Raw genomic sequence first — 54295 nt, 5'->3', positions numbered from 1 at the left:
AGGGCAATGGACCCGACCACCATCACCACCGAAATGAGGAAGGTCAGTTTGTGCGGCAGCATGAAGTTGATGCGTGTGCCGTGCGGAACGATGTGAAGCGGCTTGAACATTTTCTTCTATCGCTCCTTTAAAGCGGCAGCGCTTTGGGACGCGCGCGGCGCAGCCAGATCGACGTCATCAACCGGGTGACAACCACGGCGGTAAAGACTGAGCTGACGATGCCGATGAGCAGCGTGATGGCGAAGCCCTTGATCGGGCCGGAGCCGAAGGCAAACAGAAACATGGTCGAGATGGCGTGGGTGACGTTGGCGTCGAAGATCGTCGCCTGTGCCTCGCGGTAGCCCGCTTCCATGGCGTTGACCGGCGAGCGGCCGTTGCGCATTTCTTCGCGCACACGCTCAAGGATCAGCACGTTGGCGTCGACCGCCATGCCCAGCGTCAGCACCATGCCGGCGATGCCGGGGAAGGTCAGCGTGGCGCCGATGGCCGAGAGGAAGCCCAGCATCAGGACGCCGTTGAGCACCATGGCCAGGTTGGCGAAGATGCCGAACAGGCCATAGAGCACAACCATGGCGACCGCGATGAAGACGATGGCGATGAGACAGGCGCGCTTGCCGGCCTCGATCGAGTCAGCGCCGAGATCGGCGCCGACCGTACGCTCTTCCAGCACGGTAAGCGGGGCCGGCAGAGCGCCGGCGCGCAGCAGGATGGAAAGATCGCGCGCCGTTTCGGTGGTGAAATTGCCGCTGATAATGCCGCTGCCGCCCAGGATGGCATCGCGGATGACTGGCGCGCTGATGATCTGGTTGTCGAGCACGATGGCAAAGCGCTTGCCGACATTGGCCTTGGTCGCATCGCCGAATTTGCGAGCTCCGATTGAATCGAACTTGAACTGGACGACGGGCATGCCGCCTTCAAAGCTCTGCTGCGCGTCGGTGAGATTTTCACCAGAGACCATGACCGGCTTGCGGATCCAGAGCTTCTGGCCCGGCGTGCCGTCCTTCTCGATGACCGGAAGCTGGACCGACGTGGCGGGACCGTTGCCGGTCGATTCCGCGACCTCGTCCACCATCTTGAATTCCATCTTGGCGGTCTTGCCGATGAGATCCTTGAGGCGCTGCGGATCGCCGACACCCGGCACCTGAACCACGATGCGGTCGTCGCCCTGGCGGATGATGGTCGGTTCCTTGGTGCCGGTCTGGTCGATACGCTTGTTGATGATCTCGATCGACTGCTCGACCGCGTGCTTCTTGACCTCGGCAATCGCGGCATCGTCGAAATAGACGGCGACGCTGCCGTCATCGGCAATGTCGAGCTGCATGCCGGTGGTCGCCTTACGCAGCCCCTCGCGGGCGATTTCGATGGCGCCCAGATCGCGCAGCTTGAAGGTGATGCGATCGCCCTTCACGCCGAGATCGGTGTAGCCCAACTTTTTTTCGCGCATGGCGGCGCGGATTTCATCCTCAACGGCGTCGAGCTTGCCCTTTACCAGGGCTTCCGTGTCGACTTCGTACAGCAGGTGAGAACCGCCCTGGAGATCGAGGCCGAGGCTCACCGTGCGGGCCGGCAGCCAGCTTGGCAGATTTGCGACATGCGCGGCGTTGAAGACATTGGGCAGGGCCGTGTAGAGCCCGGCCAGCAGCACCGCCAGGATCAGCGTGACTTTGAATTTCGAGAACTGCAGCATATCGCCCTATGTCCCAATAACTGGCCGAACGGCCGTCGCGTGAGGCCCATCGCGTGAAAGGGGGCCGGCCGGTCGGACCGGCCCCAACGCGTTCTTAGGCGTCGTTGGCGCCTTCACTCTTGGTTTCGGCCTTGGCTTCCACCGTTTTTGATTCTTGGGCCTTGCCACCTTTGCCGGCGGGCAAAGTGCGGTTGAGCACGTCCTGGATGGCCGAGCGCAGCACGCGCACCTTCACGCCGGCCGCGATTTCAACTTCCACGTCGTTCTCGCTGTCGATCGCCTTGGTGATGGTGCCTAGAATGCCACCATTGGTGACGATCTTGTCGCCCTTCTTGGCAGCAGCAACCAGCGCCCGATGTTCCTTCATGCGCTTCTGCTGCGGACGGATCATCAGGAACCAGAAGACGACGAAGATCAGAACCAGCGGCAAAAAGCTGGTCAGCATGTCGGCACCGCCCGGCGCGGCACCGGCCGCTTGCGCGTAAGCTTCTGAAATGAACATGAAATCTCTCCCTGCAAATTTTGGCCGTCAGGGTACGGCAAACCGCCCCAACCTTCCCGAAAGGCGGGACTATAACCATCGGGCAGGGAAAAGCAATCGAGCGCTTTTCCTTATTTTTTATGCAGTTAACGGGTATCAGCTCGATGCGCGGCGGCGCAATTCCTCAAGCAATCCCTTGGTGGCGAATCCGTCCGCGGGCAAGCCTACCTGCAGCTGGAAGGCGCGGATCGCCTTGCGGCTCTTGAGGCCGATGACACCGTCGACATTGCCGGCCAGGAGACCCCGGTCAACCAGGCGCTGCTGCAACTCCTCACGCTCGTCGAGCGAGAGCAGCGGTTCGTCGACCGGCCATTTCGCCTTCACCCCCGGCCCACCCATCACGCGCTGGCCGAGATAGGCAACCGCCAGGGCATAGGAGGTCGAGTAGTTGTATTTGAGGATGGTCTTGTAGTTCTTGGTGACCAGAAAGGCCGGCCCCTGATAACCGGCAAGAACCAGGATCGAGGTGCCACCCGGCAAGGCCGGCAAAGGCTGGCCGTCGATCGTGCGCACGCCGCGCTGCTGCCAGTGGCTGACCGGCTTTTCGATATCAAGCTCGGCTTCCTGATAGGGGAAGCCCTTGGGCAGCTTCACTTCGAAGCCCCAGGTGAGGCCGCGCTGCCAGCCGTCGCGCACCAGATGATTGGCGGTCGAGGCGAAAACGTCGGGCATCGAGGTCCAGAGATCCGGCGCCCCCGATCCGTCACGATCGACCGCGATGGTGAGATAGTTCGAGGGCAGGAACTGGCTGTGCCCCATGGCGCCGGCCCAGGACCCGATCATCTGCTTGGGCTGCACTTTGCCGGTGGCAGCGATCTTCAGCGCCGAGATCAGTTCCGTGCAGGCGAAATCCTTGCGGCTGGTGCCGTAGCCCACATTGCTGAGCGCTTCGAACACATTGACGTCGCCGAAATTGTTGCCGAAATCGGTCTCGATGCCCCAGATGCCCATCAGGACCGCCAGGCTGACGCCATAGTCGCGTTCGACATCGGCGGCGATGGAGCGCACTTCCGGCAGCTTGGCCTGGCCTTTGGCGATGCGCTCGTCGGAAACGGCGCGCTCGAGATAGGTCCAGACGGGCGTCACGAATTCCGCCTGCTTGCCGGCACGGTCGCGGATCTTGGGGTTCTCGGTGACATCGGCGAAGGCCACGCGGATGACCGGTTCCGGCTCACCCTGATGGAGGGCATAGGCACCGAAGCGGGCGACCCATTCGGCATAGCTCGGCGTCGCGCCGGGGCAGGTTGTCTGGTTGATCTGGGTGAAATCGGGCACGCTTGTTGCGGGCGCCGCGACGACGGGCGCCGGCGCCGGAGCAGGTGCCGCCACGGGGGCTTGCGTCGGCTGAGCGGCGCAGCCGGTGAGGAAGGCCGTCAACAGGCCGGCACCGACCATGCGGCGGGCGCCGTGCTTCCCGCCCATTTTCCCCATCAACGCATTCATAAACTGACCCTCGGTCCAATCGATTCACTGGCTGCAAGGATACGGGGGTGGCGCGGGAAAGTCACGGGAGCAGGATATGAATTGTGCCTTACCTCACAACATGATGGCGAGGCCGCGCAGCAGGTAGATGCCGCCGATGGCGACCGCCAGCCAGCGCGTCCACAACTGGAAGGCCCGGTTGCTGAGCCTTTCCAGAACAAAGCGGGCCAAGCTGGTACCCGCCATCGCCGTGACGATGGAGATGCCGAAGATCCATAGCGGCACCTCGGCATCGACCTCGGCCCGGGTCGCCACCAGGGTGAAATAAAGCAGCTTCAGGAAATGGCCGATGGTCTGGGAAAAAGCCTTAGTCGCCACGATCTGGCGCCGGTCGAGATCGGTACGGAAGAAGAAGATGTCGAGCAGCGCCCCTGAAACGCCCGTCACAACATGGATCGTCATGACGATGCAGCCCAGCAGCAGCGGCGCGAAGGGACGGCGGATATCGGGGGCGAGTTTCGGCGGCACGGCCACGGCCAGGAACGGCACCAGGCCTAGGCCGATATAGACCCAGGCCGTGGGTGGTTGAAAGCTGATCCAGGTCAGGATGCAGAAGGCGACGAGGGAACCCAGGATGTAACCGGGCATGACCCGCCACAGGATCAACCGGTACCAGAGGAGCGCGCGCCATCCGTTCGACGTCATCTGGGTTACGGCATGAAGGCTCATCGCCGCCGGCACCGGCAGCACCATGAGCAGCAACCCCATCAGAATGAGGCCGCCCAGCATGCCGAAGATGCCGGAGAGGAAGGATGTCCCCAGCACGGCCAGGACGAGGATGACGGCGGTCAGGGTGGTGGCGACGGTCATGGCGAGCCCCGAAATGCGACCCCACGGCTATGCCTGCAGACGGCTTTCGCCGCCATCGCCGATATGCCAGACTAGCCCAAGTTTTTGTTGGGGTAAGATTTCAATGACACCATCCTTGAAGGGTCTGAAGGCGGTCGAGGCTGCCTTGCGCTTGGGCAGCTTTGTAGCCGCGGCCGACGAACTCAATGTCACCCAGACGGCGATCAGCCGGCTGGTGAAGCTGGTCGAAGGGCAGATCGGGCAGACCCTGTTCGAGCGTCACGCCAATTCGCTGGTCCCGACCCCGGCCGGCCGCAGCCTCGCCCCCCTTCTCGACGACGCTTTTCGCCGGCTCGAGGCAGCGGTCGACAGCGTGCGGCGTACCACCCTGCCCGGCCTTTCCATCGCCGCGGGCCCCACCTTCGCCATGCGCTGGCTGATCCCGCGCCTGCAGCATTTCCAGCGCCAGCATCCGGGCATCGAAGTGCGGCTGGTGACGGCGATCGACGATCACGTGGCCTTGCGGCCCGATTGGGCGGCAACCATCCGCCTGAGCAGCGCGCCATTACCCGGCCTGATGGCGGAACCGCTGTTCAGCGCCGCCCTCTTCCCGGTCGCCGCGCCGGCGCTGGCGGAGACCATCAGAAAACGATCCGACCTGCAGCACCACACCTTGCTCGAAGTCGCCCATGCGCCCAAGGAATGGCCGCGATGGCTGGCGGAAAGCGGGCTCGATCCGGCGCGCTTCCGGCGTCGGCTCTCTTTCGACTATTCGACCTATGCCATCCAGGCAGCGCTTGACGGGCTGGGTATCGCCTTGGTGCGGGCACCCTATGTGCAAGACGATCTCGATGCCGGCCGGCTGATCCGCCTGTTCGATCTGGCACTGGTCGATCCAGGCCGCGCCTGGCACCTCATCTACCGCGCCGAAGCCTTGCAGGACGCCCCCTTCGTCGCCTTTCGCGCGTGGCTGCTGGCCGAGGTGCAGCGCAGCGCCCGAAGCGAGGGCAGGCAGGACGGCTAGTTTGCTGCATATCTGCCATGAGGGTGCCGACCCTTGCCGCCGATGGTGCGGCCACTATGCTGCGGTCACGTTTTCAGGGAAATGAGTTCAATGTCCGACAATGCCGCCACTTTGCATCGCAAGGGGACCTTGCTGGTGGTCGCCGCCGCCATTTGCTGGAGCCTTGGCGGCCTGATTGCGCGCCAGATCACGGCAGAGGCCTGGGTCATCGTCGGCTGGCGCGGTGCGATCGCCGCCATTGCCCTCCTCATCTTCCTGCTGATACGCGACGGTCGCGGGGCCTGGACGCATTTCCGCAACATGGGACCGGGCGGGATCGGCGTCGGCCTCTGCTTTGCCGCGGCTTCGATCTCCTTCGTGATCGCCCTTCAGCATGCAACCGTTGCGCTGATCCTCGTCGTGCAATCCACCGCGCCCCTCATCGCCGGCCTTCTCGCCTGGATTTGGATGCGCGAGCGTCTCGGCTGGCCGCGCATCCTTGCCATGCTAGTGGCCTTGGGCGGCATTCTGCTGATGGTCTCGAAGGCGGAAGGCCATGCCGATGCGCTCGGCATGACGCTCTCGGGCGTCATCGCCGCGAGCTTTGCCATCGCCACCGTGCTCACCCGCCGCTACAGCCATGTGCGCATGACGCCGGCCACATGCCTGGGGACCGCGATCATGGGTGTCATCGGCTTTGCCATGGCCGGCACGCAGGCGCTTGATGTATCGAACAGCGATCTCTTCTACCTGTTCCTGTTCGGCGCGGTGCAATTGGCCATCGGCCTTATCCTCTTCACCACGGGGGCACGGCTCATCCCGGCTGCCGAAGCAGCCCTCATTTCGTTGGTGGAGACTGTGCTCGGCGCCTTCTGGGTCTTCCTGTTCCTCGATGAAAACCCAGGTATCTACGCGCTCTATGGCGGCGCATTGGTGCTTGGCGCCGTGGCCGGCAATACGCTCTATGACCAGCGCCGCGCGGCGCGTCAGCCACTTAACGTCGCCTGATCGTGATGATTCCGCTTACCCGCGGCACCGTCATTCGTGCGCTTGGGCCTTTCGCGGCGGGCTATTTCACCTCCTACCTCTTCCGCGTCGTCAACGCCGCGATATCCGACGATCTCATTGCCGAACTCAGCCTGAGCAATACCGATCTCGGCCTGATGACGTCGATGTATCTCTACGGCTTCGTGCTGTTCCAACTGCCTCTGGGCCTGCTGCTCGATCGTTTCGGCCCGCGTCTGGTGCAGACTTGGCTGTTGCTGGTAGCAGCCATTGGTGCCGGACTCTTTGCCCTCGGGCAGGACACGGCAAGCCTTGCCGGCGCGCGCCTGCTGATCGGCATCGGGCTTGGCGGCTGCCTGATGTCGGCCTTCAAGGCGAACGCCATGTGGCTGCCGCCCGAACGCCTCGCCCTCGGCAATTCCGCGGTCGTCACTTTCGGCGGTCTCGGCTTCCTGTGCGGCACCTATCCCGCCAACCTCGCCGCCGACCTCATCGGCTGGCGGGCGCTGTTCGGCATTCTCGTCGTCTTCACGCTCCTCGTCACGACCGCCATCTTCTTCTTAGTGCCCCGGCGCGACGACGATCATCATCCGGTAGCGCTCAGCACGCAGTTGCGCGGCTATCTCGGCATTTTCAAGGATGGGATCTTCTGGCGCGTGACACCGATGGTTGCCGCCATTTCCGGCACCTTCATCGCGGTTCAAACCCTGTGGGCGACGCGCTGGATGAGCGGCGTGATGAACCTCGACCGACATGCCGCCGGCCAGCAATTGATGATCCTCGGCCTCGCCTTTGCCGTGGGTTCGCTCTCCACGGGTCTCATCGCCGACGCAGCACAACGCCGCGGCATCGGGCTCAAGACCATCGTCGCCGGCGCTTTCGCGCTTTATGCAGCAGCACAGCTTGCCATGATCTTGGCGCTGCCTTTGCCCTTGCCCGTGATTTGGGTCGTCTATGGCTTCACCGGGCAAGCCGCCAATTTGGGCTATGCCACGCTCGGCGCGCATTTCGGCCGGCAACTTGCCGGGCGCGCGCAATCGGCCGCCAATCTGATGCTGTTTCTGGCATCCGCGCTCTTCCAGTCCTCAATCGGCTGGGTGCTCGATCATCTGGCCGCCGAACCGGCCATGACCAAGGCCGACGCCTATGCAATCGCCCTGGGGACCCTCCTTGTCCTGCAGGTCCTGGCCTTCTCTTGGTACGTCAGCGGCCGCTATGCCATCGGTCACCGCGACAATGCCGGGCGCTGAATGCCCCGCCGATCCAGAAGATAGTCCAACGAAATCCGCCCCGAGCCGAACTTCATCAAGAAAAGCAGAGACGCCGCCCAGACGGCATGCGTATCGAAGGCCGCCGGATAGACGAAAATCTCGATCACCAACGTCATGGCGAAGAGTGCCAAGGCGGCAAAGCGCGTTGCCAGACCGGCAAAGAGCAGCATCGGTGCAGTGAGTTCCATGGCCATCGCCATGGGTGCCGCCAATTCAGGCGGAATCAGCGGCAGCTGATACTCGTATTGGAACAGGGCCAAAGTATTGCCACTGTCCCAGCCTTCGAGCTTCAGAAGGCCGGAACGCAGGAACACGACACCGATCCCGAGCCTTGCCAGCAACGCGATGAGGTCGGTTGGAATGCTGTTGAAGATGCTGATCAGCCGGTTCAAGAAAATGGTCACTGGATCTCCGGATCTTCGGCAAAGCTGTAGCCGGTGAAAATTTTGTGGCGCAGCAGGCTGGCCAGGGTTGGCGTAAGGTCAAAACGTTCGTCGGCATATGTTGCCGCGGCACTGGCATCGGCCAGCGAGGCGCCACGACCGACTGCATGCAAAAAGGCCGCTGCGCCGGGGGCCAGCGGTACCAGCAGAACGGTGCTCCCGGGGCGAACGATCAGCACATCCTCGCCGGGCGCGTCGGCCGCAACATTGATCGACGCGCCTTCAAGAGCATTGGCCCGCCAGATGGAAAGAATGGGGAAGTGCGAGCGCAGAACATGCGCGGTCGGATGCAGCGCAAAGACCAGCGCAGCCATGCTTTCCGGTGCGACGTCGCCGAGGGTCGTCGCATCCAATGGACTCGCCTCCGCTCCATGCAGAGAAACATGCTGATGCCACTCCAACCGCGCTATGTCCGGGAGACAGGCGAGAGGCCGCGGATGGTCGAGCGCTGCGAAGAAGTCCGGCAGACGCGCGCCATATTCCATCAGTATGGGCGATTGCGGTGGGTGCGCCTCAATGAAGGATAAAGCACCGTGACGAAAGCTATCGGAACCCAGCAGGCGCCGGCTCACGGGAAAGCGGGCTTCCAGGCATGCCAGCAGGCCCGCAAAAACATTATTACGGTGAATTGCAAAGCGGCCGGACGGCGTCACCCAGCCGGGTAGGTCGATATCCCGTGACCAGATCGCAGATGCAAAAGCTGATTGAAGATCATTCGGCTGCACGGGCGGCTCCTTCCCCGCAAATGAGATCGGCCAGGGCTGCCTCGCTGCACAAGATCTTCCAATCAGGGAGATCATTGTCCCATTCGATGAGTGTCGGCATCGGACCGGTACGTCCGATCGCATGGCGGTACAGGTCCCACACGGCCGACACCACGCGCGCGCCGTGGGCATCGATCAGGACCTGCCCACCTTTGGAATCGACTTCGACAGCATGACCGGCCAGATGAATTTCACCGACAGCTTGCAGCGGATAACTGGATAGGTAGCGATAGGGGTCGTAACCGCAATTGGCGGCCGAGACATGAACGTTGTTGATGTCGAGCAGCAATCCGCAGCCGGTGCGTTGCACAAGCTCGCGCAAGAAATCCGTCTCCTCCACGTCGCTTGCGGCACAATTCAGATAAAGTGACGGATTTTCGATCAGAATGGACCGCCCGAGAGAGTCCTGCGCCTCAATTACATGGGATGCGAGCCGATTCAGCGACATCTCGGTGTAGGATATCGGCAGCAGATCGTTGAGATAACGGCCGCCATGACTCGACCAAGCGAGGTGCTCGGAAAACAGGGCTGGCTGGTAGCGGTCGATGAGGTCTCGCAGTCGCGCAAGATGCAGACGATCCGGCCGGTCGACACCCCCCAACGACAGCCCGACACCATGGAAAGACAGCGGGTATAGAGAGCGAATGGCCGTCAGGTTCCTGTGCTGCGGTCCCCCGGCACACATGTAATTTTCCGGATGCACCTCGACCCAGGCGACCTCATGCGGCGCCGATAATGCATCGGCATAGTGCACCGGCCGCAGCCCGATCCCGGCGCGAGCCAGGACCGGGGCAGTCGTATCGCCAACTTGACAGAAAGGCGACAATGGGCCGCTCGCTCAGGACTTCATCGGCATCAGCGAGCCCGCACGATCACTGCCGTCCGGCAATTTGATCATCGTCGATTCGCAGCTGCCCTTGGGCACAAGCTTCCAGGCCATTGGGTCGTAATCGACCTTTGACTGACCGGCGCAAGAGCTTCCGCCGGCCGAGGCACAGTCATTCTTCCCCGCCAAGGCGACACCGAAACACTTCTCTTTCTCGCCATCGGCTAAGACTGGCGTGCTGGCCAGGCTGAGCGCGGTCAACAGGGAGCCTGCGATGGCAAGGCTGGCAGTGCGGCGGTTCATAAGCAATTCCTCCTGGATCGATTGACCCTATTGGGCCCTACGGAGGCTGTTTCGCCTGGTTCAAGCTTTCTGTTACGGAGTCTGGGAGAAAAATCGAAACAGTTTACCGGCGCCATGGCATTCTTCATGATGCTGTGCGGCGCCGTGTAACATTCGGGCCCGGCGGACGTATCTGGATATGCAGGTGTGAAGGAATTGGAAGACGAGTTGGCCAACTGGATGCGCGCCGCCCAGGCGGGGGATGCTGCGGCCTATCGCCGTCTGCTGTCCACGCTGGCTGACTTGCTGCGTCGCTGGGTCAGGCGCGAACTTGCCCGTCAGGGCTATGGGATTGCCGACGCTGAGGATATCGTGCAAGAGACACTGCTGGCCATTCATCTGAAGCGCGCGAGTTGGGACGCCGACCGGGCGATCCTGCCTTGGTTGCGCGCCGTCACGCGGCACAAGCTGATCGACAATTTGCGGCGCCGCGGGCGCCGCGTGATGGTGCCGGTGGACGATGTGCTGGAAACACTCGCCGCCCCCGAGCATGAGGAGACCTTGTCGAGCGAAGCATTGGACCGGCATCTGGCAACCCTGCCGCCGGGCCAGTCCCAGGTCGTTCGTGCCATTTCCATCGACGGGTTGTCGCCGGCGGAGACCGCCAAGCGCCTGACTCTGAGCGAAGGGGCCGTGCGCGTGGCGCTGCATCGCGGTCTCACCGCGCTCGCCAAGGCCGCCAGAAGGAGCGAGACGTGAATACCGACGACCTCATCGGCAGCCTCGTCGCGGATAGCAGCCGACCGCCGGCCTCGCCCAAGCGCGCATTCGGCCTGCTGTTGCCGCTTGGGGTGATCGCGGCTTTCTGCCTGTTCGTCCTTGTCCTGGATATGCGGCCGGATTTTCGGTCGGCCCTCGGGAGTTGGCGATACCTGTTCAAGATTGCCGTGGCAGCCAGCATTGCACTGTTCGGCCTGGTTCTGCTGTTTCGCTTGGCGCGGCCGGAACAATCGGCGAAGCACCTTGCCCGCTGGATTCTCTTCGCACTCGCACCGCTCGGCCTTGGAATGGCAATCGAGGCCGTCTCGGTGCCAATGAGCCAATGGCCGGAAAGCGCCATGGGTTACAGGGCGCTCTATTGCCTGTTGCTGGTGCCGCTGATCTCCCTGCCGCCATTGGCGGCCGGGCTTTTCACCCTGCGGCAGGGAGCGCCCCAATCGCCGATGGGTGCCGGCGCGGTCGCGGGGTTTGCTGCCGGCGGGCTGGGCGCCTTGATCTACGCTCTCCACTGCAACAACGATTCGCCTTTCTATGTCGCCATCTGGTACCTGGCAGCAATCGGGATCGTCACGTTGCTGGGTGCAGCTATCGGACGGTCGCTGCTGCGCTGGTAGCGTCTGATCCCGTTCCTGTTGAGTTCCACATCACGGCTGGTTGGCGGAACGTAGGCTTTCGACTATGCTGCCGGCATGGGAACGACTCAGACACAATCCGTTGAACGCACCTTGCGCGCTTTTGCGCTGCTGGAGGGCATTGCCGAGGCTGAATTGAAGGCTTTGGAGGCCCGCTGCCGCTGGCGCAGTTGTGACAAGGGGCAGACAATCCTCGATAAGGGCGCCACATCCAGGGATGTGTTTTTTGTGCTTAAAGGTTCCGTCGCCGTCGTGACCTTTTCACCCTCCGGCAAGGAAGTGACCCTGGCCACCGTGAAGCCTGGCGAATCCTTCGGCGAGCTTGCCGCGATTGATGAACAGCCGCGCTCGGCCAGCGTCACCGCAATCGAGAAGTCCGAGCTCTGCATCATGCCGCCGGAAGTCTTCCTGGAACTGGTGCGGACCAACGCCGTCGTTTCGTTCCGGCTGCTGCAGCGGATGGCGCGTCTGGTGCGCCAGAGCGGTCTGCGGATCATGGAATTGTCGACCCTTCAGGCTGCGCAGCGGGTCTATGCCGAATTGTTGCGCATGGCGCAGCCGGAAGCAGCCGTGCCCGGCCTTTGGGTCGTTCGCCCCCTGCCCCCGATGCATGAGATTGCCGGGATCACCAGCACCACCCGCGAGACAGTGAATCGTGCGGTCAGCCAGCTTTATCCAAGCGGTCTGCTGAAACGCAAGGGCCGCAACCTCTATCTGATGGACAAGACCAAGCTGGAAGAGCTGGTGCAGACCATCCAGGCTCACCACGCCCACAAATAGCCTCAGCGCAGCGCCCGCAAAGTCGCCGCGATGCGGGTTGCGGTGGTGATCCAGCAAAGCGCCCCGAAACACCAGGCCAGTAGGCCGAATGCGCTGGGCCAAAGCAGCATCAGGACAAAAACGAAAAGTGTCTCGCTGCCTTCGGTCAGGCCACCGAGATGGGCAAAGCCTTTCTTGGCCGCCGGTACGTCCGGCAATTTGCGTTGTGCCGCAATGATGGCATAGGCTAGGAAACTGGTACCGGTGCCCACAAAACTGAAGATAAGAAAGGCCGCCGGCAGTGCCGCACCCGGCTGTGCCACGGCGCAGGCAAAGACGAAGCCGGCATAAAAGAGGAAATCCAGCACGATATCGAGATAGGCGCCACGGTCGGTCGGTGCCTTGCGCCGTGCAAGTGCTCCATCAAGCCCATCGCAAAGGCGATTGGCGAAAAGGAGCATGAGGCCGAGGATCGGCGCATCAAGGGCGATTGCCAGCATCGCCATAAGCCCGAACCCGAAACCCACCCAGGTGACCTGGTCTGCGTTGAGCCCGGCCTTCTCGGCCGAACCGGCGATACGCTCAAGATATGGATCGATGCGCCGGCGCAGGGCGCGGTCGAACATCAGTCGCGATCCGCTTCGGCTTCCGTAACCACATGTTCCGGTATCGGTCGCTGTGCCTGCAGGCGGCGCTGGGTGCGATAGGCGACCGGCAAAGTCGAGAGATAAAGCACCAGCGTGAAGAACAGGGTGGCCCAGGGCACGCTTACCAACAGCGAAGCATAGGCGACGACACCGATCATGGTGGGGAGGACCCAGGCCTGGGTCACCCGCACGCGCTTGAAGGAGAAGGTCGGCAAGCGGCTGACCAGCAGGCCGGCGACGACAACAAGGAAGATACCCACAAAGGCTGGGGCCCGAAGAAAGGCGAGGTCGAATTCAAGCCAGGCAATAAGCGGCATCAGAACCAGCCCGGCACCTGCCGGGGCCGGCACGCCGGTAAAGAAGCGGCTGGTCCACGCCGGGAGGTCGGCATTGTCGAGCTTGGTGTTGAAGCGCGCCAAGCGCAGCGCCATGCAGGCGCTGAAGGCAAGCGTCAAAGCCCAGCCGATACCCTTCACCTCTTGAGTGCTCCACAGGAACATGATCATCGCGGGCGCGACGCCGAAGCTGACGAAGTCGCTCAAGGAATCCAGTTCGGCCCCGAACTTGCTGGAAGAATCGAGCAAGCGGGCGATCCGGCCATCAAGCGCATCGAACACGGCTGCAATCAGGATGGCGATAACCGCATGCTCCCAGCGGTCGAGCAGCGCGAACCGAATGCCGGTCAGGCCCGCGCAAAGCGCGAAGATGGTGAGCATGTTGGGAATGAGGCGATTGATCGAATGGTCGCGCAGCCTGTTGCGTCGGATCATGGCTTTACTCCTTGGCGTCAAAGACGCTCAGCGCATCTCGCCGAGCCGGGCCGCTTCTTCAGAACGGAAATCAGCCAGCACGGTTTCGCCGGCAACTGCCTGCTGACCAACGGCGACCAATGGCTGCACTCCGTCAGGCAGATAGACATCGACGCGGCTGCCGAATCTTATCATACCGTAGCGTTCGCCCGCGCGCAGTCTTTGCCCGGTCTTGGTCCAGCTGAGGATGCGACGCGCGACCAGACCCGCAATCTGCACCACGACGATATCATGCCCATCATTGGTACGCAGATGCATTGAGCTGCGCTCATTTTCGTCGCTGGCCTTGTCGAGTGCCGCGTTGACGAACTTGCCCGGCCGGTAGGCGACGCCGATGACCTCGCCATCGACCGGCGCGCGGTTGATATGGACGCTGAGGACGTCCATGAACACGCTGATACGGGTTCGCGGCCGTTGATCGAGGCCCAGTTCCGCCGGCGGAACGGCCGGCTGGATCATCTGCACGACGCCGTCCGCCGGACTGATGATAAGGCCTGGCCGATTTGGGGTGATGCGGTCCGGGTCGCGGAAGAAATACGCACACCATAAGGTAAGCAACAGGCCGACAAAGCCAAGTGGCTCAGCGATCCACCACAGAATGACGGTGACGGCCGCAAAGATGGCCAGAAAGGGCCACCCGGCGCGATGGATCGGGTTGAAAAACTTAGGGGTCAAGATCATCCCTCGCTGGATCTATGCTGCAAATGCGCTGCAAGCAGCGTCATTCCGGCTAATACGCTGATTTGCCACAGATCGCCCACCGCGTCACGAGCGAAATCCCGCGCCACCCAGGCACTTTTTCTAACCAATCTGGGTCGGCTTTTACACATCGTTAAGCGAGACGACCTAGCATCACTCGCGAACGCAACAAAGGATTCGTCAGAGTGAGCAATTCGATCCTGCCGATGCTGGCCAATAGCAAGCTGCCGCCAGGTGTGGATCATTTGCACATCACGACGGAGGGTACTGTCCGCCTGGGCCGCGGCGGCGAATTGATCGAATTCGGCTTCAGCTTCATGGACGTTCCCTTCACCGCCAGCACACGCCAAGTCCAAACCGGCCCGGTCGTCCAGGTTTCGGGCGAGATCGCGCCCCTGCCCTACTCGGCCGAAGGCCTGGTGGTGCGCCGGTCAGCCATGGCGATCATCGACGCCAGCCAGGAACTGGCCCATGCACGTCTTGCCATCAGCAAGCACAAAACCATCCTTTGCGTCGGCAAGGCGCCTTTCTCGATCCCGGCGACGCCGGTCGACCTCATCTCCTCGGTTGCCAGCATCATTCTGGAAGTGAAGCCGTTCCTGCAGATCCTGGCCGAAATCCTCCCGACCTGGCCGAAGCCCGCCGTACAAGGCTGAGATGTGATCTATTGCGGCAAGGTCAAGACCTGGCCGGGATAGATGAGATCCGGGTCGCGCACCCGCTCCTTGTTCGCTTCATATATCACGGAGAACCGCAGCCCGTCGCCATAGGTGCGCCGCGCCAGGCGCCACAGCGAATTGCCGGGCTGCACCACGATCTGCGATCCGCTGGGCGTCAGCGCGGCAAAATCCGGCTGCTCGATCGGCTGCACGATGCGCGCGATGACCTTGCCGTCCGCACCGACCTGATCGACGCGCAGCTCGTGACGGCCGATGCTGAGCGGTTCGCTGGGGACGAAGCTCCAGCGGCCCTGGGGATCAGCCGTAGCTGATCCCATTAATTTGTCATCGAGATAAAGGACGACCTTGCTGTCGGCGGGAGCCCGACCGGCAAGCGACATCTGCCCCTCCTGGTCAAAATCGACCACGTCCAATGTCGGCGCCTTGACCGGACCGGTCGGCGCATCCGCTGCCGGACTTGATGTCGGCATATTGAGAATTTCGCTGGGGCCATCGCCATTCTGCGGAACCGAGAGTGCCAAAGCGCCGGCCGGGGCAGCGACGGCATTCCCGGCGATATCCTTCGCCGGCGCGGGCACCACGACGATGACCATGCGCTCGGACGGCTTGGCGGCACCGCCTTGAACTTGCGCCTGCAAGGTGAATTTATGCTCACCAGGAGCGACCGCGCTGTTGGGCAGCAGCACCCAGTCGCCGCGATCGTCCGCCTTGGCTGAGCCGATCACTTTGCCATCATCGAGCAGGGTGACGGTTGCGCCGGGCTCGGCACGACCGGCAATCACGGCATCGCCGTTGGGATTGACGCGCACGACGTCAAAACTGGGCGCGGTGGCCCCCTCGCCCGGCTGCGCGGCGCTGTTGGCCACCACTGCGGTGCCGCCAGCCGTTCCTGTCGCCCCAGTGCTCGCAATCTCGGTCGCAGTGCTGCCGGTCGTGGGCGCCGCAGCGCCGTCGGTCGCACCGGGTTCGCCCGCAGCCAAGCCGCTTCCGGCCGCCGCCGGCGGGGTCTCGGAATCGGTCGCGTCGTCGCCCTCCTGCTGGGCGATAGAGTAGATCAGACCGGCAGCCACCACGACGACCGCAGCGCCCGTCACGCCGATCAAGGCCAATCTCGACATTTACCTTCCCCGTTTACCATTCTCGGCCCGACCCCTCGGGCGTGTTATTGGCAAGCTAATCCCATGTCCCGGCGCCCGCAATCGCCATACCACACCGCGATGGCCCGGGCCGGGATCGTCATTGAGGGGATGGTCATTGAACTGACGCCAAAGCCGGTTCATATTATCCTCCAATGAATATGCAGTTTTCCGTCCTCGGCTTGGGCGTTCCAGCTCGAGCCAGCCCTTCCCCCGGTACTGCCGCGCATAGCCGCGGATTGTCCAGAAATGACAGGAGCAACCCATCGGAATGACTCCGATCTCATCCCTTTGCGTCTATTGCGGGTCTTCCCGCGGTGTTAACCCGAGTTTCATCCCCCTCGCCCGCGATCTTGGCCGACAAATGGCCGAGCGGAAGATCCGCCTTGTCTATGGCGGCGGCCGTGTCGGCCTGATGGGTGCCTGCGCCGACGGCGTCATGGCCCATGGCGGCAAGGTTGTCGGCATTATTCCGCAGCATCTACAGGATCGCGAAATCGGCCATAGCGGCATCACTGAGCTCAAGGTGGTCGACAACATGCATACGCGCAAGCGCATGATGTTCGACCTGTCCGACGCGTTCTGTGTCCTGCCCGGCGGCCTCGGCACGCTGGAGGAATTGTTCGAAGTGGTGACCTGGCGGCAGCTCGGCATGCACGACAAGCCCATCGTCGTGCTCAATGCCGAAGGCTATTGGGACAAGCTGGTCGGCATGATCGACGGCATCATCGATGACGGCTTTGCCCAGCCCTCGGCCCGGCAGTATTTCTCGGTGGTGAATTCGGTCGGTCGCCTGTTCGACCTGCTGGCGGCCCCGGCCGATACCCAGGAACCGGACTACCCCGAGCGCATCTGACAGCGCAGCCGACGTTTTACACCAAGATTCAGGAATTCAGGAATATAACCCGGATAGCGGCATGGCCGACCAAAGTCTGGGCCCCAAATTCCTTCAAATCGTCCCATCCAGCCACTAGACTGCGCGCGATTTTCGCGTCCCGGCGTCGGTTGGCGCCCTCCAGGAAGGATACCCGCCTCATGGCAAAGATTAAGGTCAAGAATCCGGTCGTCGAGCTCGATGGCGATGAAATGACCCGCATTATCTGGGCGTTCATCAAGAGCAAGCTGATCCTGCCCTATCTCGACATCGACCTGAAATACTATGACCTGGGCGTCGAGATGCGCGACAAGACCGACGACAAGATCACGGTCGACGCCGCCAACGCGATCAAGCAATACGGCGTCGGCGTCAAATGCGCGACCATCACGCCGGACGAAGCCCGCGTGAAGGAATTCAGCCTGAAGCAGATGTGGAAGTCGCCCAACGGCACGATCCGCAACATCCTCGACGGCACGGTCTTCCGCCAGCCGATCATTTGCAAGAACGTGCCGCGCCTGGTGCCCGGCTGGACGCAGCCGATCGTCGTCGGCCGCCATGCCTTCGGCGACCAATACCGCGCGACCGACTTCGTCGTGCCCGGCAAAGGCAAGCTGACGATCAAATTCGAACCGGCCGATGGCGGCGCGCCGATCGAGAAGGAAGTATACCAGTACCCCGGCGGCGGCGTCGCCATGGCGATGTATAATCTCGATGAATCGATCCGCGGTTTTGCGCGGGCCTGCTTCAATTACGGCCTGACGCTGAAATGGCCGGTCTATCTTTCGACCAAGAACACGATCCTCAAGGCCTATGACGGCCGCTTCAAGGATATCTTCCAGGAAATCTTCGATGCGGAGTTCAAGGCGGAGTTTGCCAAGGCCGGCATCACCTATGACCATCGCCTGATCGACGACATGGTGGCCTCGGCCCTTAAATGGTCCGGCGCCTTCGTTTGGGCCTGCAAGAATTATGACGGCGACGTGCAGTCCGATACGGTGGCCCAAGGCTTCGGCTCGCTGGGCCTCATGACCTCGGTGCTCCTCTCGCCGGACGGCAAGACGGTGGAAGCGGAAGCGGCCCACGGCACGGTGACGCGTCACTACCGCGAACACCAGAAGGGCAAGGAAACCTCGACCAACCCGATCGCCTCGATTTATGCCTGGACGCGCGGCCTCTGGTACCGGGGCAAGTTTGACGGCACGCCGGAAGTGCAGAAATTCGCCGAAGACCTGGAACGGGTCTGCGTCGATACGGTTGAATCCGGCTTCATGACCAAGGATCTGGCACTTCTCATCAGCCCGGACCAGAAATGGCTGTCGACGACACAGTTCCTCGACAAGCTTGATGAAAACCTCAAAAAGAAGATGGGCTGAAAATCATGCTGAAACGCATTCTGCTTGTGCTGGCGTTCATTGTAGGCGCCAGCGCCCCGGCTCTCGCCCTCGATCCCGAGAACACCCTCTACCTCGACCTCAAGGACGGGCGGGTTGTGATCGAGTTGCTGCCGCAGGTGGCGCCACAGACCGTGGCGCGCATGAAGGAGCTGGCGCGCCAAGGCTTCTTCGACGGTACGCCGATCCACCGCGTCATCCCCGGCTTCATGGCACAGATGGGCGACCCCACCGGCACCGGCACCGGCGGTTCGGGCCAGAACCTGCCGGCCGAGTTCAGCACGATGCGGCATGAACGCGGCACTGTCTCGATGGCCCGTGCCCAAAGCCTCAACAGTGCTGACAGCCAGTTCTTCATCTGCTTCGCACCGGCCCCCTCTCTCGATGGCAAATACACCATCTGGGGCCGGGTCGTTGACGGCATGCAGTTCGTCGACCGCATCAAGGCCGGCACGGAAGAAGAAAATGGTATCGTCCTGATGCCGGACAAGATCAAGAAAGTCCAGGTTGCCGCCGACGCTCAGTAAGCAAGGCGACAATCCCAGCGAACAAGGGCGCCGCGCGCAAAGCCGCGGCGCCCTTTTTTCATTTCGGTATCCAATCTTACCGCCGCGGTGCGCGTGGCCAGTTGATCAGCGGCTTATAGGCCTGATCGGGCAGCTTGCGGGCCATGACGATGCCGAAAGCGGCTGGGAAAGTGGCGATGGCGATCAGCCAGCCGCCTTCCAGCAGGCTCTCTGAGGCTGCGGTATTCGCACCGACGAATCCGAGAATCAGTGCACCGAAAATCAGGATGCGACCGATCCAGCGCCATGCGGCGATGCCGCCGGGATGGGGTGGATGCAGGTCTATATCGGGGCGGGCGCGTAGGAATACCTCGATCATTTCCATGCGGCCGGCCCAGATGGCGGCCATCGCGGAAATCGCGATCGTGGTGACATAGAGAGCAAACAGGATCTGGCGCAGGCGCGCTGGATCCTCGAACGGTGTCTTCTCAATCGCGCTCAGCGCCATGAGCGGAAAGTCGTAGAAGCCATGCGCAAGGATGGGCAGGCCAAGCGCCAGGAAGAGTGCCGCCGGCGCCAGGATATCCTTGCGCCACCACCAGGCCAGGAAGACACCCATCATCATACCGTCAATGGTGTGTCCGGGCACGGACATGGCGCCCCGCAACAGGCCCGTCGTCACCCAATCCTCGGCGTTAAGGAGGTAGAGAATATTCTCGAGCAAGGCAAAGCCCAGCCCGACCAGAGCCGCACCACAGAAGAGGTCGCCGCCGGAATCGCATTGCGGATGGCGCCGGATGTAGAACCAGACGATCAGGAACTTGGCGACTTCCTCCGGGATGGCGGCGCCAAGCCACGCGTCCCGCGCGGCACCCCAAAGGCCTTCCTGCGGCAGGCCCAGGCGCTCGAGAAGAACGGAAAAACCGATCGCCAAGGGCGCTGATACCATGCCCCCGATGACGGATTTAACCCCCAATCCGAGCCCGAGGCGATGACGAAAATGCGTGAGGAAAAAGGCGATGAGGAAGAGCGGCGGCACGATGGCCGCCGCAAGTGTCAGAGTCAGAATCATAGGCCCCCCAAAGCGAACTTTACCGCTGAGGGTAATATGCCGACATTACCTCGCCAAGAGGTAGTGGCAGCGGATCAGCCGCGCGCGAGGCGCTGAAATTCGCGGCGTGTTTCCGGATTGTCCCGGAAGGCACCAAGCAAGGTCGATGTGGTCATGGTGACGCCCGCTTTGTTGACACCGCGGGTCGTCATGCAATGGTGTTCAGCCTCGATCACCACGCCGACACCGAGCGGATCCAGCACCTGCTGAATCGTATTGGCGATCTGCGACGTCATCTTCTCCTGGATCTGCAGGCGGCGCGCGAAGGTCTCTACTACCCGGGCCAGTTTGCTGATCCCAACCACCCGGGAACGCGGCAAATAGCCGACATGGGCCCGGCCGACGATCGGCGCCAGATGATGTTCGCAGTGGCTGACGAAAGGAATGTCGCGGAGCAGCACCATTTCGTCATAGCCCTCGATCTCCTCGAAGGTGCGCTGCAGGATCGCGACCGGGTCTTCAAAATATCCTGCATAAAACTCGTCGAATGAGCGGGCGACCCGCTCCGGTGTTCCAGCCAAGCCCTCACGATCCGGATCATCGCCGGCATAGGCAATAAGGGTACGTATGGCGGCTTCAGCCTCTTCCTTGCGGGGCCGACGTGCAAGGGCGCTCACACGTTCCGAACTCAACGCTTCGGCGAGTTTCACATGACAATGGGCATTCATAGGAGGTCCCCGTTCAATCCGCTGATTGGAATGGTTACGCGGCGGGGAGCCGGCTAGATCACAAGAATCTGCCCGAACTAGGCAACCTGTATGTGCCGCAAGCGGCGGCGCATTAGGACGACACTGACAATAGCCGAACCAATCACGGTGGGAATGAGAATGGCAGCCAGCAGGAAATGCGGCAGCATGCCCTCGATCTCAGTAGGGTCAAGGTCCGCACCGCGGTCCAGCACGGTCAGCACCGGCACGATCAGCCCCCAATCCACCGCGGTATGACCGGCAACGGCGGCGGCAAAACCCGCCAGAGCGGCGCCCCAATTGACGCGCGGGCTCTCCGCCATGCGTGCAAAGAAAATGCCCATCAGGCAACCGAGCGAAGCGTGCAGCAGGCTGGCGGCCAAAGACCTGACCAGCGGCACGATCAGCGGATTGCCGATCTCATTCCCGACCATGGTGGTCACGGCGGGGTTCAGGCTGTAGCCGATATTCTCTACTGCTGCGAATGCGAGGCCGCAAAAGACCGGCAGCCGAAAGGCCGTCGCGCGGTCGATCTGCTGATGAAAGACCGAAAAGTGCCGCAGGATGAAAAAGGCAGCCAGTACGGCGACAGTCTTTACGAACTCCTCCGGCAGGCCCGCCATGGTGAGGCTGATCATAAAAGCATCGCCTAGTCCCGGATCCGGCGGCAAGACCAGCTTGTCCTTGAGATGGAAGAGCAACAGCAACGGCGCCGGCGACAGGGCGCCAAGCAACAAGGTCAGCGCCACCACCCGCCAACGGGCACGCGCGGGCAGCAGCCATTGCGCCATGGCGACCCAACCGGCCGTGATGCCGACGATGATGGCGATGGCAGCGATGATGGAGCCCATGAGGTCAGCGCTGCCTTCAGTACTGTTTATGCCGCTTTGACGCGGTCGCGCAGCATTGACTCGATCGCCGCCAGAGCTTCCTTGGCGCGCGCGCCATCGGGCCCACCGGCCTGAGCCATGTCAGGGCGGCCCCCACCACCCTGCCCGCCGATTGCACCGGACCCGGCCTTGACCAGATCGACCGCACTGAAGCGGCTGGTGAGATCGTCGGTCACGGCAACGACGATGGACGCCTTGCCTTCGGCGGTCGCCACCAGCGCCACGACGCCGGAGCCCAACTGCTTCTTGAACGCGTCCGCCATGCTCTTGAGTTCCTTGGCCGGAACGCCGTCAAGGACGCGCGCCGACAATTTGATGCCGCCGACATCGAGCACTTCCGACGCACCGCCACTGCCGCCGGTGGCAATCTGCTTGCGCGCCTCGGCTAGATCGCGCTCCAGTTTCTTGCGCTCCTCGATCAGGCTCACAATGCGCGCCGGCAGTTCCTGCGGCATCGCCTTGATGGCAGCCGCCGCCTCGGCCAACTGCTTCTGCTGTTCGGCAACGAAGGTCTCGGCAGCAGCCCCTGTCACGGCTTCGATGCGTCGCAGACCGGCACCGACGGCGCCTTCCGAAACGATCTTCAGGAAGCCGATATCGCCCGTGCGGTGCACATGAGTCCCGCCGCAGAGTTCGGTGGAGAACTCCTTGGGCTCGGCCTCATCGCGGCCGCCCATGGAAACGACGCGAACCTCTTCGCCGTATTTCTCGCCGAACAGTGCCATGGCGCCCGCGGCGATGGCGTCGTCCGGCGTCATCAGCTTGGTCGCTACGTCGGCATTGGCGCGGATGCGACGGTTCACCTCATGCTCGACCCAGGCGATATCCTCGGAACTCATGCCCTTGGTATGGGAAAAGTCGAAGCGCAGACGATCCGGCGCCACCAAAGACCCCTTCTGGGTGACATGCGAGCCCAGGCGACGGCGCAGCGCTTCGTGCAGCAGATGCGTGGCCGAATGATGCGCACGAAGACCGGAGCGGCGGGCGTGATCGACCTTCATTTCGACCGCATCGCCGGCCTTCACCGTACCCTTGGCGACGATGCCGATATGGACATGAAGATCGCCGAGCTTCTTCTGGGTGTCGGAGACGGTAATCTCGGCCCCGTTGGCAGTCACAAGCTTGCCGCCATCACCCATCTGGCCGCCGGATTCTCCATAAAACGGGGTCTGGTTGGCGACCAATTGAATCTCGTCACCCTGGCGCGCTTCGGTCACTTCCTGGCCGGCCTTGACGATGGTCAGGACCTGGCCCTCAGCCTTCTCGGTGCTGTAGCCGAGGAAATCTGTGGCGCCCAGACGCTGCCGGATGTCGAACCAGATTTTCTCGGTGGCCGCCTCGCCCGAACCGGCCCAGGCGGCACGGCTGCGCTCGCGCTGCTTTTCCAGTTCGACATTGAAGCCGTCAACGTCGACCTCCATGCCCTTGTCACGCAAGATCGATTGCGTGAGGTCGAGCGGGAAGCCGCGGCTGTCGGAAAGCGCAAAGGCGATGCTGCCGGAGAGCTTGCCATCCTTGGTCAGGCCACTTTTCGAGCTGATGGCGCTTTCCAGTTCCTTAAGGCCGGTATCGAGGGTCTGCTTGAAGCGCGATTCTTCGAGCTTCAGTGTTTCAGTGATGGCGGCTTCGGCCCGGCCGAGTTCCGGATAGGCCAAGCCCATCTCAGTCACCAGCGCCGGCACCAGCTTCCACATCAAGGGATCTTTGCAGCCCAGGAGGTGCGCGTGACGCATCGCGCGGCGCATGATGCGGCGCAGGACATAGCCACGACCTTCATTCGAGGGCATGACACCGTCGGCGATCAGGAACGCGCTGGAACGCAGATGGTCGGCGATGACCCTGTGACTGACATTGTGCGCGCCGTCGGGCTCGGTGCTCGATGCATGCGCCGAGGCTTCGATAAGCGTGCGCATCAGATCGATGTCGTAATTGTCATGCTTGCCCTGGAGGACCGCCGCCAGGCGCTCAAGCCCCATGCCGGTATCGATCGAGGGACGCGGCAGGCCCACCCGCTCCGATTTCGTCACCTGCTCGAACTGCATGAAGACGAGGTTCCATATCTCGATGAAGCGGTCGCCATCGGCATCCGGTGAACCCGGAGGACCGCCGGGGATGCCCTCGCCATGGTCGTAGAAGATCTCCGAGCACGGACCACAGGGGCCAGTGTCGCCCATCGCCCAGAAATTGTCCGAGGTCGGGATGCGGATGATCTTCGATTCCGAGAGCCCGGCGATCTTCTTCCACAGGCCATGGGCTTCGTCGTCGTCGACATAAACGGTGACGGTGAGCTTGTCCTTGGGCAGGCCGTATTCCTTGGTGATCAGGTTCCAGGCAAGCTCGATCGCCCGTTCCTTGAAATAGTCGCCGAAGCTGAAATTCCCCAGCATTTCAAAGAAGGTATGATGCCGGGCGGTATAGCCGACATTTTCCAGATCGTTATGCTTACCGCCGGCGCGCACGCATTTCTGGGCAGTCGAAGCGCGGACATAGTCGCGCTTTTCCTGGCCGGTGAAGACGTTCTTGAACTGCACCATGCCCGAATTGACAAACATCAAGGTCGGGTCGTTCCGCGGCACCAGCGGCGACGAGGGGACGATTTCATGCCCCTGCGCACGGAAATAATCGAGAAAAACACGGCGGATTTCGTTAGCGGTCTGCATCTTCTGGGTCCGGAACTCTCAGCTGGGCACGTCAAAGGGCGCTTGTTGCGGCGCGAAACTCGATTATTTAGAGTTTTTCCAAGGGAAACAAGGCATTTGAAGCCCTTTCGGCCCGGCTTTGCGGCACTTTCGGCGATCACGGGGCGCATGGCTGGAGAGCCGCAGTAAAACCCTGTCCCTTTTGGGGGAGAAATCTGCTGCGTCGCCCCCTATATTTCCCATCATGAATGCACCTTCGGCACCTTCAGCCGCCGCCCCGGCCAAGCCCATGATCGACCCTTTCGGTCGACGGATCAGTTATCTGCGCGTCTCCGTGACGGATCGCTGCGATTTCCGATGCGTCTACTGCATGTCCGAAGACATGACGTTCCTGCCCAAGGCCGAGATTCTCACCCTTGAGGAGTTGGACCGGCTGTGCAGCGCTTTTGTAACTCTGGGTGTCAAGAAGTTGCGCCTCACGGGTGGCGAGCCGCTGGTCCGGAAGGGCATCATGCAGCTCATCGGCAATCTTTCGCGCCACCTCAAGACCGGCGCCCTGGATGAGTTGACCCTGACCACCAATGGCAGCCAACTCGGCAAATACGCCCAGGACCTGGCCGATTGCGGTGTTCGACGGGTCAATGTGTCGGTCGACTCCCTCGATCCAGAGAAGTTCACCCGCATCACCCGGTGGGGCAAGCTGGGCCCGGTGCTGGACGGCATCGCCGCTGCCAAGGCGGCCGGCATCCGGGTGAAGCTCAACACTGTCGCTCTCAAGGGCGTCAATGACGACGAGTTCTACCGCCTGGTCGAATGGTGCGGCGAAAATGGGCACGACATCACCTTTATCGAGGTGATGCCCATGGGCGATATCGGCGGTGAGAACCGGGTGGATCAGTTCTACCCGATCTCGCTTTTGCGCAGCCACCTTGCAAAGCGCTGGTCCCTGGAAGAAAGCAGCCATTACAGCGGTGGGCCGGCGCGTTACGTAAAGCTCACGGAAACCGGCCAGCGGGTCGGCTTCATCACGCCCCTCACCCATAATTTCTGCGAAGCCTGCAATCGTGTGCGCCTGACCTGCACCGGTACGCTTTATATGTGCCTCGGCCAGGACGATGCCGCCGACCTGCGGGCGCCGTTGCGCCAGAGCGAGTCAGACGAAGATCTGGTGGGGGCGATCCGCGAAGCCATCCGGCGTAAGCCCAAGGGCCACGATTTCATCATCGACCGGGATCATAGCGGCCCCGCAGTCGAGCGGCATATGAGTGTGACCGGCGGCTGATCTTCAGTCGATGATGACCTGGTGGCAGAACTTCTTGCCATCGGAAATGGTCACCTGGGAAAAGCCCAACAACTTCAAGAGATCGAAGAAAGTCGCCTCTTCCGGCTGCGTGTTCTTCTGGAAGAACGGTGTCGAGCGGGCGATGAGCGTCAGGCTGGCGAACAGCGCCCGGGCCCGATAGATCGTATCGAGCGAACCGTCGTGAAGGCCGGTGATGATCAGCTTCTGGGCGTCATCCCCTTTGGCAAAGATCGCATAGTCCGGCGCGTATTGCCCAGACACCAGCTGCCGCGCCATGCCGATGACGAAACCTTGGCGGCGGATCTTGTCACTATCGGGCAGGCTTACGACGCGGCTGCTGTAATGCTCGACCGTCTGCGGTGTCGGATAATAGTAGCCTTCGTGATGGTCGCCGGCCTCGTCTTCCCCGGTAATCTCCAGGGCGACGCTTTCCTGGGCTGAAGCCGCATGCGGCAAGAGACAGGGGCCGACCGCCACCGCCAATCCAATCGCCAGTGCCAGATCCATCCGCCGCATGATCGCCCCCGATTACCCCTGTTTCTTGGGGCTACACTGCAATGCGCCGTCGGCTTTGGCAAGCGGGGCGGCCGTCGCTATACTGCCGGCGCCCGCAAACCGGAGCCAGAACATCTTGAACACCGTCAACACCGTACCCAGCATCGCCTTTTTCGCCGCCGAATCGCCCGACGCGAGGGCGGCCTTTGCGGAGCTGACCGCCCGGTACGGCACCGGCGATCCGGCTCATTCCGATGTGGTGGTGGTGCTGGGGGGCGACGGCACGATGCTGCGGGCCCTGCACGAGACGATGAACCGTCGCGTCCGCATTTTCGGCATGAATTGCGGCACGGTCGGCTTCCTGATGAACCGCTACGACCCTGTTGGGTTGGTGGAGCGGATCCGGCGTGCCGAGCAGGTCATTCTCCATCCCCTGCAGTTGACGGCAAAGACAGGCGATGGCCGTGAACATCGCCTGGTCGCCATCAACGAGGTCTCGTTGCTGCGCGAAACGGCGCAGGCCGCCAAGATCAGCATCGAGATCGATGGGCGCGAGCGCATGAACGAATTGGTCTGCGACGGCGTGCTTGTGGCGACCCCCGCCGGAAGCACCGCCTACAATCTCTCAGCTCACGGGCCTATTCTGCCCCTCGCCTCCGGTGTCCTGGCATTGACGCCGATCAGTGCTTTCAGGCCGCGGCGCTGGCGTGGTGCCATCCTGCCGCAACGTGCCAAGCTGCGCTTCATCATCCGTGAACCCGACCGCCGCCCGGTAAGTGCCACGGCGGATTTCAACGAAGTGCGTGAAGTGACCGAAGTCACGGTGTGCCAGGACCCGAACACGGCCCTCACATTGCTCTTCGACCCCGAGCACCATCTCGAGGAGCGCATCCTACAGGAACAGTTCCAGGCCTAAAGGCCGGCGACCGCTTCCCTGGCAAAGGTGCAGATGTCGACGATCAGCCGATCGATATCCGCCTTGAGCCTTGCGAACCCATCATGCTTTTCGATCCGATCCTCGTCCATATAGAGGCCGCGGTTGACCTCGATCTGGAGCGAATGACAACCGGCCAGGGGACGCCCGAAGCGAGCCACAAGCTCGGCGCCCTTGAACGGATGATTGATCTGCACGGAATAGCCCATGCCGCGAAGCCGTCCGGCAACGAATTCGGTGAACGCCGGGTCGCAACTCTCCCCTTCCCGATCGCCCAGGACGAAATCGTCGCGCGGGATGGAACGCCCCTGGTGGCGCCCGGTCGTGCGCATGGAATGGCAGTTTACGTGCCAAACCGCCCCAAAATGGGCGAGGCGCTCATCGAGCATGGCGGCGAGTTCGCCGTGGTAGGGGCGGTGATAGCTTTCGATCCGCGCCATGATCTCCTCGACCGTCAACGGCCGGTCATAGATTTGAACGCGTCCCTTGATGAGCCGCCGCACGAGCCCCAACCCCATTTCCGCCTTTTCACTGGCCCGCACCGGCCGCGGCCAAGGTTCGGCCAGCATGTCGATGTCAATTTCATCCTCATGCCGGTTAGGGTCGATATAGGCGCGGGGGAAAAGTGCCTTCAAGAAGGCTGCACCACGTGCCGGCGCGCTCTCGTATAAATCGTCTACGAAGGCATCTTCCGCCCGGCGCAGCATGTCGCGTGGCACGACATGGTCGAAATCGCCCGGATAGGCATAGCCACTATGAGGCGAATCGAACACGACCGGCACAGGCGCAATGCCCCTGTCCGGCTCATAACGCACCAGGATTCCCGGCAGATGTGTCTTGCGCTGCGTCAAAAGCCCTACAACCTTGCCATTCCGTCGCCCCCCGGTATGCTTTCCGGGACCGATCGACAATAGCATGAGCCAATCCAGGGAGTTCAATCTTGGCGCCTCGCCCGCAGAGTCTCGACCTTATTCGCCGCCTGATCGCTTTCGATACGACCAGCCGGAATTCCAACCTGGAACTGGTCGATTTCGTCCGCAACTATCTCGACGGCTTCGGCATCAAGAGCGAACTCATCCCCGACGCAACCGGCAAGAAGGCCAATCTCTACGCCACGATCGGTCCGGACGACCGGGCCGGCTATGCTCTGTCGGGCCATACCGATGTGGTGCCGATCGACGGCCAGGAATGGACCAGCGACCCCTGGAATGTGAAGGAAACCGACGACAAGCTCTTCGGGCGCGGCACGTCGGACATGAAGGGCTTTCTGGGTGTGGTCCTCACAGCCGTACCGGAACTGGCCAAGCGCGAGCTTACGACGCCGGTCCATCTCCTCTTCTCCTATGACGAGGAAGTGGGCTGCCTCGGCGTACGCCGCGCACTCGAAGTCCTCAAGGACCGGCCGGTGAAACCCAAAGGCTGCGTCATCGGCGAGCCTACCTCCATGAAGGTCGCCATTGCCCATAAGGGCAAGACATCGCTGCGCTGCCATGTGCATGGGTTGGAATGTCATTCCTCGCTGGCGCCCAAGGGCGTCAATGCGGTCGAATACGCGGCCGAGGTCATCTCCTATCTTAAGCGGATGGGGCGGCGCTTTGCGGCGCAGGGTCCCTTTGACCATGATTACGACGTGCCGCACACCACCGTACACACCGGCGTGGTCAAGGGCGGCACCGCGCTCAACATCGTGCCGAAGGATTGCAGCTTCGACTTCGAGTTCCGCTATCTTCCCGTTCAGAACCCTGCCGAACTCGTGGCTGAAGTGAAGCGTTTCGCCGACGAGGAACTGGCCAAGGAAATGCGCGCCATAAATAACGAATGCGGATTCTCCTGGCAGCCCATATCAGCCTTCCCCGGACTCGACACTGCCGAAGATGCCGAGATCACCGTCATCGCCAAGGCACTCACGAAGGCCAATGACACGATCAAAATAGCCTTCGGAACCGAAGGTGGCCTCATCCAGCAGATCGACATTCCGACCGTGATCTGCGGGCCCGGCTCAATCGAACAGGCGCACAAACCCGACGAGTGGGTCGCGATCGATCAGATCGCGCAGTGCGAGGCATTCCTGGAACGCCTCACCGCGCGCGTCTCTTCCTAGAGGCTGTGCTTCTTGCGCCAATCCACCGGATAGAGCGCATAGCAGACGATGGCTTTCTCGCCCTCATAGGTGATTGGCGTCTTTTCCGGCAACCAGATGACATCGCCGGGGCCGGCTTCAATGACGCCGCCCGGATGCTTGAGGCGAAACCAGCCCTCAATGACGATGATCATCTCGTCATAGAGCACGGTCCAGTCGATCGAACAGCCATCGAACTTGGCGATGCCGACGCCCATTGTGCTCGACATATCGGGGCCAACCAGGCGGCTGATTTCAGCCTTGCCCGGTGGGCCGCCATAGGCTTCGAACCTCATGTCGGCGCGCTTGTAGTGCTTTACTTCAGCCATGATGCACTCCTTCAGGAAAGATGAGCCGCGTCCAATGCCGGATCCGTTCTTTTGGCCTTCAGCATCTGCAGTTCCGACATCGCGATCCCTGCTATCACCAGGACACCGCCGACGATCTGCATCAAGCTGGGTGGCGTGCCGGCTATCGCAAAAATACTGATGGAAACGACGGGGACGAGATTTAGGTAGAGGCTGGCAACGACGACGCCGGTCCGCTTGACGCCAAAATTCCATAAATAGACCCCAAGCGCCACGAGGACGATGGTCATCCACGCGAGAATGAGTATGTCCTTCGCCGATTCCGGTGACGGCGGCGGAAACTGCGCGACGCCCGACAACGCTGCGACCGCGAATATAACAGCCAGCCCGACGCCGCCGGTCGTCATCGTCACCGTCGTGATGCGCAGTTGCGACCAACCTCGACACCAGCGTTGTGCCGCCGTCGAATACCAGGACCAACAGGCAAAAGCCGTGACCATCAGGATCTCGCCACCGCGAAAATCGAACATGTCGCCAGGGCCGAAGTGAATTGTCGCCAGCGCACTGCCAATGATCGCCAGCGCGATGGCCGGCAGCATGCGCCGGTCAACCGGTATTTTCCAGACGATGCGATCGACAATTGCGGCAACCGCCGGCGAGGTCGCACTCAGGATGGCCGCCGTAACCGGATGACAATGGTAAACGCCGATCGTGTAGAGCGTGGCATAGCAGCCGATGCCGATGACGCCGAGCGGCCAGACACGCCAATCACCGCCACTGCCGGCAACTGGTTGCCGCTGCTCGAGCAGGATCAACGCCGCCCACATCACCGGCAGCGCACCGATATAACGGAATGCTGCCAGAAAATAGGGATCCCAGCGTTGCAGCAAATGCGCAACGGTCGGCACCATGGTGCCCCAGAGAAGTGCTAGAAGCAGCAGGCCGAAATAGCCGATCCATTTGGCCATGATGGGGGATTTGCTCGAGTCGTTAGAGGGAATGCGGTGCCAAAATGATGGCTCGACACTATCTCAAAGCTTGCTTAAGGTCGTCATGCTTCGGATGGTAAACGACCTGCCGTCGAGCAAATCGACCCCTGGGGGAGATCCCCAGCAATCCGAAATCGAGCCCACCATCGATCCCAGGCGACCATTAGGGGAGAGCCCTAAGCGACCAACCCAAGGAATGGATTTCCCCAGGAGCCTTTTTCATGCACGACGAAGATGCCCAAGACGACAGCGCCATCAAAATCGACGGCGCCATTTCACGTAAGAGTCCTTATGGCCTCGCCTACGAACCGACCTTTGCAGGCGTGCTTTCTTTCATGCGCCGCAGCTATAGCAAGAATTTGAAGGGCGCCGACCTGGTTATCAGCGGCGTACCGCTTGATCTTGCTGTCACACATCGCCCGGGCGCCAGGCTCGGGCCACAGGGCATCCGGCTCGCCTCCGCCGAAGTGGCCAGCCTGAAACCCTATCCCTGGGGTTTCGATCCTTTCGAGAAACTCGCCGTCATCGACTATGGCGATTGCTATCTCGACGTCCACAATCCCATGACCATTCATGATGCGATTGTCGAACATGCGCGCCATATCCTGAAGTCCGGCGCGCGTATGCTGACTTTCGGCGGCGATCACTATGTGACCTATCCGTTGCTGCAGGCGCATGTGGAGAAGTTCGGCAAGCCGCTTTCGCTGATCCACTTCGATGCGCATTGCGATACCTGGGCGGACGACGAGCCCAAATCGCTCAATCATGGCTCCATGTTCTACAAAGCCGTGAAGGACGGACTTATCGACCCGCAGCATTCCGTGCAGATCGGCATCCGCACTTGGAATGACGATTTCATGGGGATCAATATCCTGGATGCGCCATGGGTGCATCGCCACGGCACGGATGCCGTCATCGCCGAGGTCAATCGTATCGTCGGTGATCGGCCGGCCTACTTCACCTTCGACATCGATTGCCTCGACCCGGCCTTTGCACCGGGCACCGGCACGCCGGTTTCCGGCGGCCTCTCGGCGGCGCAAGGCTTGGCGATCGTCCGCGGCTTCACCGAACTCAATCTGGTCGGCATGGACGTCGTCGAAGTGGCTCCGGCCTATGACCAAAGCCAGATCACAGCTTTGGCAGCCGCTCACATCGCCTGCGACCTCATCTGTCTTTTCGCCAAGCGCAAGGCAGCGGGTAAAGTATAGTCACTCTTCAGGCCATCCTGCGGGCTATCGCGCCCGCAGGATGCGCCATTCCGAATAGACAATCCCCAACAAGACCATGGCGCCGCCAAGCAGCTGCAGCGGCGTTGGCTCTGCGCCTTGCAGCAGAACCAGAATTGCGATGGCGACCACAGGCGTGAGATTGATATAGAGCGACGCGGTTACAACGCCGACGGCACGCACGCCAGCGTTCCACAGCACAACGCCTAGCACCATCACCGTCACAATATACCAGAGCAGGCTGAGCCCCTCGATCGACGCCTGTGGCCAGGCCGGTGGAAATTGCACCGAACCGCTCATCGACAAGATGAGATAGAGCGCTGTCATGGCCAAGCCAGAAGTGGCCATGGTCACGAAAGTGATCCGCACCTGGGACCAGCCGGGGCACCAGCGCTGCGCCACGGTCGAGTACCAGGACCAGCAGATGACGGAGAGCAGGATCAGGACCTCGCCACCACCGAAGCCGATACCCTCATTCCCCGCTCCTGGCGCGATCGAAGCCAACGCGCAGCCGATGGCACTGGCGATGAGGCCCGGCACCATCAGACGGTTGAACGGCAGCCCGAAGAATACGCGGTCCGTCACCGCGGCCATGGCCGGACCTGTTGCCGTCAGAATTGCCGCCAGAACCGGATCACTGAATTGGACGCCGACGGTATAGAGGACGGCAAAGCCGCCATTGCCCACGACGCCGAAGGTCCATTGCTTCCAGGCCGGTACCGGTGCCGGCCTGGACCGATTCCGGTCCGTCCAGAGCATCAGCAGCCATAACAAAGGGGCCGCCCCCAGAGAACGGGCCGCCACAAGAAAATAGGGGTCCCAGCGCACAAGTTGGTACTTGGTCAATGGAATCATGCCGCCCCAGAACAGCGCCGCCAGCAGCAGCCCCCCAACCCCTACCCAGCGTCCCATCTGTCCCCCGAACCTACGCAAGTCGCCCAATTTGGGCGCGGCACTCTCCCAGACCCGGGGAGAGGCCGTCAATCGCCACCCCCGCATGCCGACACTGCCTGAGCAACATGGCCGCAGACGAGGGGCCCAGCCGTGCATTGACAGCATTGCGGCAAGGCAGGACATTCGCTCCCATTGCGAACTTCTTTTTGAGGGAAAGCATCTTGCGCCAGCCGAACACCCTGCCCGCCGAAGCCGATATCGTCATAATCGGGGCCGGCATCCAAGGCTGTGCCAGCGCCTATTACATGGCGAAGGCCGGGATGAAGGTCGTTTTGCTCGACAAGTCCCGGGTTGCGGGACAGCAGAGTTCGCGTGCCTGGGGCTTCGTGCGGGTCCAGATGCGCGATCCGGACGAAATCCCCTTGATGGAAGAATGCAAGAAGCTGTGGCGCGGCCTTGAAGCGGAGCTCAGTGCGGATCTCGAATGGAACGAGGGCGGGGCACTCTATGCCAGCGGTTCTCCCAGCATCATGGCCTATCGCGAGAAATGGCTGGAATCGGCGAAGTCCTTCGGCCTCGACACGCGCCTCCTCAGCGTGGCCGAGGTTAAGAACCTGCTGCCAAATCTCGCTTCCCCGATCCAAGGCGGCCTCTATACGAAAAGCGACGGTCATGCCGAGCCCCGTAAGGCTGCGGCGGCCTTTGCCCAGCGCGCGCGGGAACTTGGCGCCGTCATCCTGGAAGGATGCGGAGCGCTTGCGCTCGAGAAGTCTGCCGGGCGTATCAATGGAGTCGAAACCGAATGGGGCAATGTGCGCGCGAAGACCGTCCTGCTTTGCGCCGGCGCCAGTTCATGGCGTCTCCTGAAAGGACATGACGTCCTGCTGCCCCAATCCTTCGTCCGCGCCTCTGTCGCCCGCACGAATGTTCTGCCACAGGTAACCGATGCCGCCTTCGTCGGCGACGGCATTGCTTTCCGCAAACGCAGTGATGGTTCGTTGAACATTGCCTCCAGCATGCATGGCGATGTCGACGTCACTTTGGACCACATCCGATTGGCGCCATGGTATTGGAGCGCTTATCGCGAAAGCGCCAAGGGACTGACGCTGCATGTCGGCGCATCCATGCTGCGCGATCTTTGCCAGCGCATGCCGTGGAGCGACGAAGCTCGCAAGCCCGGCATCCATGAGCGCGAGCCGATGATTCCACCGCAGCAGGAACGGCTGCAGGATGCCGTTCGCCTGTTGGAACGCGCCTTTCCCGCGGTTGGTCGCGTCGGTCTTGCCGAGCAATGGGGCGGGAATATCGATACGCTGCCTGATGGCATTCCGGTGCTCGATGCGCCACCTGCCCTGCCCGGCCTGCTGGTCGCGACCGGTTTCTGCGGCCACGGCTTTGCCCCGGGCCCGATGGTCGGCAAAGTCATGCTGGCGCTGGCGCAAGGGGCGGAGACCGGATTCAATCTGCGCGCCTTCCGCCTTTCGCGCTTTGCCGAAGGCGATGTCAAAAAACCCCTCTCGATCTGGTGAGGAGAGAGTCGTGCCTGCACTTGCACAACAAACAAATGCCTTCATCGAGGGCCTGACCTATGACGTCAACGGATTGATACCCGCGATCGCGCAGCAGCACGATACCGGCGAGGTTCTGATGATGGCGTGGATGAACCGCGACAGCCTGCGCGAAACCTTGGCTGGTGACCGTGTGGTCTATTGGTCGCGTTCGCGTCAGGCGCTCTGGCGTAAGGGGGACAGTTCCGGTCAGGTGCAGCGGCTCGTCGAGCTCCGTGTCGATTGCGACAAGGACTGCCTTCTATTGCTGGTCGACCAGATCGGCGTCGCCTGCCACACTGGGCGGCGCAATTGCTTCTTCACCGCTATCAGGGACAATAGTCCCACAATTATCGCCGATGTCGTTATCCCGCCGGAAAAGCTCTACGAAAGTTGAGGGCGGACGGCCTGCATGAAGAAGTTGTTAACCCTTCCCCACTAGAGGATAGAGGGATTTAAAGATCATGGCGTAATTGTGGAGCGCGGAGACCACCCATGGGCACCCGTAAGAAGGACGAACAGCGCGCGCTCGATATCGTCGCGGGGCGCAGCGATGCTGGCGAGAGTGCCGGCAAGGCCAGCAAATCCAAACTTGGCGGCATGGAACTCGCGGGCATTGCCCTTTGGCTCCTTGTGTTGATTGGTGGCGGTGCGGGTGCCGCTTACTATTTCCTCCTGGCTCCGAAATAGGGCGACTTGCCGACCATCACGCTCTCGCCTAGGCTCAGGGATATAATTCCTGGCTTGGCGACATATGCTTTACGACATTTCTCAATCCCTGCGGAACGACCTGCCGGTCTGGCCAGGCGACACAGCCTTTGAGCTGCGGCGGACTTGGTCGATGGGCCCCGGCATACCCGTCAACGTCTCGTCGCTGACACTGTCGACTCATAGTGGTAGCCATGCCGATGCGCCTTTCCATTATGACGCCGACGGCATAACGATTGATGCTGTCGATCTGTCGATCTATCTGGGTCCAGCGCAAGTTGTCGATGCGCGAACCGCGGATGGGCTGGTGGCCGCAGCCCACATCATGCCGCAGCTTTCCCAGGGAACCACCCGCCTCCTCATCCGCACTTACCAGCGGGCGCCGCAAGAGACGTGGGACGGAAATTTCGCAGCGATCGATGCCGATCTGGTTGAAGAGCTGGCTGACCGCGGCGTCCGGCTTATCGGCGTCGACACGCCGTCACTCGACCCGCAGACATCGAAGACCATGGCAGCGCATCTTGCCGTCGCACGCCGCGGCCTCGCCATCCTCGAAGGGCTGGTACTCGACGCCGTGCCATTCGGTATCTATGAACTGATCGCCTTACCCTTGAAGATCGCGGGTGCCGATTCGAGCCCCGTGCGCGCCGTTCTCCGGAGCCTCTGAAGATGAGTTCACTCGACCGCGCCAATTGCGAAGCACTGGACGCAAAGGACCCGCTGGCCATTGCACGCGACCGCTTTCATTTGCCTGAAGGCATCGTCTATCTCGACGGCAACTCTCTCGGCGCCTTGCCGAGAGCCACGGCAGAGCACGTCCAGACCGTCATTCAGGCGCAATGGGGTCATGATCTCATCACCAGCTGGAACAAGCATGGCTGGGTCGACCTGCCACGCCGCCTGGGAGCCCAGATCGCCCGACTGATCGGCGCACAATCCGATGAAGTTGTAGTCTGTGACTCCACGTCGCTCAATGTCTTCAAGCTAATCAGCGCAGCCCTCGCCTTGCGCCCGGATCGCAAGGTTATCTTGTCGGACAACGGAAACTTTCCGACCGATCTTTACATGGCGCAGGGACTTGCCCAGTTGCTGAGCCGTGACCATCACCTCGAGATTGTCCCGCCGGAAGCCGTCATCGACCGGATCGACACCGATGTCGCCGTGGTGATGCTGACTGAAGTCGACTATCGCACCGGGCGCCGCCATGACATGGCGACAATCAATGCCAAGGCCAAGGCGACGGGCGCCCATACGTTGTGGGATCTTGCCCATTCGGCCGGCGCGCTGCCGGTCGATCTCAACGGCACCGGCGCCGATTTCGCCGTCGGCTGCGGCTACAAGTACCTGAATGGCGGCCCGGGTGCCCCGGCCTTCCTGTTCGTGGCCCGCCGTTGGCAGGACGCAACGCAGCAGCCGCTTTTCGGGTGGTTCGGCCACGCGGTCCCCTTCGCCTTCGAGACTGCCTATCAACCGAAGCCCGGCATCGACCGCTTCCTCGTGGGAACGCCGCCGGTGCTCAGCATGGCAGCACTAGAATGCGGTCTCACCACCTTCGACGGCATCGATCTCGCCCTTGTGCGCCAGAAATCGCTGGCGCTCGGCGACCTGATGATCCGGCTTGTGGACCAGGAATGCGCCGGATTTGGCCTCACCCTGGCCAGTCCGACCGAGGGTGGCCTGCGCGGCAGCCAGGTAAGCTATGCCCATAGCGCGGGCTACGCCGTGATGCAGGCCCTGATCGCGCGAGGGGTCATCGGCGACTTCCGGGCCCCGGACCTGATGCGATTCGGCTTCACCCCCCTTTACGTCCGCTACCAGGATATCTGGGATGCCGTCGCCACGCTGAAGGCCGTCCTCGAGACCGCGGAATGGCGGCTTCCAGCCTTCAACCGGCGGGCCGCCGTCACCTGACAGGCCGGCCGCGGGGCTGGATTTTGCCGGCGCGCCGGGGCAACATGCAGCCGGATTGAGGGAAAATGGGAGTCGAGGCACATGCGGCCGATTTTCGTCATGGTGAAATGCGAACCCGGCAAGTCCTATGACGTCGCCGAAAAGGCGCTGGATACGGTGCAGCAGATCGCCGAGCTCTATTCGATTTCGGGGCAATATGACCTGCTCGTGAAATGCTACCTGCCGACCGACATGGATGTGGGCCGCTTCGTGACTTCGGAGCTGCAGACCCTGCCACATGTCAAAGATACGCTCACCATCATCACCTTCAACGCCTTTACCTGAATTCCAACGAACAACCACCAAGACAGGGGAACGACAATATGACGATCAGGACGTCGCTGATGAAGCGGGCCAGCATTGCAGCCATTCTCGCCTCCGGCCTCGCCCTCGCCGCCTGCGGTGAGGAGAAGAAGGAAGAACAAGCGGCCGCCACCAACGAAACCGCAACGTCGGCAGCGGCGCCGGCAACAGCGCCTGCAGGCGGTGATACCAAGGTCGGCATCCTTTTCGATGTCACCGGTCCGATCGCCAGCTTCATTCCGCCGATGATGGATTCGGTGAAGCTCGCCGAAAAGGAAATCAATGACGGCGGTGGATTGCTGGGCGGCAAGATGGTCACTGTGGTGGGTGACACCACCGGCGCCACCCAAGGTGCCGTCGACGCCGCCACCAAACTGGTCAATGTCGAGAACGTGCCGGTTGTTGTCGGGGCGCTGATGTCTGGCACGACGCTCGCCGCGGCCAACGCCGTGACCATTCCCTCGGGCGTGCTGCAGATTTCGCCGACGGCGACGTCGCCGGACTTCACCACACTCAAAGACAATGACTATGTCTTCCGCATCGTGCCATCGGATGCCTATCAAGGCGTCGTGCTGGCCAAGCTGGTGCTGGACCAGGGCATCAAGACGGTGGCCCTCACCTATGCCAACAACGACTACGCGACACCGCTCGCGACCGGCTTTGCCACCGCCTACAAGGCCGGGGGCGGCACCATCACGGCAGAAGTGAAGCACGAAGAAAAGCAGCAGAGCTATGCTGCCGAACTCGGCACCCTGGCCAAGGATAAGCCTGAGGCCCTCGTACTGATCGCCTATGCAGGCGATTCCGGCACGACGATCGTCAAGGAAGCTCTGGAGAACGGCCTGTTCAACCGCTTCATTGGCACAGATGGTCTTCGCGACAACAAGCTCATTGAACAGATCGGCGCCGACAATCTGAAGACCTCGTTCTTCACCTCACCCTCTGCGCCGGAAAGCGATGCCGCGAAAAAATTCGACGAGCTCTACACCTCGGCCTACCAGACGGCCAAGGACAAGATCTTCATCGGCCAGACCTATGACTCGGTCATGCTCGCGGCACTCGCCGTTGAGAAGGCCGGTTCCACCGATCGCGTCAAGGTGCGCGACGCGCTGCGCGAAGTGGCCAACGCGCCGGGCGAAAAGATCCTGCCGGGTGAATGGAAGAAGGCCAAGGAACTGATCGCAGCCGGCAAGGATATCGACTATTCCGGCGCCACGGGCGAAATGGAATTCGATGCCAATGGCGACATTCCCGGCGTCATCGGCCACTTCGTGGTTGACGGCAACAGCTACAAGCAGGTCGGTTTGGTCAATCCTTAACCGGTTTACTAGCGTAAGATTTGACGGCCCGCCTGTGATCGCAAGCTCATCGGCGGGCCGTCATTTTTTTGGAACCTACACATGACGCTTGGAGCCATCCTTTTCGACGCCTATGGAACGCTGCTCGACATTCATTCCAGCGTTGCGCGCCATGCGGCACGACTTGGCCCATCGGCAGGAGCTATTTCCAATCTGTGGCGACAGAAGCAGCTGGAATACACCTGGACACTATCGCTGGCCGGTGACTACCGCCCCTTTGACGCATTGACTGCCGAGGCATTGGATTTCGCTCTGGCAACCCATGGGATCGATGATCCGGTGCTGCGAAATGATCTGTTGGCAAGCTATCGCCGGTTGACACCTTTTGCAGATGTCGCACCAACGCTCACCGCGTTGAAATCCTCCGGGAAGAAGGTCGGCATTCTTTCCAACGGCACACCGGGCATGCTGCGGGAGGCTCTCGACAGCGCTGCAATCGCCGACCGTCTGGAGCCGATCCTCTCGGTTCACGCGCTGCGTTTCTACAAGCCGGATCCACGCGTTTACGGAATGGCTGCGGAAAGCCTTTATCTGCCGCCGCATTCGATCGGCTTCGTGTCCTCGAATGCCTGGGATGCAATGGGGGCTGCGCGCGTCGGTTTCAAGGTCTTTCTACTGCGCCGACAGCCTGGGCCCCAGGAATATGCTCTGGATGGCAAGGTGACGCCGATCGTCTCCCTCACCGCCCTACCACCCCTCGTCTAGCTATCGATCCGGCGCGGTGGTTTTTCCGGCAACACGCCCTTGGCGAAGCGCTGCAACACGACGATAAGCAGGACGCCGATCAAGAGGGCGCGCATATAAGAAGACCGGGTAATCCACTCCGCCGGCAGCCGATTGGTGAGCAATTCCGTTCCCGACCAGATCAGCCACACCAGGCCGGCGCCCAGCAGGGCGCCGCGATTGTTACCGCTGCCGCCGATGATCAGCATCACCCAAACCAGGAAAGTCGTGAGCAACGGTTCCGTGGCGCTTGATCCGATGAATTTGAAGTACATTGCCGAGAGCGCGCCCCCCAATCCCATCACCATGGCGCCAAGGACGAAGGCTTCCAGCCGGAAACGCACGACGTCCTTGCCGATCGCCGCAGCCGCCAGTTCATTGTCACGGATGGCCCGCATCGCGCGGCCCCAAGGCGAAGCCCAGGCCCGCTCGGCAGCGAAATAGAGCACCAGCATCGCCAGCAGGACGAAGCCGAGGAACGCGATATTGCCCCAAGGCTGACCAAGGCTTTCAAAAGGACGCGGCACCGTCGAGATGCCCATCGTGCCGTTTGCCAGCCAATCCTCGTTCTTGAGCACCAATCGGATGATCTCGGAAATGCCGATTGTCGCCATCGCCAGATAGTCGCCCTTGAGACCCAGACAGATGCGCCCGATCGGCCAGGCGATGGCCCCGGATAGCAGCATCGCGAGCGGGATGGCCAGCAAAGGCGGCCAGCCGAAACCGCCTAGATAATCCGGACTCTCGGGCGAGGTCAGGATCGCCGTTGCATAGGCGCCGACAGCGAAGAAGCCGGCAATGCCCGCATTGAAGAGGCCCGCAAAGCCCCATTGCAAATTGAGTCCCAGACAAAGAATGCCATAGATGCCGAACATCGTCGCCAGCGACAAGGCATACATGAGGTAGCCGAAGAAATGGGTGTCCATCACAGCACCCGCCCCTTGAAGATACCCGTCGGGCGCCAGACCAGCATGCAGACCATGACGAAGAAGGCGACAGCGTTCTTATAGGCAGGGGGCACCAGCGGATTGTCGCCAATCCAGGGATAGGTCGCTACTTCCTGCGCGATGCCGATGGCCAGGCCACCGAGGATCGCGCCATAAGGCTGGCCGATGCCGCCTAGAATCGCGGCGGCGAAGAGCGGCAACAGCAGATCCCAACCCACACTTGGGTGAAGCTTCGAATTGAGACCGGCGAAGATACCTGCCGCCGCAGCAAGGCCGCCGCCGATCAACCAGGTCCAGCGCACGACTTTTTCAGTATCGATGCCGGAAATGCGCGCCAGATCAGCATCGTCGCTCATGGCCCGCATCGCCTTCCCCATCCGGCTGCGACTGAGGAACCAGTGCAGGCCGACGGCAATGACAACTGAAACCAGGATGATGATGATGTGCTTCTGCGCCATCCGGAAATCGCCGATCAGCGGCACCGGTTTACGTATGCCCGTCTCGTAATTGAGCACGTCGACGCCCCAGAATAATTGGATCAGGGATCGCACGACCAGCATCACGCCAAAGGATGCAATCACCACGATGATGCCCGGACTGCGCCGGAACGGCTTATAGACGATCCGGTCGATCAGCACGCTGGCGAGCGCCGCCCCAATGATGGCAATGGGCAAAGCGAGATAGACCGACCAACCCAACCCGGCCACCAGGCTATATGCAAGATAGGCGCCGAAGGTCATCAGATCGCCATGGGCGAAATGCGCGAAGCGCAGGATCGCAAAAATGAGCGAAATGCCGACGGCGCCCAGTGCATAGATGCAGCCGACCGCAACGCCCGGCAACAGATAGAGATTGACGAAATCGGCTAAGGCTTCCACGTCACCCACCCAAAAAAGATTGGCCGATTTCAGGATTGCCGAGCAATGCCTCCGCCGTTCCGGTGAAGCGATTGCGCCCTGTCGCCAAAACATAACCGCGATGCGCAATCGCCAGGGCTTGCCGCGCATTCTGCTCGACGAGCAGTATACCTATGCCCGCCTTGTTGACGGCAACGATGCGCTCGAAAATCTGCTCCATTACGAGGGGTGACAGACCCGCCGTCGGTTCGTCGAGCATGAGCAGTTTCGGCTCCGTCATCAAGGCGCGGCCAACGGCTACCATCTGGCGCTGTCCGCCGGAGAGTTCGCCAGCCGGTTGGCCGGCCTTCTCTTTGAGGATCGGAAACAGGGTGAACACCTGCTCCATCACCCGCGCTTGGCTCGCGGGTTTGAGGAAAGCTCCCATCTCAAGATTCTCCCGCACCGTCAACGTGCGAAAGACATTCCGTTCCTGCGGCACGTAACCCATGCCGTAACCGACCAGATCATTTGGTGCCGCATTGGTGATGTCGCGACCTTCAAGCAGCACGCGGCCCGCCCGCAAGGTCACCAGGCCAAACAGCGCCTTCATCGCGGTCGATTTGCCGGCACCATTGGCACCGATGATGACGACGATTTCGCTGGAATCGACGGAAATGTCGACACCGTTGAGGATATCCATGCCGCCATAACCGCCTACCATACCTGTGGCTTCGAGAACTGCCATGCGTCAGACCTTCCCGCCACCGAGATAAGCTTCAATCACATCGGCATTCTGCCTTATCTCCTGCATCGATCCTTGTGTCAGCACCCGGCCTTCGGCCATCACAATCACCGGCGAGCAGAGTCGCGCAATCAGATCCATGTCGTGCTCAATGACGAAGAATGTGTAGCCATGCTCGCGATTGAGGCGCTCGATCTCACCGGCGATTTCGGATAGCAGCGTCCGATTGACACCGGCACCAATCTCATCCAGCAGGACGACCTTGGGCTGCCACATCATGGTGCGTGCGAGTTCGACCAGCTTCTTTTGGCCACCGGACAGATTGCCGGCCAACTCATGCTTCACATGGTCGATGCGCAATTGCGCCAGAACCTCCTCGGCACGCGCACGAATGCGGGCCTCTTCGGCCCGCACCTTCGACCAGCGCAGCCAGGCATTGATGATACGCTCTCCCGACTGACCAGCCGGCACAGCCATCAGATTTTCCAACACCGTCATGCGGCTGAACTCATGGGCAATCTGGAATGTGCGCGCGAGACCTTGTCCGAACAGGCGGTGGGCTGGCCAGCCGGTGACATCCATTCCGTCAAGGCTGATGTTGCCCCTGTCGGGCGTCAACAAACCGGCGATGATGTTGAACAAGGTCGATTTGCCGGCGCCGTTAGGACCGATCAATCCGGTGATCGATCCCTTGGCGACCTGCAGGCTGCAGCCGTCGACGGCACGAATGCCGCCGAAGCGCTTGACGATATTGTCGACGGTGATCATGGATGCTGTATTTGGCGGCTCATGCCTTTGCCCGCGAGGCAGACTCTGCCGGCAGATAGTTTGCAAAATCTCCCTCGATCGCCTTGGCATCGAGAGCGATGCCGCTGAACACGCCCGAGGCCATGCCACCCGGATAGATATCTTCCATCCGCGCCTTAAGCCCCTGGATCAGAGCCTCGGCCACCTGCTGCGGACGCATCTTCATGCCCTCAAAGCCCGGTGTCATGGGCGTATCGACGGCCCCCGGCAGCACGCCCATTACATGCGTGCCTTGCTGGCGCAGTTCTGCCCGCAACGCCTGCGTAAGTGACAGCAGCGCCGATTTCGACGCCGCATAGGTTGCCATCAAGGGTACGTTGCTGTGCGCGATCACGGAAATCAGATTGACCAACGCCCCACCGCCGCTCCTGGCGAGGACTGGCTGAAAGGCACGCGAGAGGGCGAGCGTCCCCAGATAATTCGTCTCCATCTCGCGTCTGGCATTGTCAAGCGCGTTGGCACTGAACACACCCTCGTTCGAGTTCCATCCGGCGTTGTTGACGAGGAGGCTGACATCCGGACAGGCCTTCGCTGCCTTGGCGACGCTGTCGGCATCCGTTACGTCGAGCTGAACCGGTATCAAGCGATCCGGTGCTACGGCTGCAAGCGTACGCAACGTTTCGACCTGCCGTGCGCCGCAATATATCTTGGCAGCACCCGCGCGCAGCAAGGCGCGGGCAATCTCGCTGCCGATGCCCCCATTGGCGCCGCTCACCAACGCGACCGCATCCTTGACGAGATTGGGCCCCACACCCGTACGGGCATTTTTGACGGCGCCTTTGGCGGTTTCCTGCACGAGCGCCTGGTCATAGGCAAGGACCACCCACTGGAAGCCTTGCGCGCGACGATCGGCGGCGAAACTCGCATAGGGGGTGAAGATACCGCAGCTCTTGCCCGCCGCCTTGGCCGCTGCCAACACGGACTGTACCGCAGCCTCGTGCTTTGGACCGAAATCCGGAAAGGTGCCAAGCGACATCGCCAGGTCAAAAGGACCGATGAAGAGCATGTCGATACCGGGGACGGCGGCGATCTCGGCCGCGTTCGCGACGGCTGTGGCGGTTTCGATCATCACCGCGACAACCAATTCATCATTGGCATTCGCCATATAGGATTTGTAGTCGAGCATCGGCCGCGTGCCGCCGCCAGAGCGCCCGCCCTGCGGTGGATATTTTGCTGCGCGCACCACGGCCCGCGCCTGATCTGCCGTATCGACCATGGGAACAATGAGTGCCCGCGCACCGGCGTCCAACACCATGCCGATCGCGTGATCGCTGGCATCGACGCTGCGCACGGTCGGGATCGTCTTGTGGCGCACCAGCCCGATTGCATATTCGAGGCTGAGGCGGTCCCACAGTCCGTGCTGCATGTCGAAGACAATGCAATCGGGGCCGGATTCAGCCAGCAACTCAGCGACCGAGGGCGAACCCAAGGTGGCCCAATGGCAGGCAATGCATCCGCCCGCCGCGAGTTTGTCCTTCAACGGGTTGCTCATTTACTTGCCCGCACTTTCCGACCAGCGTTTCATGAGCGTATTCGACGGCCGTTTTTCATCGACGAGCTTCTTCGCCGTCTCGATGCCCGCGGTCGGCAGGCCCTTCGGATCCAGCAAGCCGATCTGCACCAGGACGGACGCCTGATCCCAATAGATGTGCTCATTATAGAGCTTGTCACCGCGGAAGCAGACGATGGCAACCAGGGGGATTTCGACATATTTGCCGGTCGGCTTCACGCCGGGCAGCATCCAGTCAATCTCTCTGTCATGGGTGAAGCAGAACAGCATTTCATCCACCACACGGTCGGCGCCGATGGTGCGCGAGATCGGGACCAGCTTGGTATCCGCTGGGTTGTTGTTGACAAAATGATGCTGATAGAAGCGCGCCAGTTCCTTCTGCCCCACGCCGCCGGTCATGGTCGGGATATGATTGACATAGGGCTGGTCGACCATGGTCTTCATGGTCGCGGCGACATCGCGTGTTGCAAATTCATGATAGCAATGCGCATCCCACAGCGCCGACAGATCGTAATGCGGCCCCAGCGTCTTGCGGAAGACGGCGATCGAGCGTGAATGCGCCATGATTGTCGCGGGTTTGTCGAAATGCTCACCCATCGTGCGGGCGAAGGCATGATCGACACCGGGATAGGTATAGGTTTCAATCTCCGGCCGATTCTTGAAGTGCGCGACGATCTGCTCCCGCGCCTCGGCCGTACAATATTTATCGAGTTCGGCGAAATGGAGCACGGTCGGGCATTTTATATTCTTGCCCTCATCAAGGCTCCCCTCGATGCCGACGCCATAATAGCCCACGGCTGCGTCTACATCGACGCGGCAGGCCGTCAGGTAGGCGAGCTTGCCGCCAAGGCAATGACCGAGCACGCCGACCTTGCCGGTGCATTCCGGCCGGCCGCGCAGGGCCTTTACGGTCGCACCAATATCCGCGATGCCCTTATCGACATCGAACTTCTGGAAAAAGTCGAAGGCCTTCTGCCATTCCTCCGGCGAATAGCCCATATCGACGTTCGGCTCCATGCGCCAGAAAAGGTCCGGCGCAAGGACCACGTAACCTTCCTCGGCGTAATAATCGGCGGTTTCGCGCACATAGGCGTTCACGCCGAAGATTTCCTGGCAAAGAACGATGCCAGGACCCTTGCCGGATTTCGGCACGGCCATATAGGCGCGGAACTGGCCGCCATCCGAGGCTGTCACATTGATGAAGGTGCCGGCCATGATTTCTGCTCTCCCTGGTCTTTTTTGTCGCATAGCTGCACGAAAACTGCCCGATCATCCCCATCTTGGCAACTATATGTGCGGAAATTGGCGCATAAAGAGTCTTCTCCTGTTTATTGCACAAGCAGCGATCTGTGACGCCATGCCGCTGATGTAATTTGGGAAAGAGCGCCCATATAAGTTTAGCGAATGCGTGCCTCATTGGACGGAATGAGATTCTTGACTGAAAACCCGCCAGCCGAAGCTGCGGCGACTGACGCCTTGCTGCGTCCGGAGCCCAAGTTGGAGGAAAGCCAGAACGGTACAGCCGGTCTTGGCCTTTTCGGCTTTGCTTTGGCTGTTTTTGCACTGTTGGCCATCTACATCAGTAAACCTGTCGATGCGCCCGAATGGCCCGACTGCCCGATTCAGGCGCTCGGCAGTTGCGGCGAGCACTGATCCACTACTCCCCCGCCAGTAACCGCCGTTTCCGGCGCAAGGCCACCGATATGAATTCGATAAACGCCTTGATGCGCGCCGCGCGCTTGAGGTCGGGATGCGTCAGTATCCACAGGTTGGTTGCATAAGAGCGATCGACGGGCTCCAGCCGTCGCAGCAGCGCACTGCTGTCCCCTGCAAAGCAGGGCAGAACGGCGACCCCCATGCCGGCCTCTGCCGCGGAAACCTGCGCCAAAAGCGAATTGCTGCGATAGGCGAAGACCGGGTTGTGGCCGCGATTGCGATAGAATCCGCCAAAGCGGAGGGTTTCCGCGCCATCTTCCCAGCCGATCCAAGGCAAGGCATCCGCGGCCTCCCCTGCGGCCAGGCGATCGGCCAAGGCCGGACTGCCATAAAGCGTCATGTTCAGCGGCCCGATATTGATGCCCGTCATTGCTTCCGGCGCCGCCGCGGTCGGGCGCAAGGCGATGTCGGCCTCGCGCCGTGACAGATTGAGAAAGCGGTTCTCGACAATCACCTCCAACTCAATCTTTGGATAGCGCTCTCGGAAAGCCGCAAACATCGGCAAAAGCAGGCGCTGCACCATGTCGTCCGGCGCCGTAACCCGGATTGTGCCTGTGAGACTTAGATCGCCGCCGGCCATGCGCCGCTCCGCAGCGAGGGCCTGCACCTCCATCGCCTCGGCCGCCGCCAAAGCCACCTCGCCCACCGCGGTGAGGCCATAGCCGCTGCGATGCCGGTCGAACAGCCGAGCCCCCAGCCGGGCCTCCATGGCGTTCACCTGGCGAAAGACGGTGGCGTGGTTGACCCCCAATGTCCGCGCCGCCGGGGCCAATCCACCGGCACGGTGGATCGCCAGCACGACCCGATAATCATTCCATTCCAGCGAGATAGCGGACATGTCTGTGCGTTTTTGCAAATAACAGAAGCCAATAGTTGGCAGTTTATATCAGAAATTCAACAGCCGATATTGGTTTCACACCACCCTACTCTCTGCAGCCAAAGGAAATTGGACCATGATCGACCAAAAGAATGCAGCACTTGCTGCCCTCGCCCTCCGCCTGTCGTTGGGTGTCATGTATCTCGCCCACAGCATCATCCTTAAGTACCTGACCTTCACCCTGGCCGGCACTGCGCAATTCTTCGAATCGCTGGGCCTTCCCGCGACCCTCGCCTACCTCACCTTCGCCGCGGAAGCGCTGGGCGGTATCGCCCTCGTCATCGGCTTCAGGTCGCGCCTCGTCTCGCTGGCCCTGATCCCGGTCCTCCTCGGCGCTTTCTGGGTGCACAGCGGCAATGGCTGGGTCTTCAGCAGCGCCAATGGCGGCTGGGAGTATCCGCTGTTCCTGATCGTGATCTCGGGTGTCGTCGCCCTGCTCGGCAATGGCGCCTATGCTATCGACAACCTTCTCGGCAGGGCGGCACAGCCGGCCCGCGCCTGATCTCGGCCAGATAAAGCAAGAGCGGCAGTGGTACATCCACTGCCGCCCTTTTCTGTTCCTGCATTCTGGCGACCCCAGCGTGATTCGAACACGCGACCTGCTGCTTAGAAGGCAGCTGCTCTATCCAGCTGAGCTATGGGGTCCGATTCCTCAGCGATGAATCAATGGGTCCACCGGCCGACGCGATCGAAGCGGAAATTGTCGGCATAGGCCTTTGGCGCCACGCTGCGCTGTTTGGGCATCTCGATTTCATAGGCGATGCCTTCGCGCGTCGCATAGGCCACGGCTTCTTCCTGCGTGGCGAAAGAGAGCTTCACCTGACGGCGGGTGTCGCTGCTCGACGTCCAGCCCATCAAAGGATCGGCCTGGCGCTGCGACTGCTGGGGAAATTCCAGGATCCAAACGCTGGCGCGGCCGGAGCGGCCCGATTGCATCGCTGACTTAGCAGGCTGATAAATTCTCGCGGCCATCGCCCAACCTCGCTTCTGTTCGTTCCTACCCATAGGCCCCGATTCGGCCCTAAAACACTGGCCCGCGACCACCTTGCCGGCACCAGGTACCTGAAATTTTTCTGTGTCGGCAGCCTGGTGATGCCGACATCAGAATCGCGTCCAAGCTTGAAAGATCCCGTTAACAGGACCCCGCGAGATGGTCGGGGTGAGAGGATTCGAACCTCCGACACCCTGCTCCCAAAGCAGGTACTCTACCAGGCTGAGCTACACCCCGATCCCGCAAAATCAAGCATTTCCAGCCGTTTTATCAAAGCCCGCGGAAACTGCAACGGGCGTTTTGATGACCTTTCGGGTCGCGGCCGACCGGGCAGGAGACACCTATTAATCTGTCGTCCAGGCGCTCGGCTGATCGTCATTGCGCTGCAGAAAGGCCCGCGTCAAGCGGATTTCTATCGTACCAGGTCAGCTTTCTTTGTTTGCGACTCATTCCCGCCGTCGTTATGCTCCGGCCTTGGGAATCATCCGTGACAGAGGGGCTTACTATGGCGACCGCACCACAAAAGACCATAACCTTGAAGCAGCTCGGTACCGATCTGGCCGAAAAGCATGAACTGTCGAAGAAGCTGGCGAACGAAGTCCTTGGCGACCTCGTCACCCTCATCGGCAAGCACCTGAAGAAGGGCGACAAGATCCGTATCCCGGCTCTTGGCATCTTCCAGGTCCGCAAGCGCCCGGCGCGCATGGGCCGTAACCCGGCCACCGGCGAAGCCATCAAAATCAAGGCCAGCAAGAAGATCGCCTTCCGCGCTGCTAAGGAGCTGAAGGAATCGATCTAATCGATTTCTGACAAGTTCTGCCGTCTTGCGACAACGCCGCGCCCCTTGGGGCGCGGCGTTCTCGTTTGTGGTTTAGCGAGCGCTTAGTCGAGCACTTCCTTCACCTTGGTCGCCAACTGTTTCAGGGTAAATGGCTTCATCAGGAAATGCGCCTCTTCGCCCGCATCGATCTTGCGGCGGAAGTCGTCCTCGGCATAGCCGGAGATGAAAATGACCTTCACATCGGCCCGGCGCTGGCGAACTTCCTTGATCAAAGTTGGGCCGTCCATCCGCGGCATCACGACGTCGCTGATGATGAGGTCGATATCGTTGAGTTGCTCGTTGATGAGTTCCAGCGCTGCCTCGCCGCTCCTGGCCTCCAGGACCTTGTAGCCCTTGTTGCGCAGGGCCCGTGCGGAGAAAAGACGCACCGCGTCCTCATCCTCGACCAGCAGGACGGTACCGATCCCGGTCAGATCCCGCGGCTGATCCTCGGCGCTGTCGGCGCGGGTGGCAGCATCCCCTGAAGCGGCATGCTGCGGCAGATAGATACGGAAATTGGTGCCCTTTCCGAGCGTACTGTCGACGAAGACGAAGCCGCCCGTCTGGCGCACGATGCCATAGACGGTGGAAAGGCCGAGCCCCGTCCCCGACCCCACCGCCTTGGTGGAAAAGAACGGCTCGAAAATGCGGTCCAATATGTCAGCGGGAATTCCCGACCCGGTATCCGCGATTTCAATCAGCACATAGGGGCCAGGAGGCATCACCTCGACGCCGCGGCTGATCGGATCGGTCGTCGTGATATTGCGGGTGCGGATCAGCAGCCGTCCACCTTCCAACATCGCATCGCGTGCATTTACCGCCAGGTTGATGATGACCTGTTCCAGCTGGCCGGCATCGACGCGCACGAATTTGAGGTCGCGACCATGCTCCATCATCAGTTCGATATTCTCACCGATCAGTCGGCGCAGCAGATGCGAAAGCTCGGCCAGCACGTCGGTGACGTCGAGCACGCGCGGCTGTAGCGTCTGCTGGCGGGAAAAAGCCAGCAGCTGGCGCACCAGATTGGCGGCACGATTGGCATTCTGCTTGATCTGCATGATGTCGGCGAAGGACTGATCGCCGGCCTTGTGGCGCAGCAGCAGCAGATCGCAAAAGCCGATCATGGCCGTCAGCAGATTGTTGAAATCGTGGGCGATACCGCCGGCCAGCAGGCCGACCGCCTGCATTTTCTGCGACTGGGCGAATTGCGCTTCCAGCCGCTTCTGCTCGGTCGCATCGATGAGATGCACGATCAGACCGATGGCGCGCCCGCGGTCTTCGCGCCGCGAGGCATAGATGGTGACGGAGCGCTGCTTGTCACCGATCAATCGCACAGTTACCGGCTGTCCGGCCCGGCCCTCGGCCATGACTTGCGCCAGATGTGCCTCGGCGGCCGGTCGCTCCTCGGGTTGTACCAGATCGACAAAGCGCGCTTGCGCCCATTCCGCGCCGACCAGCAGGTGCTGGAAGGCGGGATTGGCCTGCTCCACCCGCCCCTTCTCGTCGAGCAGCAGGATGCTGGCCGGCGCCTCTTCAAAGAAGCGCTGGAAATACTGCTCCGAGACCTGCAAGGCGCTTTCCAGTTCACGCTCGCGGCTGAGGTCATGAACGACCGAACGCGTGCGCAGCCTGATCCCCTTGCCGTTAGGGGATTGCATATGCGCCACGTCGTGGCGGACGAAGGCCTGGAAGGTTCGGCCGTTCGGGCCGCGCAGCGCAACTTCACCGCTGCGCGCCTGCGGATCGCGGAACGGGCTGAAGGGTTGCGTCTCGGCCGGCAACGGGTCGGCGACAAGATCATGGAGGCTCTGCCGATACCCGCCCTCATTGTCGGGCAGCAGGCCCAGCCAACTGGCCAGCGTCGAGTTCACGAAAAGAAAACGGCCATTCTCGTCAACGGAATAGAAGCCGATCGGCGCATGCTCGATGAGATCGGCAAAGGTTTCGTGATCCGACCGGATGAAATCCTCGATCTGCCGCTGCGCCGTGACTTTCTCGGCACCCCACAGGACGAAGCCTGGAAATCCGACGATACTGCGTCCGGAAACATCAAACCAATCGGTCTGGCCGTCACCCTGCGGAATTTCGATCTCGGTGCGCCCGCGGCCACCCTCTGCCACAGTCAGGATCAGCTGTCGCAGAATCTCCGCGGCATCGGATCCCGCGCTGACGCGGGACAGCAGTAATTGCGGCAACGGCGCCTTGATATCGTGGAACAGGCGGCCGAAGGCGTCATTGGCGAGAACGACCCGGCCGGCAGGATCGATGAGCTGCCGCGCCCGGCTGGTGGCATTGAGGCTGCCAAGGAGCAGATCGCGGCGCGCCGCGGTTCCACGCCAGAGCCAGAACAATCCGGCAAGCGCAATCCCAAGGAGGATAAGAGCCGCTATGGCGATGACAATCGGCAGGCCAAGCGTCGTTGCCTCAGCCGTCTGGGCATGTGCCGGCATGGGCAGCAGCGCAACCGCCGTGAAAGTGACGCCACAAGAGGTGATCGTTGCGCGCAAAATGCTGTCCCCATCCCACTTTCGTCCGGCGAGTGTAGCCGATCCGATTGCCAAATCCAGCGGGCTAGAGTCGTCTTTTCTTGAGCTTGAAGATATAGGAAATCAGTTCGGCGACGGCCTTGTAGTATTCGGGCGGGATTTCCTGGTCGATGTCGACTGCAGCATAGAGACCGCGAGCCAGAGGCGGGTTTTCGATCACCGGCACATCGGCCTCTTCAGCCACCTCGCGGATACGCAGGGCGACCTTGTCGGTGCCTTTCGCGACGACCTTGGGGGCGGACATGGCGGTCTGGTCGTATTTGAGGGCAACGGCATAATGGGTCGGGTTGGTGACCACGACATCGGCCTTTGGCACCTCACCCATCATGCGGCGGCGCGCACGTTCCATGCGCAACTGGCGCAGACGCCCCTTCACAAGGGGGTCGCCTTCGGTCTGCTTGTATTCGTCGCGCAGATCCTGGCGCGACATCCGCAGGCTCTTCATGTATTCCCAGCGCTGATAGAGAATGTCGGCGGCGGCAATGACGCCCATCACGCAAAACACGCCGATCAACAGGATATGCACCTTGTCGCTGATCGCCGCGACCAGTTGCACCATTTCCATGCCGATCAGCTTGTGCAGATCGCCGATGCTGGGGACGATAAAATAGCCGACGATGGTCGCCACGATCGTGATTTTGAGGATGCCCTTGACCAGTTCCGCGACCGAACGCAGCGAGAAGATGCGCTTGAAGCCGGCCATCGGCGAAATCTTGTCGAGGCTGGGCATCAGGTTCTCGGCCGACCATAGCAGGCCGAACTGCAGGTAGCCGGCACCGAAGGCCGCCAGAAAGGCCAGGACGATCGGCGCCACGCCGGCGAGCAGCACCAGACCCAGGATGCGCCATGCCATATTGATGAGATGTCCGAGATCCGTTGGGATCTGATCGGGTGCCTCGAAAAACGGCAGCGACATGTTCACGATCTGCTGACCGGCGTAGCGGCCGAACAAAATGACCGCCAGCGTAAACGCCAAAATCATCAGTAGATGGTTGAATTCCTGCGACTTGGGCACCCGCCCCTCGGCGCGCGCTTCATCGAGCCGCTTTGAGGTTGGGTCTTCTGTTTTCTGTGAGTCGTCATTGTCCTCGGACATCGCAGCACCAACCTATTCCGCAAAGCCAAGCAGGTGGTTGCGATAGACCTCGAGGAACCAGATCATGGCCGCAGAAATGGTCACGGCCATCAGCCCGAATCCGACCAGCAACTGCAGCGGCATGACGACGAAGAAAACCTGCAGGGTCGGCATCAGTCGCGCTAGCAGGCCCATGCCGACGACCAGGACGACACCGTAGACGAGAAAGGGTGCCGACATCTGCAGGGCGAGCAGGAAGGAATCAGCCACTGCGCGGGCGATCGTGTTTGCCATGTCCTGCAATTGCGGCATCTCGCCAGGGTGAAAGATGCCATACGTACCGACCAGGGCCCGCAGGCTCATATGGTCGAGGTCGGTGGCAAAGATAAGAACGATGGCGACAGCCACCAGGAAGTTGCCGGTGACAGCTCCTTGTTGGGCCGTTGTCGGATCGCTCGAGAGGGCATTCGCGATGCCGATCTGCAGCGCGATCATCATGCCGGCGGACAGGGTCGCCATCAGAATGAGGCGGCAGATGAGGCCAAAGAAAATGCCAATCGAGATTTCAGCCAGGATAAGCAAGCCCATGGCCGCCGGTTGCGGCGGCAATGAAGGGATCATGTCCTTGACCAACGGCATCAGCACGAAGGAGAGCAGCAGGGCAAAGGACAGGCGAGACCTTGTCGCCACATAAACCTCGCCGAATCCGGGAATCAGCGAGATGGCGGCGCCGATACGGGCAAAGATCAACAGGAATTGGAAGATCGAGCCGGTAAGGAAGGCTTCAATCGACATGGCGGCCCTAACCGCTCGCCCGCGACATGATCTGTTCCGTGAAATCAGTCAGCGCATGCAGCATGAAGGGCGCCAACAGCAGAAGCGAGACGAAGACGATGACGACCTTCGGCACGAAAGTGAGGGTAGCCTCCTGGATCTGGGTCAGGGCCTGGAACAGAGAAATCAGCAGGCCGACCACAAGCGAGATCAGCATGATCGGCGCGCCGACCTTCAGCGTGACGATCACGGCGTCGCGGGCGATCTCAAGTAGGGCTGCCTCATCCATGGGTGAATTCTATCATGAATCCGGCCGATCCAGCAGGATCAGATCGGCATCCGCATGATTTCCTGATAGGCGGCGATCACGCGGTCGCGGACCGCCGTCACCGCCTGCAAGGTCACTTCGGCCGCTGATACGGCGGTCACGACCTCGGTCACATTGGCCTGCCCGGCGGCAGCCAGCATGGTCTGCTTTTCGTCGCCCTTGCCGGTCTGAATGGCGTCGTTCTTGATATTCTGCAGCAGCTCGCTGAAGCTCGGCCCCGCATTGTCGCGGGCTTCGATCCCGCTGCTGCCCAGCGCCTTGTTGGCAGCGTTGTAGGCATTAACGGCATTGCTGATGATCGGATCGGCCATGGCGATGTCCCTTCAGGCTCAGCGCAGCACGTCGATGGTGCGCGACAGCATGTTGCGCGACGCTTCGATCACCTTGAGGTTCGCTTCATAGGAGCGCTGCGCCTCGCGCATGTCGGTCATTTCGACCAGCGCGTTCACATTGGGCAAACTGACATAGCCGTCCTTGTCCGCCGCCGGGTTGCCCGGCTCGTATTTCTTGCGGAAATCGCTGGGGTCGGTTCCAACCTTGGCAACCTTGACCAAATCGGCGCCCATCTGGCGGTCGAACTGTTGCTTGAAGGTGACGACCTTGCGGCGATAGGGATCGGCCCCAGCTGTTTCGCCGACGGAGTCAACGTTGGCGAGGTTTTCAGCGATGACGCGCAACCGCTCGCCCTGCACGCGCATGCCGGAGGCGGAGATGAACATAGAGTCAAAGAGTTCCATTTTACGCTCCTAGCGCGGTGGCAAACTCGCCGCCGCGTGCAAGATCAGCCACCGCCACGACCGATAGCGGTTTTGAACAGATCGATATGCTTGCGGTAGAGATTGACCACCATGTTGTAGTTCATCTGGGTGTCGGAGACCTTCATCATCTGCTCTTCGATCACCACCGAATTCCCGACCGGTGCCGTTTCGTAGGTTTTCTTGGCCTTTTTAGCGTCAAACTCACCGACCGGCGCCACCGTGCCGGTGAGATGCTTCTTGTTGGTCCGCGCCGGTGCCACCGGTTCGAGCTTGCGCATCTCGGCCTCGAAATCGATCGGCTTCAGGTCCTGCGGCTGATAGCTGGGCGTATCGGCATTGGCGATATTCTGCGAAAGCACACGAGTACGCTGCC

General features: G+C 61.4%; 62 protein-coding genes and 2 tRNA genes (2 of these 64 running past the window's edge). 25 read left to right on the top strand and 39 right to left on the bottom strand.

Translation table 11 applies throughout. From position 1 onward, the window contains the following. The 5 genes from secF to ACE3OA_RS05040 form a co-directional block, all read right to left on the bottom strand. On the bottom strand, positions 1-110 hold the 5' end (the start) of the coding sequence (gene secF, locus ACE3OA_RS05060) for a protein translocase subunit SecF (RefSeq protein ID WP_374308561.1). It extends 835 nt beyond the left edge of the window; 110 of the gene's 945 nt are visible here — the first part of the coding sequence; the start codon lies at positions 108-110; its stop codon lies beyond the left edge, outside the window. Positions 111-127: 17 nt separating this feature from the next. Further along, positions 128-1687 (bottom strand): protein translocase subunit SecD, encoded by a 1560-nt coding sequence (secD, locus tag ACE3OA_RS05055; protein ID WP_374308559.1) that lies wholly within the window; start codon positions 1685-1687, stop codon positions 128-130. A gap of 94 nt (positions 1688-1781) precedes the next feature. Next, positions 1782-2189, bottom strand: a complete 408-nt coding sequence (yajC, locus tag ACE3OA_RS05050; protein ID WP_374308557.1) for a preprotein translocase subunit YajC — start codon at positions 2187-2189, stop codon at positions 1782-1784. Positions 2190-2324: 135 nt separating this feature from the next. Next, a complete protein-coding gene (locus ACE3OA_RS05045; RefSeq protein WP_374308555.1) occupies positions 2325-3650 on the bottom strand; it encodes a lytic murein transglycosylase in 1326 nt (441 codons plus the stop codon). 114 nt (positions 3651-3764) lie between these two features. Next, positions 3765-4520: a TSUP family transporter gene (locus tag ACE3OA_RS05040; protein ID WP_374308553.1), complete on the bottom strand. Its 756-nt coding sequence runs from the start codon at positions 4518-4520 to the stop codon at positions 3765-3767. Between the two features lie 103 nt (positions 4521-4623). On the opposite strand from ACE3OA_RS05040, the gene ACE3OA_RS05035 reads away from it, so the two are divergent. The 3 genes from ACE3OA_RS05035 to ACE3OA_RS05025 all read left to right on the top strand — a co-directional run bounded on the left by ACE3OA_RS05035 (position 4624) and on the right by ACE3OA_RS05025 (position 7757). After that, a complete protein-coding gene (locus ACE3OA_RS05035) occupies positions 4624-5523 on the top strand; it encodes a LysR substrate-binding domain-containing protein (RefSeq protein ID WP_374308551.1) in 900 nt (299 codons plus the stop codon). 90 nt (positions 5524-5613) lie between these two features. Continuing rightward, the gene (locus ACE3OA_RS05030) at positions 5614-6510 is read left to right on the top strand and encodes a DMT family transporter (protein WP_374308549.1); all 897 of its coding nucleotides are present in this window, start codon (positions 5614-5616) and stop codon (positions 6508-6510) included. 5 nt (positions 6511-6515) lie between these two features. Continuing rightward, positions 6516-7757 (top strand): MFS transporter, encoded by a 1242-nt coding sequence (locus ACE3OA_RS05025; RefSeq protein WP_374308547.1) that lies wholly within the window; start codon positions 6516-6518, stop codon positions 7755-7757. Here ACE3OA_RS05025 and ACE3OA_RS05020 read toward each other — a convergent pair. The 4 genes from ACE3OA_RS05020 to ACE3OA_RS05005 are packed head-to-tail and all read right to left on the bottom strand — an operon-like array spanning position 7733 to position 10114. Next, the gene (locus ACE3OA_RS05020) at positions 7733-8182 is read right to left on the bottom strand and encodes a DoxX family protein (protein ID WP_374308545.1); all 450 of its coding nucleotides are present in this window, start codon (positions 8180-8182) and stop codon (positions 7733-7735) included. The two genes, ACE3OA_RS05025 and ACE3OA_RS05020, sit on opposite strands and share 25 nt — an antisense overlap. Then, entirely contained in the window at positions 8179-8946 is a 768-nt protein-coding gene (locus tag ACE3OA_RS05015) for a putative DNA-binding domain-containing protein (protein ID WP_374308542.1), read from the bottom strand. Before ACE3OA_RS05015 ends, ACE3OA_RS05020 begins: the two co-directional genes overlap by 4 nt. Beyond that, entirely contained in the window at positions 8933-9811 is an 879-nt protein-coding gene (locus ACE3OA_RS05010; protein WP_374308540.1) for a DUF692 domain-containing protein, read from the bottom strand. Before ACE3OA_RS05010 ends, ACE3OA_RS05015 begins: the two co-directional genes overlap by 14 nt. A gap of 12 nt (positions 9812-9823) precedes the next feature. Further along, complete coding sequence (locus ACE3OA_RS05005) at positions 9824-10114, bottom strand: DUF2282 domain-containing protein (protein WP_374308538.1); 291 nt, start codon at positions 10112-10114, stop codon at positions 9824-9826. Between the two features lie 186 nt (positions 10115-10300). Between ACE3OA_RS05005 and ACE3OA_RS05000 the strand changes: the two genes are divergently transcribed. The 3 genes from ACE3OA_RS05000 (at position 10301) to ACE3OA_RS04990 (ending at position 12285) form a co-directional block, all read left to right on the top strand. After that, the gene (locus tag ACE3OA_RS05000) at positions 10301-10852 is read left to right on the top strand and encodes a sigma-70 family RNA polymerase sigma factor (RefSeq protein WP_374308536.1); all 552 of its coding nucleotides are present in this window, start codon (positions 10301-10303) and stop codon (positions 10850-10852) included. Next, the gene (locus ACE3OA_RS04995; protein WP_374308534.1) at positions 10849-11487 is read left to right on the top strand and encodes an NrsF family protein; all 639 of its coding nucleotides are present in this window, start codon (positions 10849-10851) and stop codon (positions 11485-11487) included. The genes ACE3OA_RS05000 and ACE3OA_RS04995 overlap by 4 nt, the downstream gene beginning before the upstream one ends. A gap of 75 nt (positions 11488-11562) precedes the next feature. Then, entirely contained in the window at positions 11563-12285 is a 723-nt protein-coding gene (locus tag ACE3OA_RS04990) for a Crp/Fnr family transcriptional regulator (protein ID WP_374308532.1), read from the top strand. A 2-nt stretch (positions 12286-12287) separates the two neighbouring features. On the opposite strand, the gene ACE3OA_RS04985 is transcribed toward ACE3OA_RS04990, so the two are convergent. From ACE3OA_RS04985 to ACE3OA_RS04975, 3 genes are read right to left on the bottom strand one after another with little or no spacing between them, the layout of a single operon-like run. Continuing rightward, positions 12288-12890 carry a CDP-alcohol phosphatidyltransferase family protein gene (locus ACE3OA_RS04985; protein ID WP_374308530.1) on the bottom strand — a complete coding sequence of 201 codons (603 nt, stop codon included), beginning with the start codon at positions 12888-12890 and terminating at the stop codon, positions 12288-12290. Continuing rightward, positions 12890-13681, bottom strand: a complete 792-nt coding sequence (pssA, locus tag ACE3OA_RS04980) for a CDP-diacylglycerol--serine O-phosphatidyltransferase (protein WP_374308528.1) — start codon at positions 13679-13681, stop codon at positions 12890-12892. The genes ACE3OA_RS04985 and pssA overlap by 1 nt, the downstream gene beginning before the upstream one ends. Before the next feature lie 27 nt (positions 13682-13708). Then, the gene (locus ACE3OA_RS04975) at positions 13709-14401 is read right to left on the bottom strand and encodes a phosphatidylserine decarboxylase (RefSeq protein ID WP_374308526.1); all 693 of its coding nucleotides are present in this window, start codon (positions 14399-14401) and stop codon (positions 13709-13711) included. Between the two features lie 203 nt (positions 14402-14604). Here ACE3OA_RS04975 and ACE3OA_RS04970 point away from each other — a divergent pair, with 203 nt between their 5' ends. Then, a complete protein-coding gene (locus ACE3OA_RS04970) occupies positions 14605-15075 on the top strand; it encodes a hypothetical protein (RefSeq protein WP_374308524.1) in 471 nt (156 codons plus the stop codon). An 8-nt stretch (positions 15076-15083) separates the two neighbouring features. Here the strand turns inward: ACE3OA_RS04970 and ACE3OA_RS04965 are convergent, their stop codons facing one another. Further along, positions 15084-16217 carry an Ig-like domain-containing protein gene (locus ACE3OA_RS04965; protein ID WP_374308522.1) on the bottom strand — a complete coding sequence of 378 codons (1134 nt, stop codon included), beginning with the start codon at positions 16215-16217 and terminating at the stop codon, positions 15084-15086. A 289-nt stretch (positions 16218-16506) separates the two neighbouring features. Between ACE3OA_RS04965 and ACE3OA_RS04960 the strand changes: the two genes are divergently transcribed. The 3 genes from ACE3OA_RS04960 (at position 16507) to ACE3OA_RS04950 (ending at position 19030) form a co-directional block, all read left to right on the top strand. Next, positions 16507-17091 (top strand): TIGR00730 family Rossman fold protein, encoded by a 585-nt coding sequence (locus ACE3OA_RS04960; RefSeq protein WP_374308520.1) that lies wholly within the window; start codon positions 16507-16509, stop codon positions 17089-17091. Between the two features lie 179 nt (positions 17092-17270). Further along, a complete protein-coding gene (locus ACE3OA_RS04955; RefSeq protein WP_374308518.1) occupies positions 17271-18485 on the top strand; it encodes an NADP-dependent isocitrate dehydrogenase in 1215 nt (404 codons plus the stop codon). A 5-nt stretch (positions 18486-18490) separates the two neighbouring features. Further along, positions 18491-19030, top strand: a complete 540-nt coding sequence (locus ACE3OA_RS04950) for a peptidylprolyl isomerase (protein WP_374308516.1) — start codon at positions 18491-18493, stop codon at positions 19028-19030. A 76-nt stretch (positions 19031-19106) separates the two neighbouring features. On the opposite strand, the gene ACE3OA_RS04945 is transcribed toward ACE3OA_RS04950, so the two are convergent. From ACE3OA_RS04945 to alaS, 4 genes are all read right to left on the bottom strand, one after another. Beyond that, on the bottom strand, positions 19107-20081 hold the full coding sequence (locus ACE3OA_RS04945) for a PrsW family glutamic-type intramembrane protease (protein WP_374308514.1): 975 nt from the start codon (positions 20079-20081) through the stop codon (positions 19107-19109). A 74-nt stretch (positions 20082-20155) separates the two neighbouring features. Beyond that, entirely contained in the window at positions 20156-20788 is a 633-nt protein-coding gene (gene folE / locus ACE3OA_RS04940; protein WP_374308511.1) for a GTP cyclohydrolase I FolE, read from the bottom strand. A gap of 77 nt (positions 20789-20865) precedes the next feature. After that, the gene (locus ACE3OA_RS04935) at positions 20866-21657 is read right to left on the bottom strand and encodes a PrsW family glutamic-type intramembrane protease (protein WP_374308509.1); all 792 of its coding nucleotides are present in this window, start codon (positions 21655-21657) and stop codon (positions 20866-20868) included. A 26-nt stretch (positions 21658-21683) separates the two neighbouring features. Next, entirely contained in the window at positions 21684-24356 is a 2673-nt protein-coding gene (gene alaS, locus ACE3OA_RS04930; RefSeq protein WP_374308507.1) for an alanine--tRNA ligase, read from the bottom strand. 268 nt (positions 24357-24624) lie between these two features. On the opposite strand from alaS, the gene moaA reads away from it, so the two are divergent. Beyond that, positions 24625-25617, top strand: coding sequence for a GTP 3',8-cyclase MoaA (gene moaA, locus ACE3OA_RS04925; RefSeq protein WP_374308505.1), 993 nt, complete (start codon positions 24625-24627; stop codon positions 25615-25617). 3 nt (positions 25618-25620) lie between these two features. Here moaA and ACE3OA_RS04920 read toward each other — a convergent pair whose 3' ends face one another. Beyond that, positions 25621-26154 (bottom strand): molybdopterin-guanine dinucleotide biosynthesis protein A, encoded by a 534-nt coding sequence (locus ACE3OA_RS04920; RefSeq protein ID WP_374308503.1) that lies wholly within the window; start codon positions 26152-26154, stop codon positions 25621-25623. A 115-nt stretch (positions 26155-26269) separates the two neighbouring features. Here ACE3OA_RS04920 and ACE3OA_RS04915 point away from each other — a divergent pair, with 115 nt between their 5' ends. After that, the gene (locus ACE3OA_RS04915) at positions 26270-27049 is read left to right on the top strand and encodes an NAD kinase (protein WP_374308501.1); all 780 of its coding nucleotides are present in this window, start codon (positions 26270-26272) and stop codon (positions 27047-27049) included. Here ACE3OA_RS04915 and ACE3OA_RS04910 read toward each other — a convergent pair. Next, the gene (locus ACE3OA_RS04910; RefSeq protein ID WP_374308499.1) at positions 27046-27918 is read right to left on the bottom strand and encodes an N-formylglutamate amidohydrolase; all 873 of its coding nucleotides are present in this window, start codon (positions 27916-27918) and stop codon (positions 27046-27048) included. The genes ACE3OA_RS04915 and ACE3OA_RS04910 overlap by 4 nt on opposite strands. 89 nt (positions 27919-28007) lie before the next feature. Here ACE3OA_RS04910 and argE point away from each other — a divergent pair, with 89 nt between their 5' ends. Then, positions 28008-29168 carry an acetylornithine deacetylase gene (gene argE, locus ACE3OA_RS04905; RefSeq protein WP_374308497.1) on the top strand — a complete coding sequence of 387 codons (1161 nt, stop codon included), beginning with the start codon at positions 28008-28010 and terminating at the stop codon, positions 29166-29168. Here the strand turns inward: argE and ACE3OA_RS04900 are convergent. Beyond that, a complete protein-coding gene (locus ACE3OA_RS04900; RefSeq protein ID WP_374308495.1) occupies positions 29165-29515 on the bottom strand; it encodes a hypothetical protein in 351 nt (116 codons plus the stop codon). The genes argE and ACE3OA_RS04900 overlap by 4 nt on opposite strands. Before the next feature lie 11 nt (positions 29516-29526). Then, positions 29527-30462: a DMT family transporter gene (locus ACE3OA_RS04895; RefSeq protein ID WP_374308493.1), complete on the bottom strand. Its 936-nt coding sequence runs from the start codon at positions 30460-30462 to the stop codon at positions 29527-29529. A gap of 242 nt (positions 30463-30704) precedes the next feature. On the opposite strand from ACE3OA_RS04895, the gene speB reads away from it, so the two are divergent. Then, positions 30705-31691, top strand: a complete 987-nt coding sequence (gene speB, locus ACE3OA_RS04890) for an agmatinase (protein WP_374308491.1) — start codon at positions 30705-30707, stop codon at positions 31689-31691. 24 nt (positions 31692-31715) lie between these two features. On the opposite strand, the gene ACE3OA_RS04885 is transcribed toward speB, so the two are convergent. Beyond that, positions 31716-32621 carry a DMT family transporter gene (locus ACE3OA_RS04885; protein ID WP_374308489.1) on the bottom strand — a complete coding sequence of 302 codons (906 nt, stop codon included), beginning with the start codon at positions 32619-32621 and terminating at the stop codon, positions 31716-31718. A gap of 203 nt (positions 32622-32824) precedes the next feature. On the opposite strand from ACE3OA_RS04885, the gene ACE3OA_RS04880 reads away from it, so the two are divergent. From ACE3OA_RS04880 to ACE3OA_RS04845, 8 genes are all read left to right on the top strand, one after another. Then, entirely contained in the window at positions 32825-34132 is a 1308-nt protein-coding gene (locus ACE3OA_RS04880) for an NAD(P)/FAD-dependent oxidoreductase (protein ID WP_374308487.1), read from the top strand. A 10-nt stretch (positions 34133-34142) separates the two neighbouring features. Continuing rightward, complete coding sequence (hisI, locus tag ACE3OA_RS04875) at positions 34143-34547, top strand: phosphoribosyl-AMP cyclohydrolase (protein ID WP_374308485.1); 405 nt, start codon at positions 34143-34145, stop codon at positions 34545-34547. A 98-nt stretch (positions 34548-34645) separates the two neighbouring features. Continuing rightward, positions 34646-34840, top strand: coding sequence for a hypothetical protein (locus tag ACE3OA_RS04870; protein ID WP_374308483.1), 195 nt, complete (start codon positions 34646-34648; stop codon positions 34838-34840). Positions 34841-34904: 64 nt separating this feature from the next. After that, positions 34905-35525 (top strand): arylformamidase, encoded by a 621-nt coding sequence (gene kynB, locus ACE3OA_RS04865; protein ID WP_374308481.1) that lies wholly within the window; start codon positions 34905-34907, stop codon positions 35523-35525. A 2-nt stretch (positions 35526-35527) separates the two neighbouring features. After that, positions 35528-36769, top strand: a complete 1242-nt coding sequence (gene kynU / locus ACE3OA_RS04860) for a kynureninase (RefSeq protein ID WP_374308479.1) — start codon at positions 35528-35530, stop codon at positions 36767-36769. Positions 36770-36850: 81 nt separating this feature from the next. Continuing rightward, positions 36851-37093: an Lrp/AsnC ligand binding domain-containing protein gene (locus ACE3OA_RS04855; RefSeq protein WP_374308477.1), complete on the top strand. Its 243-nt coding sequence runs from the start codon at positions 36851-36853 to the stop codon at positions 37091-37093. Positions 37094-37131: 38 nt separating this feature from the next. Continuing rightward, on the top strand, positions 37132-38430 hold the full coding sequence (locus tag ACE3OA_RS04850; RefSeq protein WP_374308475.1) for an ABC transporter substrate-binding protein: 1299 nt from the start codon (positions 37132-37134) through the stop codon (positions 38428-38430). A gap of 81 nt (positions 38431-38511) precedes the next feature. Continuing rightward, complete coding sequence (locus ACE3OA_RS04845) at positions 38512-39174, top strand: haloacid dehalogenase type II (protein WP_374308473.1); 663 nt, start codon at positions 38512-38514, stop codon at positions 39172-39174. On the opposite strand, the gene ACE3OA_RS04840 is transcribed toward ACE3OA_RS04845, so the two are convergent. Genes ACE3OA_RS04840 through ACE3OA_RS04815 form a run of 6 tightly spaced genes read right to left on the bottom strand, consistent with a single transcriptional unit; the run spans position 39171 to position 45252 of the window. Beyond that, a complete protein-coding gene (locus ACE3OA_RS04840; protein WP_374308471.1) occupies positions 39171-40118 on the bottom strand; it encodes a branched-chain amino acid ABC transporter permease in 948 nt (315 codons plus the stop codon). The genes ACE3OA_RS04845 and ACE3OA_RS04840 overlap by 4 nt on opposite strands. Next, a complete protein-coding gene (locus tag ACE3OA_RS04835; protein ID WP_374308469.1) occupies positions 40118-41017 on the bottom strand; it encodes a branched-chain amino acid ABC transporter permease in 900 nt (299 codons plus the stop codon). The genes ACE3OA_RS04840 and ACE3OA_RS04835 overlap by 1 nt, the downstream gene beginning before the upstream one ends. Position 41018: 1 nt before the next feature. Continuing rightward, positions 41019-41723: an ABC transporter ATP-binding protein gene (locus ACE3OA_RS04830; RefSeq protein WP_374308467.1), complete on the bottom strand. Its 705-nt coding sequence runs from the start codon at positions 41721-41723 to the stop codon at positions 41019-41021. Between the two features lie 3 nt (positions 41724-41726). Next, positions 41727-42488, bottom strand: coding sequence for an ABC transporter ATP-binding protein (locus ACE3OA_RS04825; protein WP_374308465.1), 762 nt, complete (start codon positions 42486-42488; stop codon positions 41727-41729). Between the two features lie 19 nt (positions 42489-42507). Further along, positions 42508-44019 (bottom strand): SDR family oxidoreductase, encoded by a 1512-nt coding sequence (locus ACE3OA_RS04820; protein WP_374308463.1) that lies wholly within the window; start codon positions 44017-44019, stop codon positions 42508-42510. Next, positions 44020-45252 (bottom strand): dienelactone hydrolase family protein, encoded by a 1233-nt coding sequence (locus ACE3OA_RS04815; RefSeq protein ID WP_374308461.1) that lies wholly within the window; start codon positions 45250-45252, stop codon positions 44020-44022. 219 nt (positions 45253-45471) lie between these two features. On the opposite strand from ACE3OA_RS04815, the gene ACE3OA_RS04810 reads away from it, so the two are divergent. Beyond that, on the top strand, positions 45472-45690 hold the full coding sequence (locus ACE3OA_RS04810) for a hypothetical protein (protein WP_374308459.1): 219 nt from the start codon (positions 45472-45474) through the stop codon (positions 45688-45690). 4 nt (positions 45691-45694) lie between these two features. On the opposite strand, the gene ACE3OA_RS04805 is transcribed toward ACE3OA_RS04810, so the two are convergent. After that, positions 45695-46591, bottom strand: coding sequence for a LysR family transcriptional regulator (locus ACE3OA_RS04805; RefSeq protein ID WP_374308457.1), 897 nt, complete (start codon positions 46589-46591; stop codon positions 45695-45697). Positions 46592-46706: 115 nt separating this feature from the next. Between ACE3OA_RS04805 and ACE3OA_RS04800 the strand changes: the two genes are divergently transcribed. Then, positions 46707-47132 carry a DoxX family protein gene (locus ACE3OA_RS04800; RefSeq protein ID WP_374308455.1) on the top strand — a complete coding sequence of 142 codons (426 nt, stop codon included), beginning with the start codon at positions 46707-46709 and terminating at the stop codon, positions 47130-47132. A 66-nt stretch (positions 47133-47198) separates the two neighbouring features. On the opposite strand, the gene ACE3OA_RS04795 is transcribed toward ACE3OA_RS04800, so the two are convergent. The 3 genes from ACE3OA_RS04795 to ACE3OA_RS04785 form a co-directional block, all read right to left on the bottom strand. Then, positions 47199-47275, bottom strand: a tRNA-Arg gene (locus tag ACE3OA_RS04795). An 18-nt stretch (positions 47276-47293) separates the two neighbouring features. Then, positions 47294-47602 carry an ETC complex I subunit gene (locus ACE3OA_RS04790; RefSeq protein WP_374308453.1) on the bottom strand — a complete coding sequence of 103 codons (309 nt, stop codon included), beginning with the start codon at positions 47600-47602 and terminating at the stop codon, positions 47294-47296. 179 nt (positions 47603-47781) lie between these two features. Then, a tRNA-Pro gene (locus ACE3OA_RS04785) sits at positions 47782-47858 on the bottom strand. A 268-nt stretch (positions 47859-48126) separates the two neighbouring features. Between ACE3OA_RS04785 and ACE3OA_RS04780 the strand changes: the two genes are divergently transcribed. Beyond that, the gene (locus ACE3OA_RS04780) at positions 48127-48420 is read left to right on the top strand and encodes an HU family DNA-binding protein (RefSeq protein WP_374308451.1); all 294 of its coding nucleotides are present in this window, start codon (positions 48127-48129) and stop codon (positions 48418-48420) included. 83 nt (positions 48421-48503) lie between these two features. Here the strand turns inward: ACE3OA_RS04780 and ACE3OA_RS04775 are convergent, their stop codons facing one another. From ACE3OA_RS04775 to flgB, 7 genes are all read right to left on the bottom strand, one after another. Beyond that, complete coding sequence (locus tag ACE3OA_RS04775) at positions 48504-50948, bottom strand: response regulator (protein ID WP_374308449.1); 2445 nt, start codon at positions 50946-50948, stop codon at positions 48504-48506. A 64-nt stretch (positions 50949-51012) separates the two neighbouring features. Next, positions 51013-52083, bottom strand: a complete 1071-nt coding sequence (gene flhB / locus ACE3OA_RS04770; protein ID WP_374308447.1) for a flagellar biosynthesis protein FlhB — start codon at positions 52081-52083, stop codon at positions 51013-51015. 12 nt (positions 52084-52095) lie between these two features. Next, positions 52096-52857 carry a flagellar biosynthetic protein FliR gene (locus tag ACE3OA_RS04765; RefSeq protein WP_374308445.1) on the bottom strand — a complete coding sequence of 254 codons (762 nt, stop codon included), beginning with the start codon at positions 52855-52857 and terminating at the stop codon, positions 52096-52098. A 7-nt stretch (positions 52858-52864) separates the two neighbouring features. Beyond that, positions 52865-53125, bottom strand: a complete 261-nt coding sequence (gene fliQ / locus ACE3OA_RS04760) for a flagellar biosynthesis protein FliQ (protein ID WP_374308443.1) — start codon at positions 53123-53125, stop codon at positions 52865-52867. Between the two features lie 38 nt (positions 53126-53163). Beyond that, complete coding sequence (gene fliE, locus ACE3OA_RS04755; RefSeq protein ID WP_374308441.1) at positions 53164-53475, bottom strand: flagellar hook-basal body complex protein FliE; 312 nt, start codon at positions 53473-53475, stop codon at positions 53164-53166. Positions 53476-53493: 18 nt separating this feature from the next. Continuing rightward, positions 53494-53901, bottom strand: a complete 408-nt coding sequence (gene flgC, locus ACE3OA_RS04750; RefSeq protein WP_374308439.1) for a flagellar basal body rod protein FlgC — start codon at positions 53899-53901, stop codon at positions 53494-53496. Positions 53902-53945: 44 nt separating this feature from the next. Further along, on the bottom strand, positions 53946-54295 hold the 3' portion of the coding sequence (gene flgB / locus ACE3OA_RS04745; protein WP_374308437.1) for a flagellar basal body rod protein FlgB. 58 nt of this gene lie beyond the right edge of the window; only the last 350 of its 408 coding nucleotides appear in the window; the start codon falls outside the window, past its right edge; it ends in the stop codon at positions 53946-53948.

This window comes from Dongia sp., assembly GCF_041906375.1.
Taxonomy (GTDB): Bacteria; Pseudomonadota; Alphaproteobacteria; order Dongiales; family Dongiaceae; genus Dongia.
This window is presented reverse-complemented; position numbering and strand designations above follow the sequence as displayed.

Coding starts and splice junctions, on each gene's coding strand:
- ACE3OA_RS04950 (WP_374308516.1), top strand. CDS start 18,491: ATGCTGAAACGCATTCTGCTTGTGCTGGCGTTCATTGTAGGCGCCAGC.
- ACE3OA_RS04975 (WP_374308526.1), bottom strand. CDS start 14,401: ATGATCTTGACCCCTAAGTTTTTCAACCCGATCCATCGCGCCGGGTGG.
- ACE3OA_RS04840 (WP_374308471.1), bottom strand. CDS start 40,118: ATGGACACCCATTTCTTCGGCTACCTCATGTATGCCTTGTCGCTGGCG.
- ACE3OA_RS05040 (WP_374308553.1), bottom strand. CDS start 4,520: ATGACCGTCGCCACCACCCTGACCGCCGTCATCCTCGTCCTGGCCGTG.
- ACE3OA_RS05005 (WP_374308538.1), bottom strand. CDS start 10,114: ATGAACCGCCGCACTGCCAGCCTTGCCATCGCAGGCTCCCTGTTGACC.
- ACE3OA_RS04830 (WP_374308467.1), bottom strand. CDS start 41,723: ATGGCAGTTCTCGAAGCCACAGGTATGGTAGGCGGTTATGGCGGCATG.
- ACE3OA_RS04820 (WP_374308463.1), bottom strand. CDS start 44,019: ATGAGCAACCCGTTGAAGGACAAACTCGCGGCGGGCGGATGCATTGCC.
- yajC (WP_374308557.1), bottom strand. CDS start 2,189: ATGTTCATTTCAGAAGCTTACGCGCAAGCGGCCGGTGCCGCGCCGGGC.
- ACE3OA_RS05035 (WP_374308551.1), top strand. CDS start 4,624: ATGACACCATCCTTGAAGGGTCTGAAGGCGGTCGAGGCTGCCTTGCGC.
- ACE3OA_RS04800 (WP_374308455.1), top strand. CDS start 46,707: ATGATCGACCAAAAGAATGCAGCACTTGCTGCCCTCGCCCTCCGCCTG.
- ACE3OA_RS04870 (WP_374308483.1), top strand. CDS start 34,646: ATGGGCACCCGTAAGAAGGACGAACAGCGCGCGCTCGATATCGTCGCG.
- ACE3OA_RS04845 (WP_374308473.1), top strand. CDS start 38,512: ATGACGCTTGGAGCCATCCTTTTCGACGCCTATGGAACGCTGCTCGAC.
- fliE (WP_374308441.1), bottom strand. CDS start 53,475: ATGGCCGATCCGATCATCAGCAATGCCGTTAATGCCTACAACGCTGCC.
- moaA (WP_374308505.1), top strand. CDS start 24,625: ATGATCGACCCTTTCGGTCGACGGATCAGTTATCTGCGCGTCTCCGTG.
- folE (WP_374308511.1), bottom strand. CDS start 20,788: ATGAATGCCCATTGTCATGTGAAACTCGCCGAAGCGTTGAGTTCGGAA.
- ACE3OA_RS04935 (WP_374308509.1), bottom strand. CDS start 21,657: ATGGGCTCCATCATCGCTGCCATCGCCATCATCGTCGGCATCACGGCC.
- ACE3OA_RS04955 (WP_374308518.1), top strand. CDS start 17,271: ATGGCAAAGATTAAGGTCAAGAATCCGGTCGTCGAGCTCGATGGCGAT.
- kynB (WP_374308481.1), top strand. CDS start 34,905: ATGCTTTACGACATTTCTCAATCCCTGCGGAACGACCTGCCGGTCTGG.
- pssA (WP_374308528.1), bottom strand. CDS start 13,681: ATGATCCGACGCAACAGGCTGCGCGACCATTCGATCAATCGCCTCATT.
- ACE3OA_RS04920 (WP_374308503.1), bottom strand. CDS start 26,154: ATGCGGCGGATGGATCTGGCACTGGCGATTGGATTGGCGGTGGCGGTC.
- ACE3OA_RS04960 (WP_374308520.1), top strand. CDS start 16,507: ATGACTCCGATCTCATCCCTTTGCGTCTATTGCGGGTCTTCCCGCGGT.
- ACE3OA_RS05030 (WP_374308549.1), top strand. CDS start 5,614: ATGTCCGACAATGCCGCCACTTTGCATCGCAAGGGGACCTTGCTGGTG.
- flgC (WP_374308439.1), bottom strand. CDS start 53,901: ATGGAACTCTTTGACTCTATGTTCATCTCCGCCTCCGGCATGCGCGTG.
- flhB (WP_374308447.1), bottom strand. CDS start 52,083: ATGTCCGAGGACAATGACGACTCACAGAAAACAGAAGACCCAACCTCA.
- ACE3OA_RS04885 (WP_374308489.1), bottom strand. CDS start 32,621: ATGGGACGCTGGGTAGGGGTTGGGGGGCTGCTGCTGGCGGCGCTGTTC.
- ACE3OA_RS04825 (WP_374308465.1), bottom strand. CDS start 42,488: ATGATCACCGTCGACAATATCGTCAAGCGCTTCGGCGGCATTCGTGCC.
- ACE3OA_RS04945 (WP_374308514.1), bottom strand. CDS start 20,081: ATGATTCTGACTCTGACACTTGCGGCGGCCATCGTGCCGCCGCTCTTC.
- ACE3OA_RS04965 (WP_374308522.1), bottom strand. CDS start 16,217: ATGTCGAGATTGGCCTTGATCGGCGTGACGGGCGCTGCGGTCGTCGTG.
- ACE3OA_RS04855 (WP_374308477.1), top strand. CDS start 36,851: ATGCGGCCGATTTTCGTCATGGTGAAATGCGAACCCGGCAAGTCCTAT.
- ACE3OA_RS04990 (WP_374308532.1), top strand. CDS start 11,563: ATGGGAACGACTCAGACACAATCCGTTGAACGCACCTTGCGCGCTTTT.
- ACE3OA_RS04790 (WP_374308453.1), bottom strand. CDS start 47,602: ATGGCCGCGAGAATTTATCAGCCTGCTAAGTCAGCGATGCAATCGGGC.
- ACE3OA_RS04850 (WP_374308475.1), top strand. CDS start 37,132: ATGACGATCAGGACGTCGCTGATGAAGCGGGCCAGCATTGCAGCCATT.
- ACE3OA_RS04900 (WP_374308495.1), bottom strand. CDS start 29,515: ATGGCTGAAGTAAAGCACTACAAGCGCGCCGACATGAGGTTCGAAGCC.
- ACE3OA_RS04765 (WP_374308445.1), bottom strand. CDS start 52,857: ATGTCGATTGAAGCCTTCCTTACCGGCTCGATCTTCCAATTCCTGTTG.
- ACE3OA_RS04815 (WP_374308461.1), bottom strand. CDS start 45,252: ATGGCCGGCACCTTCATCAATGTGACAGCCTCGGATGGCGGCCAGTTC.
- ACE3OA_RS05045 (WP_374308555.1), bottom strand. CDS start 3,650: ATGGGCGGGAAGCACGGCGCCCGCCGCATGGTCGGTGCCGGCCTGTTG.
- secD (WP_374308559.1), bottom strand. CDS start 1,687: ATGCTGCAGTTCTCGAAATTCAAAGTCACGCTGATCCTGGCGGTGCTG.
- alaS (WP_374308507.1), bottom strand. CDS start 24,356: ATGCAGACCGCTAACGAAATCCGCCGTGTTTTTCTCGATTATTTCCGT.
- ACE3OA_RS05025 (WP_374308547.1), top strand. CDS start 6,516: ATGATTCCGCTTACCCGCGGCACCGTCATTCGTGCGCTTGGGCCTTTC.
- ACE3OA_RS04780 (WP_374308451.1), top strand. CDS start 48,127: ATGGCGACCGCACCACAAAAGACCATAACCTTGAAGCAGCTCGGTACC.
- fliQ (WP_374308443.1), bottom strand. CDS start 53,125: ATGGATGAGGCAGCCCTACTTGAGATCGCCCGCGACGCCGTGATCGTC.
- ACE3OA_RS04985 (WP_374308530.1), bottom strand. CDS start 12,890: ATGTTCGACCGCGCCCTGCGCCGGCGCATCGATCCATATCTTGAGCGT.
- ACE3OA_RS04805 (WP_374308457.1), bottom strand. CDS start 46,591: ATGTCCGCTATCTCGCTGGAATGGAATGATTATCGGGTCGTGCTGGCG.
- ACE3OA_RS04895 (WP_374308493.1), bottom strand. CDS start 30,462: ATGGCCAAATGGATCGGCTATTTCGGCCTGCTGCTTCTAGCACTTCTC.
- kynU (WP_374308479.1), top strand. CDS start 35,528: ATGAGTTCACTCGACCGCGCCAATTGCGAAGCACTGGACGCAAAGGAC.
- speB (WP_374308491.1), top strand. CDS start 30,705: ATGCACGACGAAGATGCCCAAGACGACAGCGCCATCAAAATCGACGGC.